Origin of the sequence: Diaphorobacter sp. ED-3 (assembly GCF_027625375.1) — a bacterium.
Taxonomy (GTDB): Bacteria; Pseudomonadota; Gammaproteobacteria; order Burkholderiales; family Burkholderiaceae_C; genus Diaphorobacter; species Diaphorobacter nitroreducens.
On sequence record NZ_CP115182.1, the window covers coordinates 1279073 to 1335583 of the forward strand.

Below are 56511 nucleotides of genomic sequence, written 5' to 3' on the forward strand. Positions count from 1 at the left end.
CAAATGGATCCGCCGCATGGCCGAGCAGCGCGGCATGATCGAGCCGTTCGAGCCCGGCCAGATCCGGCAGCAGGACGGGCGCAAGATCATCAGCTACGGCACCAGCAGCTACGGCTACGACATCCGCTGCGCGCGCGAATTCAAGGTCTTTACCAACATCCACAGCACCGTGGTGGACCCGAAGAACTTCGACGAAAAGAGCTTCGTGGACTTCGAGGGCGACTACTGCATCATCCCGCCCAACAGCTTCGCGCTTGCGCGCACCGTGGAGTACTTCCGCATCCCGCGCGATGTGCTCACCGTCTGCCTGGGCAAGAGCACCTATGCGCGCTGCGGCATCATCGTCAACGTCACGCCGTTCGAGCCCGAGTGGGAAGGCTACGTGACGCTGGAGTTCTCCAACACCACGCCGCTGCCCGCCAAGATCTACGCGGGCGAGGGCTGCGCGCAGGTGCTTTTCTTCCAGGGTGACGAGGAATGTGCCGTGAGCTACAAGGACCGCAACGGCAAATACCAGGGCCAGCACGGGGTGACGCTGCCCAAGGCCTGAAGGACCTGCCTGAAGGACCGCGGCCTGGACCGTGGGGTGCGCGCCGACTCCTGCGCCGGCGCTTGCCGCCGTCCTACACGCAGGCTGGCCCTGCGCCGGTGGTACGGCTGCGTGGCGCTGCCTAGGATGGCTGCAGTGTTTCAGGAGTACTGCATGTCCCGCCCCATCCATGATCCCGCCTCCCCCGCTGCGCCACGGCCATGGGATCCGCCCGTGAAATCTGCGCCCACGCCCAGCCTCTGGATGTGGCTGGGTGCCGCCATCGTCATCCTTGCGCAGTTGTGGGTGCTGCAGGCGGTGGTGGAACGCCACACGCACCAAGCCCACGAACGGATGGCGAAGTACGTCAACCACACGCTGCAGCCGCGCCCGTCGCCGGACATGTTGCTGGCCGCGCAGTAGTGCGCGGCGCGAAATCCCGAGGGTGCCGCCGCGGGCGTAACATCGGCGGCTGGTGCGTCGTACACGCAGGAGATCACCCATGAGATGGGAAGGCAATCGCGAATCGGACAACGTGGAAGACCGGCGCAGCGGCGGCGGGGGCGGCTTCATCGGCGGACGCTCGATCGGCATTGGCACCATCGTTGTGGCGCTCATCGGCTGGGGTGTGTTTGGCATCAACCCGCTGACCACCATCGGCGTACTGTCGGGCGGGGGCGCGCCGCAGGTCCAACAGGGGCCGGCCCAGCGTCCGCCGCAGGGCGACCGTGAGGCCGCCTTCGTCTCTACCGTCCTGGCGTCCACGGAGGATGTGTGGGCGCAGGTGTTCCAGCAGGGTGGGGCGCAGTACCGCCAGCCAAAGCTGGTGCTCTACCGCGGCGCCACGCCCACGGCCTGTGGCACGGGGCAGAGCGCGATGGGACCGTTTTACTGCCCTGGGGACCAGAAGGTGTACCTGGACATGGATTTCTTCGACACCATGAGTCGCCAGCTGGGTGCGCCAGGCGAATTTGCCCGCGCCTACGTGATCGCGCACGAGGTCGGCCACCATGTGCAGACCCTGCTGGGCACCACCGGCAAGGTGGACGGCATGCGCGGGCGCGTGAGCCAGCGCGAGCAGAACGCGCTGTCGGTTCGGCTGGAACTGCAGGCCGACTGTTACGCCGGCATTTGGGCCCACCATTCGCAACAGGCCAAGAACTGGCTGGAGCAGGGCGACATCGAATCCGCGGTGAACGCCGCCGAGCAGATCGGTGACGACGCGCTGCAGCGCCAGCAGACCGGCACCGTGCGGCCCGATGCCTTCACCCACGGCTCCAGCGCGCAGCGCGTGCGGTGGTTCACGCAGGGGTTCAAGACCGGCAGTGTGCAAGGCTGCAACACTTTCAATGCACAGTCGCTTTGACACCGTGAACGCGCGCTAAGCCGTCGTTTTCGCGCCAAGCAGGAGGCGCCCCCGTACAGGTCGTTGACGGCCTTGTTGGCCTTCGCCGCTGCTGCAATGCGACAATAGCGGCTTCATGACACAACCCTATTCCACTCTTGCGCTGGCCGAGCCGCTCAAGCGCGCCGTAGCCGAGATGGGCTACGAGAACATGACGCCGATCCAGGCGCAGGCGATCCCTGTCGTGCTGACCGGCAAGGACGTGATGGGTGCGGCGCAAACCGGCACCGGCAAGACGGCGGCCTTTTCGCTGCCGTTGCTGCAGCGCCTGCTCAAGCACGAGAACAGTTCAGCCTCCCCTGCGCGCCACCCTGTGCGCGCGCTCGTGCTGCTGCCCACGCGCGAGCTGGCGGACCAGGTGGCGCAGCAGATCGCGCTGTACGCCAAGTACACCAAGCTGCGCAGCACGGTGGTGTTTGGCGGCATGGACATGAAGCCGCAGACCATCGAGCTGAAAAAGGGCGTCGAGGTGCTGGTGGCCACGCCCGGCCGTCTGCTGGACCATATCGAGGCCAAGAACGCAGTGCTCAATCAGGTCGAGTACGTGGTGCTGGACGAGGCCGACCGCATGCTGGACATTGGCTTCCTGCCCGACCTGCAGCGCATCCTCTCCTACCTGCCCAAGCAGCGCACCACGCTGCTGTTCTCCGCCACCTTCTCGCCCGAGATCAAGCGCCTGGCCGGCAGCTATCTGCAGGACCCGATCACCATCGAGGTCGCGCGCCCCAACGAGACCGCCTCCACCGTGGAGCAGCGCTTCTTCGCGGTAGACGGCGACGACAAGCGCCGCGCCATCCGCCATGTGCTGAACGAGCGCGGCCTCAAGCAGGCCTTCATCTTCGTGAACAGCAAGCTGGGCTGCGCGCGCCTGGCCCGCAGCCTGGAGCGCGACGGCCTCAAGACCGCCGCGCTGCATGGCGACAAGAGCCAGGACGAGCGACTGAAGGCGCTGGAAGCCTTCAAGAACGGCGAGGTGGACCTGCTGGTCTGCACCGACGTGGCGGCGCGGGGCCTGGACATCAAGGACGTGCCCGCGGTGTTCAACTACGACGTGCCCTTCAATGCAGAGGACTATGTGCACCGCATCGGCCGTACGGGCCGCGCCGGCGCATCGGGTCTGGCCGTCACGCTGGTGGCCAGCAGCGATACCCGCCTGGTGGCGGATATCGAGAAGCTCATCAAGAAGAAGATCGAGCTGGAACCGCTGGAATTGCAGGAAGATCGTCCGCGGGGCCGCTACAACGACGGCCGCCGCGCCTGGGGCGGCGACGATTCGGGCGAGGGCGCTCCAGCCGCTTCCCGCAGCCGCGAGCGCAGCGCGTACCGCTCCGCGCCTGCGGCGTCTCGCGATCCGTTCTTCGACAAGCCCTACGAGGCCGGCACCTCGGCCGGTGCGTCGGCGAGCTGGGAGGTGGCCCCCAAGGCATCGCCCGCGCGTGGCGGCATCTCCGCCAACATCAAGCCCAAGCGCAAATTACCCGCCTTGTTCAAGGCGCCGCAGGCCTCTACGGCCGAGCCATCAACCCACTGAAAACACAGGCCGCCGTTCAGCGGCCTTTTCAATAAAAAGTGCCCCTGGCGCTTTCGGAATAAGCGCTGGTAGCTATGTTTTTAATAGCTAATGCTAGGGGTGATTGTGCCCGCCAGGGCCCGCCAACTGCGCGATCAGGGGGGCATCCACGGCGCCAAAGGCGAGCACTGTGCCGCCGCGCTGTGCGGCAAAGGCCTGTGCGGCCTCCCGTGTCGAGAACGCGGGCAGATTGCCGGCGCGCATCGGCCCCCGCGCCGACGAGCCGTGCACGTAATAGGCAGACAGCGCGTCCGTCCAGCGGGCGCCGCCCGCGGCCGCTGGCCGCGTGGTGTCGGTGACGTAGTGCGCCATGATGTCCCGTGCACTGCGGCCGGGGCTGTAGCGGGCCACGTCCTGCAGGTACATGAACAGCGACAGGGGCGAGTCGAAAAACTGTGCGTCGCCATTGCGAAAGATGACCTGCGCCGCCCAGTCGGGCGAACGGGCGGGGAACATGCCACACACGGGACAGCGCGCATCCACCGGAATGGGGCGCGCTGCCGTGGGCGGCAGGCCCGACGCGGGGTCGTACGGCGTCGGGGGTGCGACGATGCACACGTCCGGCTCCAGGGCGGGAGCCGGCTGGGGCCGCAGCGCGCTGCGCAGGCCCGGAACGCCCCAGAGCCCGCCAGCCGCGGCTGCAAACGCCAGCGTGCCCGCAACCAGCATGCGCCTGCGGCGTGGCTGGTGCGGCGGAGGACTCAGCGTGGATGCAGACATGGTGCAAGGGCTGTTACATGCGGGTGTCGTGCAGCGCACCGCCGCTCAGGTCCACCATGTCGAGCTTGATGTCCGCAAAGCGCAGCACCTTGCCGCCATGTTCACCGGCGAACTTGGCCGCATCGGCCTCCTGCGCGAAGCTGGCGATGGTGGGGCCCATGGAGCCATGCCGCTTGCTGCCCAGCACGTAGACGGCGGTCTTGGCGTCGATCCAGTGGCCCTTGGGTTCGTTCCAGTCGGCCTTGCCCATGTCCTGCACGTACACGGCGCGCACTGCACGCACTTGTTCGCCGGCGAGCAGGGTGTTGAACAGCTCGATGGTGTCGCAGAAGAAGGAGGGCTTTTCCTGGCCCGCGTAGTGGATCTGCGCCTTGGGGCCGGGGTAGTCTGCAAGCAGCATGCCGTCGAGCTCGCAACTTGTGGAACGGTCGATCTCCACGGGCGCAAGGGACTGCTGTTCGGCTGCCTTGTCGCCGCAGCCAGCCAGCAGGCTGCTGGTGGCCAGCGCCGTGAAGGCGGCCATGCCCAGTGCACGGCGACGGGTGATGCAGGAACAGGTCATGGCTTGAATCTCCAGTTGGCGATGGCGAGCGGCAGGGCGATCCACGCCAGCATCACGCCACCCATGATTGCGGGGCTACCCAGCGACGAGGGAACGACGCTGGCGAGCCCGTAGAGCGTGCGCACGTCTTCGAGCGAGAACACATTGAGAATGCGGAACACGTCGGCCGGGTTCAGCAGCAGCAGCCAGGCGAACGCATCGCCCGCGAACTGCCCGCCCGTGGCCACCAGCAGGCCCAGCAGCAGCAAATCGAACACCAGCACGAAGAAGAACCAGGTGGCGATGGCCAGACCCGAGGCGCGCGTGCGATCGCGTGCCAGCACTGACAGCATCACTGCCAGGCTCAGGAATGCGAGGCCCAGCAATACCGAGCTGATCATGAAGCCGCCGTAGTGGAACAGGGCCTTGGCGCTCATGTGGCGCCACAGCAGCACTGCCACCAGCCCGAAGCCCGCCAGGGTGGAGAGCGCCAGCGCAGCCGCCAAGCCCAGGTATTTGCCCAGCAGCAATTCCAGCCGGGTAATGGGCAGGGCCAGCAGCAGATCAAGCGAGCCGCGCTCGCGCTCGCCCACGATGGCATCGAACCCCAGCAACAGCGCAATCAGCGGGATGAGGTAGATGACCAGGCTGACGAGGCTGGCGATGGTGAACTCGATGGAGCGAAAGCCCACCGTGCCCTGCTGCGCGCCGCCGAAGTAGGCGATGACGAGTGAGAACACGGTGAAGACGAGGGCCACCGCAAGCACCCAGCGATTGCGCATGCGATCGCGGAATTCCTTGGCGGCGATGGTGAAGATCTGGGTCAGTTCCATGGGGCGTCGTGGTCAGGGTGTCAGTCGGCGAAGCCGAAGAACACGTCTTCGAGCGAGGGCTCCAGCAGCTTGAGGTCGCGCACGCGCGCACCCAGTGGCGCGAGGGCGGCCAGCACGGCCATCTTCTGCTCGCGCGGGCAGTGCAGGCGCAAGCCTTCGGGCGTGTGCTCGGGGACGATGCCCGTCGCTTGCTCCAGCGCCTGTGCGGCGGCGGGCCGGTCGGCGGGTGCGATGTCCAGTTCGAACGACAGCGGCATGCGGGTTTGCTCGCGCAGCTGCTGCACGCTGCCCAGCGCCTGGATGCGGCCGGCCGAGAGAATGGCGAGCCGGTCCACGCGTTCTTGCAGTTCGGCGAGGATGTGCGAGGTGATGACCATGGTCACGCCCTCGGCCTGCAGGCCCCGCAGCGTGGCGTAGAAGTCGCGGATCGCCTGCGGGTCCAGGCCGTTGGTGGGTTCGTCCAGGAACAACACGCGCGGGCTGCCCAGCAATGCCTGCGCGAAGCCCAGGCGCTGGCGCATGCCCTTGGAATACTCGCGCACCGGGCGCTTGCCGGCGTGTGCCAGGCCCACGCGCTCCAAAATGTCCGCGCACTGCGCCAGCGGGGCGGATTTCAGCCGCGCGAAAAAGCGCAGCGTCTCCAACCCGTCCAGGTTGTCGTAGAGCACCACGTTCTCGGGCAGGTAGCCCAGTTGGCGGCGGGCGGCGCGGAACCCCCGCCCACCCACCTGGGCACCTGCGATCAAAAGCGTGCCCTGCGTGGGCTTCACCAGGCCCAGCATCATCTTGAACAGCGTGCTCTTGCCTGCGCCGTTGTGCCCGATCAGGCCGAAGATCTCGCCCTTGGGGATGTCCAGGTCCACACCGTCCACGGCGTGCAGCGCGCCGTAGTGCTTGCTGACGCCGCGCAGCGAGATGGCCACGTTGTCACTGGCCGGGGAAATGCTTGCCACGCCATTCACTCCATTGTTGATTGCTGGGCTGCATGCGCGGCTTCGGGTCCACGACCGATGGCACGCGCAGCACAGGGAACTGCCGGCCCACCAGGCGCAGGGCCTGCACGGCCGGGCTGGCCAGCAGCAGCTTGACGCTAGGGTGGCGCCAGGTCAGGCGGTCCACCATGTCGTTGGCCTCGTAGGGCACATCGCCGACACCGTCGCCATCGCGGTCCCAGCCCAGGTAGTTGCTCCAGTGGTTGCCGCTCTTGGCGCCCCAGCGCTCGTCGCGCGCACCCACGTAGCGTACCTGCTCGCGGTTGGAGATGAAGTCGTTGCCTTCGACTTCGTTGTTCTTCGAGCCCGCGGCCAGGTGCACGCCGACGGTGTTGTCCACCACCAGGTTGTTGTTGAGCTTGATGTACTCCACGTCGTAGATGAAGAAGCCCCGGCTGTTGCCGGCCACGACGTTGCCTTCGATCACCGAATCCTGCAGCGTGCGCAGCATGATGCCGTGGTCGGAGTTGCCCCAGGCGCGGTTGTTGCGCACGGTCTGCTCGCGCACTTCCATCAGGGCCAAGCCGCCACGGTTGTAGTAGGTGTCGTTGTCCTCCCACAGGTTGTAGTAGGAGTTCATGTAGTGCGTGCCGTAGCGGCTGTGATGCAGCTGATTGCCCTTGAACAGCGCGTGGTGCGAGACGTCCACGTAGAGCGCGTCGCGCACGAAGCTGATGTTGTTGTTCAGGATCTTTGCGCCTTTGGTGTTGTACAGCTGCACGCCGTTGCCACGCTGCGGGGAGGAGTATTCACGCTTGCCGGTGATGACGTTGTGCTCGATGAGCACGTCATTGGCCTTCTCGATCCACAGGCCGAACAGGTTGTAGGTGAGGTCGCAGCGGCGTACGACGGCACGGTGGGCGCCAGGGTAGAGGTAGATGCCGGCGTTCTGATCCTTGAGGTCGTCACCCGAGTCGCGCACGATCAGGCCCTCGATCACCACGTCCGGTGCGGTGACGCGGATGGTGTCGCCCTGGTTGCCACCGCTGATGGTGGGGCGGTCCACGCCGCGCAACGTGAGGGGCTTGTCGATCACCAGATTGGCGCGGTACGTGCCCCGCGCAATCTCCAGCACATCGCCTGCCTTGGCTTTGCGCACGGCGGCGGTCAGATCGTCGCCCGCTCGCACATGGAGGGTGGCCGCCTGGCAGGCCCCGGCGGTCATCGCCAAGGCCAGCATTAAGTGGGTGACACCGCCCTTCATGGGGTGAACAGTCCCAGCGCCTGCAGCACCAGGAACAGCGCAGCACCGATCATCAGGTTCTTGAATCCTACGTAGCTCATCATGTCCATTACACCTGCAACGCGGTAATTGTCGCGCCACCACGGGCCGTCCTTGACGTAACGGCGGCCCGACAGGCGAATCAGCACTTCGTACACGCTCCAGCCGAACCACCAGCCGATGATGGCGCCCGACGAGAGGTGGCCCATCGCCGCCATGATCCAGGCGATGGTGGCTGCCACCGCCAGCGACAGCCCGGCGATCTGCAGCGCGCGCTGGCTGCGCCAGCCTTCGGCGCTCCAGGGCCAGAGATGGTCGCGCAGTTCCAGCAGCAGCCAGCTCGTGAAGCCTACGTTGCGCTTGTGCGCGGGCAGCGTGGGTTCGGTGGGCATGCGCGGATCGGGGCCCTGGGCGGCCTTGGCCGATATCTGGTCCTGCACGGTGGCGGGGTAGATGGGGATGAAGTAGCCATTCTTGCCGATAGGCGTCATCTCCAAGCCGTCCTTCTCGCGGCGCTTGCGCTCCTTGGCCAGAGGCGGGCAGCCCTTGGTGTCGGTGTACAGGATCATGCAATCCAGGCAATGCAGGCATTCCCGGTGGTCGATGCGCCCGTCGGCGTCGATGGCCTGGGCTCCGCAACCTACCGCGCAGGCCTTGCAGCTGTTGCAGTCCTGCTTGCGCTTCAACCCGAACCAGCGGAAGGTGCTGGGCATGGCCAGCGAGGCGCCCAGCGGGCAGATGTACTTGCAGTAGGGGCGCTCGATGAAGATCGACACGCCGAGGATGGCGGCGACGAACAGGCCATAGGGCCATGCCCGGTTCATCACGCCGACCAGGAACGTGGTCTTGAAGGGTTCGACCTCGGCCAGCTTCTCGGCCAGACCCATGGAGAACATCGACACCGCCAGCAGGACGAAGAAGACGGCGTACTTGATCCACTTGAGCCGGTCATGCCACTTTTGCGGCAGCTGTGTCTGGAAGCGCTTCAGCCCGAGGGCCTTGGCGATCTTGAAGATCGCCTCCTGCAGCGAGCCGAACGGACACATCCAGCCGCAGAACAGCCCGCGCCCGAACAGGATGGTGGTCACGATGATGAAGATCCAGAACAGGAAGATGAACGGATCGGACAGGAACAGCGACCAGGTCCACTGGAACAGGACGGAGTGGAACCAGGTCAGCACCTGGGTGATGGACGGCTGGGCCATGTAGCCAAAGCCGATCCAGAAGATGCTGATGGCCCAGAAGGTGTACTTGAAGCCATTGACCGGCCACTTGTTCTTGTGCGTGGACAGGCGGGTGAGCCTTTCGCGGAAGGCGTACACCACGGTGACTGCAATCAGCAGCAGGGCGAACAGGCTGATGGGCAGGGCCTGCGATTTCCAGATGCGTACCCAGGGGGCATCGGGTTCTTGCACCTTGGGGCGGCCGCCTTCGAGCAGATCTGCCGGCAACCAGTACTTGGACTCGAAGACGGCAAAGCTGCGATGGCCTGTGGCCCGATCGACCCGGTTGCCCAGGAAGGCGAATTTCCACGGATAGGCCGCAGAAAAGGCCTGCGAGCGGATGATGAAGATGGACGACTCGGTGTAGCGGGGTGCGCCGGCGGCCTCCAGGCCGTACAGGTTGAGGGAGTCCAGGTCGCGGAAGGTGAAGGAGTCAGCACCTTGCTTGACCTGCACACGGTCAAAAATGCCGCCGCGTACGAAACCTGATCCCTTGAAGGACTCCTGCCCGCCGGTCTTGATGACGAAAATGGCGCTCTCGCCTTCCTTGAGGCGCGAACGCAGGCTTTCGAAACTGTTCTTGCCCAGCAGGCTGCGGCCTACGTCGGGCTGGTTCAGGTCACCGAACCACATTTCGATGAAGGGCTCGGGGCCGCGCGGCAGGCCCACCTGTTCGGGCTTGACCAGCAATTGCTGCACCGCGCCCATCTTGACGAGTTGGGCCCAATCGTAGGTTTGTCCGGTGGTGACAAAGCGGGGCTGCTCGCGCACCGTGGGAGCAATGATGCCGGTCTGGCGTGCCACGGCCGAGCCCGAGGCCATGACCACCTGGTTCTGAGCCACCACGGTGACGGTGGCTCCGGAGATGGCGTCGACGCCGATGACGTTCTCATCGGGGCGGGAAGGGCCGACTTCGATGGTGTCGGTGACCGACTTGCCGATGTACTGGTTGTTGAAATTGATGAGTGCCGACTCGGGGATGCCCAGCAGAAGGATGGGCTCGGAGTGCTTGAGCACCTTCATGCCGACGAAGCGGCCCTGCGTGTCCATACCGATGAGCGTGACCACCGGCTTGCCCGAGTAGGCGGGCGTGTCGGTGATGTCGGTCGACAGCATGACGTAGCCCAGAAGCTTCTTCTGGGCCGAGTCGTTGTCATACGCCTCGACATAGGGCGGCTGGCCCTTGCGCGGCGAAAAATGCGTAGCGCCCGGAAATACTTCGGTGCACGGCAGCAGCGCGCACATGTCGGGCGTGGTGGCCAGGTTCGCAGGCAGTTCCGCCTCGTAGGCTCCTGCGTGCGCCCGCGGCACCCATAGCGGGGCGGCGAGGACCAGAGCAAGACAGAAAGCGGCTAACCGTGAACCTAGGGAAAACATTGCACTATCCAACTAATAGCAGGCGCCGCTTGCTGCTTCTGCGAAAGAAGCCAATTTGACTTACAACCCTCCCAGGCCAGGCCCAGGAGGGTTGCGCGTCATCAGGCTTCGACGATCATGCGCGTGCGCATTTCCAGGTGCAGCGCATGGCAGAACGTGGAGCAGTAAGCCCAGAACACACCGGGCTTGTCGGCGATGAAGGTCACCGACTTCGTCTCCAACGGGTTGATCACGAACTGGATGTTGTACTTGGGCACCGCGAAGCCGTGCGTCAAATCTTCGATCTTGTCGAGGTTCGTGAGGATCAGCGTGACTTCATCGCCCTTCTTGACGGTGAATTCACGCAGGCTGAAGGCAGGGGCCTGCGACGTGAGCTTCACCGTGACCTTCTTGCCGTTGCGGAAGACGCCGGATTCCTTGGCGTCCTTGACGGCCAGCGGGAACTCGTCCAGGTCGTAGACCTGCTTGGGCTTCACGATGTCACGCTTGAAGATGATGAAGTCGTGGGGCTCGCCGCGCACCGGGTGGTCGGCCAGCAGCACCATCTTGTCGCCCGAGATGTCGATCAACTGCTCGTTCTCGGGGTGGAAGGGGCCCACCGGCAGGAAACGGTCCTTGGAGAACTTGCAACCCACGGCGAGGAACTTGCCGTCAGCGGCCACGGTCTCGGAGTGCGTGGCATTGATGTGCCCAGGCTGGTAGTGCACGTCCAGGCGGTCCACGACGTAGGTGGCGTTCTTGTCACCCTTGTGGAAGGCGATGGCCTTGTCGATGTTCCACTTGACGATCTGGCTGTCCAGGAACAGCGTGGTGTAGGCGTTGCCGCGGCCGTCGAAGGCGGTGTGCAGCGGGCCCAGGCCGATTTCCACCTCGGCGACGATGGCGTCGTCGAGCTTCTCGCTCTTGCCGTCGAACCAGTCCAGCACCTTGGCCAGCTCGATCACGGTGGCCGTGGGCGACAGCTTGCCGGCACAGATGAAGTACTTCTGGTCGGGGCTGGCGTTCACGCCGTGCGGGTTCTTGGGAACGCTCACATAGGCGGTGAGGGCGGTCTTGGCATCCTTGTTGGCTTCGCGGGTGCCGTCCACCACGGGCACCTTGGACGTGCCGTAGGTCTTGAACTTGCCGGCCTTCACGGCTTCTTCGATGCGGGCAATGTTGAAGAACAGGCAGGCGTCGCGCTCGGCCGACATCATGTCTTCGTAGTGCACACCGTTCTCGGTGTTGTACTGGTTGGTCGCTGCCAGCTTGCCGTCGAACGACGTGGCCGTCAGGTCGCAGTTGCCGTCGATCAGGACCTGCCAGCGCACTTCCATGGTCTCGGCATCCACGCAGGTGAACATCGAGCGGTACTTCTCGGTGGCGTTCACATCCTTGCCGTCGTTGGGCAGGGGAATGCCGAATTCAGCGCCGCAGAACACGCGCGTGGTGTAGTTGATGTTGGGATCGACCGGATCGCGCTTGTCGGGGAAGATGCCGTGGAAGCCCTGCACGTTGGGCAGCTCGGTGATCTTGTCGCAGATGAAGTAGTCCAGGCGGATGCGGGCGATGCGGCTGTTGATCTTGTCGTTGACCCAGGCGTAACGGCCGTCGTAGTTGCCGTCCTTGTACGAGCCGTGCAAGTGGTGGGTGTCCGCCACGGTGTAGCGCAGGCTGCCGTCGGGCTTGGTGCCCATCACGGCCTTGGATTCGTTGGTGATGCCCCAGCCCACGAGTGCGTCAGGCACGAAGCAGGGAATGCGCAGAAGTTCACGACCGGAGGGCAGGCCCAGCACGCGAACGTCGCCGTTGTGGCCGCCGCTCCAAAGACCGTAGTAGGTATCGAGCTCACCGGGCTTGAGGTGCACGTTGGCGCCGGCGTGGGCGGCAGCGGGGGCGGGTGCCGGCGCGGGAGTGCCGGATGCTGCAGGGGCGGCCGCGGGCTTGTCGTTGCACGCGGCAACGCCCACGGTCAGTCCCGCCAAAGCAGCGGTATTGATGAACCGGCGGCGTCCCATGCCAACGGTTTCAGGGTTCAGGCTCTCTCTCTTGTCGCTCATGATGTCCTCTTTCAGGTAGTGCAAGCGGAAAATGGGGGCGCGCGCGCAGGTGGTGGCGCGGCCGTGGGGGCAACGGCCACCACACGAGGCGGTGGCAGGGGTACGGAATGGGTGATGGGCCAGCCCGGCACGGTCAGTACGGCGGGCTGCGGCGGTTCCATGCTGGGCAGGCACAGCGAGCAGTCCATGCCCAGGGTGTCGAGCACGGCATTGCTACCGGCATGGTGAACCACCAAGGTGGCGCCGCTGGCACTGGAACAGACCAGTTCCATGGTGCGCGGCTGAATGAGGGGGGAGGCGAGTGCCGCCCCAAAACCAAGGACGAACCACGCCACTGCCCACCAGCGTAGGAGGTTCAGGGAGCGGAGTTTATCCATGGCGGAAGTATGGGCTCTAACGGCGCGTGTTGGAAGCCACCTCTGTGGTGACAGTGCCTAAATGTTCACTTCGAATGTTTCTTTCGATGTTGATTTACATCAAATGAATGATTCTGGAAACTACCAAACTGACGACCCATTGAAGGGCAGGCTCGTTGCATGGGGCGCAGGCTAAGATGCCCTTTTGGTTTTGGACGTCAACAAGAAAGGCTTTCATGAAAAAGACATCTCTCACGATGGCGCTGGCCGCCGCAACCCTGCTGCTCGCCGCCTGTGGCAAAAACGACGCTCCGGCGCCCGCGCCTGCTCCTGCACCCGCTGCGCAAGCACCGGCTCCCGCGCCTACCCCTGCTCCCGCGCCAGCCGCTCAAGCACCTGCCGCCGCCCCCGCAACGGCGGAGAACACCGTCGGTAAGAGCGTGTTCGGCAAAACCTGCGCGATGTGCCATGCGGCCGGCGTCGCTGGGGCTCCCAAGCCTGGCGATAAGGCCGATTGGGCGCCGCGTATTGCCCAGGGCAAGGACACGCTCTACAAGCACGCCATCGAAGGCTTCACCGGCAGCAAGGGCATGATGCCCGCGCGCGGCGGCGCGGCTTCGCTGAGCGATGACGAAGTGAAGGCCGCCGTGGATTTCATGGCTGACCAGTCGATGTAAGGACCGGAGGGGCTCGCGATGAATTCAGATCGGTGCATGCCGGCGGTAGGCAACCGGTGGACGCGGCGGCGCTTCGCCCTTGCGCTGCCGCTGCTGGGCGCGCTGGCGTACCTCCACCCGCGCCAGGCTTTGGCTGGCATGGTGGAGGGCGCGCAGCCCCTGGTGCGCGCGAGCCGTACCCTCATGGGCACACGCGTGGACATCGCGGCTGCCGTTGGCAATGGCCGCGATGCCGGCGCTGTGCAGCAGGCGATGCTGCACGCATTCGCGGAAATGGAGCGCCTGGAGGCGCTCATGAGCCGTTACCGGGAGGGCAGCGACGTGGCGCGGCTCGGCGCGGCCGCCGGCCGGCATGCCGTGCACGTGGCCCCGGAAGTGATGCAGGTGCTGCGCACGGCGCGTCGCCTGCACCAAGAAAGTGCTGGCGCCTTCGATCCCACCATCGGTGCACTGCGGGGCTGGCATTTTGAGCCCGGCCACGAAGCCGCGCCGGCACCTGAGGAGATCGCTCAGGCGCTGCGTTTGGTGAACGCGCGCCACCTCGTGCTGGACGAGCGCGCAGGAACGGCCTACCTTGCGCGGCCGGGCATGGGGTTGGATCTGGGCGGCGTGGCGAAGCTACCTATTTTGCAGGCGGGCTTGCAAGTGCTGGAGCGCGCTGGCGTCACGGATGCGCTGGTCAACGGCGGTGGCGATGTCCTGGTCATGGGCCGGCAGCACGACCGTCCCTGGCGCGTGGGCGTGCGCAATCCCTCCGCTCCGGCGCAGCTGCTGGGCGTACTGGAACTGCAAGGGCGCGGCGTGGTGGCATCGTCCGGCGACTACGAGCGGGGCTTCCTGCGTGCAGGACGCCGCCTGCACCATGTGCTCAACCCCCGCACGGGTTGGCCCACGGAAGGTGTGCCTGGCGTGGCGCTCCTGGCCGAGCGTATCGAAGACGTCAACGGCTGGGGCACGGCGCTGATGGTGCAAGGGGCTGCGGCCGCACCTGCATGGCATGCGGACCACGCACATGTCGAAGCCCTCGTGGCGAGCGCTGATGGCACGCGCTGGAGCTCCCCTGGCATGCTCGCCGCGCTGCGGCCAGTGCCGGCGCGCGCAGGATGAAAACGCTTTCTTCGCGGGCCGGTGGCGCCACGAAGAAAGCTTTTGGCGATTTGCGGCTCAACTGACGGAACAGCAAGCGCTCCAAGCTATATTGTTGATAGCGTGCCTAGGCGCCGGGCATTTGCGCCTGCGGGCATTCCACGTGGCAGCGCTCGCGGTCGGCCAGTGTCGTGCCGAAACGCACCGCGCTCAGACAGCCGCCCCACACGCACCCGGTGTCCAGCCCGAGGACGTCCGCCCGATCCAGCCAGCCCAACGTGGACCAGTGGCCAAAGGCGATCAGTGTGTTCAGCGTGCGACGCCCGGGTGCGTCAAACCACGGCACCAGCCCTGGAGGCGCCTCGGAGGCGCTTTCGGTGCTCTCGAAATCCATACGGCCCTCGGGTGAGCAAAAGCGCATGCGCGTGAGCGCATTCACGATCACGCGCAGGCGGTCCGTTCCCTGAAGTTCCGGGCTCCACAGGTCGGGAGAATTCCCGTACATCTGCTGCAGAAAACCGGCGAACTCCTGGCTTTGCAGGACGGCTTCGACTTCGCCGGCATATGCCAACGTCTCCTCTGCCGTCCATTGTGGCAACACGCCGGCATGCACCATCAGCAGGTCGCCGCCGCCATGGTGCACACGCCGCGCCAGCGGCTGGTGCCTCAGCCATTCGAGCATCTCGTCCCGATCCGGCGCCAGCAGGATGTCCTGCAGCGTGTCGCGCCGCGACGGTCGGCGCGTGCCGTAGGCGGCAGCGAGCAGGTGCAAATCATGGTTGCCCAGTAGGGGCCGCACGCTGTCCCCGAGGGTGATGCATCGGCGCAGCACCGCGGCGGAGTGCGGGCCGCGGTTCACCAGATCACCCAGCACGTACAACGTGTCCCGGCTGGGCGAGAAACCAATGGTGGCGAGCAGGCGTTCAAAGGCGTCGTCGCAACCCTGGATGTCGCCCACACAATATAGAGCCATATTCTTAGAACAGAGTCAGGAGAAGCGGCGATTGTGCGCGCCAACTGGGTGGAATCAGTGGTTATTTGCAGGGCTATGCGACGCTGGCAAAGTGCTGCACAAACAAGAGGCGCTAGTAACTAGTTGAATCAAATCACCATTTTGGTGCAAGCAATGATACGGATGCATTGGTGTACCTGCGCGAGAAAAGGTTCCTTGAGGGTGTCGATGGGAGGTAGTGATCCGGGCTGGGGTTGTTCGTTGCTTTTTTATGCGGCCAATTGCCATGAACTTGTAACGGGATTGGGTTTAGGACTTTATAATCCGCGTGCCCATTAATCCTTAACGCTCCATACCTCCATGACCGTCAGCTACAAAGAACTGTTGAAACAGCGTGAAGCCCTTGAGCAGCAAATCACCGAGGCGCGACGCCGTGAATTGACGGCTGCTATCTCGCAGGTGCGTGAACTGGTGGCGGAATATGGCCTGACGCAGCAGGACGTGTTCCCTGCAGGCCGCACGGGCCGCGTTTCTGCAACCAGTGGAACCAAGGTCGCGCCCAAATACCGCGACCCCGCCACGGGCCAGACCTGGACGGGCCGCGGCAAGGCACCGAAATGGATTCAAAACGAAGACCGCGAGAAGTTCGCTATTTGAACACCACGTGGCGGCGCGGCTCGGCGCAATTCTCCGGGCCGACCTAACCGCTGTTTTGCGTATGATTTGAAGAACCCGCTGGGGCGTGGCCTTGGCGGGTTTTGTCGCTTATGAGGGGTGCAGTATTCGTGGCGCGGTGCGCGGCAATATGGTGGGCGCGTCAAAGGGCCCCGCTGATGACAGACACTCGGCAAAGTGGCCCACGCACCGATTAACGGACACGGTGCAGGAGCGGTGTACCGGTGCTTTCTGGCCGCGCGGCGACCGCAGGACGCGTATTCATTTAAATCCGATTGCCCCAGCGTGGGGTCAAGGTATTTCGCGATGCGTTGGCTCTGCAGTGCGGCGCTGCCAAAATGGGCGCTGTCGTTACCCACAGGAGTTCTTGTATGGCAGCCTCCCGCAACCCCGGTCACGCTTTTGCTTCCACGCTCGCTACGTTTGCCACGGCAGCGGGAAAGAGCGGCAAGTTCTATTCGCTGCCTGCGCTGGCGCGCCAGTTTCCGGGGGTGAACCGGCTGCCCGTGTCCCTGCGCATCGTGCTGGAATCCGTACTGCGCAATTGCGATGGCCGCCGCATCACTGCAGAGCATGTGGAGCAGTTGGCGCGCTGGGCGCCCAATGCGCCGCGCAAGGACGAGATTCCGTTCGTGGTGTCGCGCGTCGTGCTGCAGGATTTCACGGGCGTGCCGCTGCTGGTCGATTTGGCCGCGATGCGCAGCGTGGCCCAGCGCCTGGGCCACAACCCCCGCAAGATCGAACCGCTGGTGCCTGTGGACCTGGTTGTGGACCACTCCATCATGGTGGACTACTACGGCACGAAGAAGGCCCTCGACCTGAACATGAAGCTGGAATTCCAGCGCAACCGCGAGCGCTATGAGTTCATGAAGTGGGGCATGCAGGCCTTCAGCACTTTTGGTGTGGTGCCACCGGGCTTTGGCATCGTGCACCAGGTGAACCTGGAATACCTCGCACCCGGCGTGCACAAGGGCAACGACGGCGTGTACTACCCCGACACGCTGGTGGGCACCGACAGCCACACCACCATGATCAACGGCATCGGTGTCGTGGGCTGGGGCGTGGGCGGCATCGAGGCCGAGGCCGCCATGCTGGGCCAGCCGGTGTACTTCCTCACACCCGACGTGGTGGGCTTCGAACTCTCGGGCCAACTGCGCGAGGGTGTCACCGCCACCGACCTCGTGCTCACCGTGACCGAGATCCTGCGCCGCGAGAAGGTGGTGGGCAAGTTCGTGGAGTTCTTTGGAGAAGGCACGCGGACCCTGGCGCTGCCCGACCGCGCCACCATCGGCAACATGGCACCGGAATATGGGGCCACCATGGGTTTCTTCCCGGTGGACGAGAAGACCATCGACTACTTCCGCGGCACGGGGCGCACCAAGGCGGAGATCGATGCGTTCGAAGCGTACTTTCGCGCACAGGGCTTGTTCGGTGTGCCGCGCGCGGGGGAGATCGACTACTCGCAGGTGGTGCGCCTGGATCTGGGGGATGTCACCCCCAGCCTGGCCGGCCCCAAGCGCCCGCAGGACCGCATCGAACTGGGCAACGTGTGCCGCCAGTTTGCCGAGCTGTTCAGCAAACCGGTGGCCGAGTCGGGTTTCAACCAGCCCGCTGAGCTGCTGCACACGCGCCACCATATCCACCGGCGCATGGCGCCCGTGACCGAGGGGGCCCCCAGCGAAAAACCCGTACCCGAAGGGGCGCCGCGTTTCCTGGTCGAGATGGAGCAGAACAAGCCGCGCCTGGAGGTGCAGCACGAAGACGCGGCGATCCATTTGCCCGCCAAGGGGGCGGACCCGACCATCGGCAACGGCGACGTGCTGATCGCGGCGATCACCAGCTGTACCAACACCTCCAACCCCAGCGTACTGCTGGCTGCGGGCCTGCTGGCCAAGAAAGCGGTGGAGGCAGGGTTGCGGGTCGCGCCGCACATCAAGACCTCGCTGGCGCCGGGCTCGCGCATCGTGACCGAATACCTCACGCAGACCGGGCTGCTGCCCTATCTGGAAAAGCTGGGCTTTGCCCTGGTGGGATATGGCTGCACGACCTGCATCGGCAATGCGGGCGATTTGGCGCCCGAGCTCAATGAGGTCATCACCAGCAATGACCTGGTGTGTGCCGCGGTGTTGTCGGGCAACCGCAATTTCGAGGCGCGCATCCACCCCAACCTCAAAGCCAACTTCCTGGCCAGCCCGCCGCTGGTGGTGGCCTATGCGATCGCGGGCACGGTGCTCAAGGACCTCATGACCGAACCGGTCGGCAAGGGCAAGGGCGGGCGCGACGTGTACTTGGGCGACATCTGGCCCAGCAGCGACGAGATCCATGCGCTCATGAAGTACGCCATGAACGGCAAGGCCTTCAAGGAGAACTACGCCAAGGTCAAGACCGACCCCGGAGCCCTGTGGAACAAGATCCGCGGGGTGGACGGAGACGTCTATGTGTGGCCCGCCAGCACCTACATCGCGGAGCCGCCATTCTTTGCGGATTTTGCTCTCGATTCAGTAGCTGCCAGCGATGGTAAACAGGGCGCTGCAGGCCAAAAAACCTCGGAATCCGTGATGGGTGCCCGCATCATAGCGCTGTTCGGTGACTCCATTACCACGGACCACATCTCTCCCGCAGGCTCCATCAAGGAAACCTCTCCCGCCGGCCAGTGGCTGCTGCAGCACGGGGTGGCCAAGCCCGACTTCAACAGCTACGGCGCGCGCCGCGGCAACCACGAAGTGATGATGCGCGGCACCTTTGCCAACGTGCGCATCAAGAACCTCATGATCCCGCCGCTGGCCGACGGCTCGCGCGAGGAGGGGGGCGTCACCATCTTCCAGGGCGAGGGACCGATGCAGGGCCAGAAGATGTTCATCTTCGACGCCGCGATGCACTACATCGCCAACAAGACGCCCACGGTGATCTTCGCGGGGGAGGAATACGGTACCGGCTCCAGCCGGGACTGGGCGGCCAAGGGCACCCAGTTGCTGGGCATCAAGGCGGTGGTGGCGCGCAGCTTCGAGCGCATCCACCGCTCCAACCTCGTGGGCATGGGGGTGCTGCCGCTGCAGCTGCGCGGCAACGACTCGTGGCAGAGCCTGGGCCTGCAAGGCGACGAGGTGATCGACGTGATTCCAGACCCCGCGCTCACACCGCAAAGCGAGGCGCGCCTGGTCATCCGCCGTGCGGATGGTTCCTGCCAGGAAGTGGCCGTCACCCTGCGCATCGATACACCCATCGAGGTGGACTATTACCGTGCGGGCGGCATCCTGCCGTATGTACTGCGACAGTTGCTGAGTGCGTGATTCCATCTCTTAGGACGCGATGCTGCGGCCCCAGGCGGTGCGATCTGGTCTGCGCGCCGTGGGATTGCGCCATGCCTGGTGCACCGCTGATAGCAGGGTGGCTGCCGGTGGGCGGACAATCGGTCCATGCAGAAACAAGTCTTAATCGCAGGCGGTGGCATCGGAGGATTGGCTGCCGCCCTGGGTAGCTCGCGTGCCGGGTGGGAAGTGCGCCTCTTCGAGCGTGCCGCGGAGTTCACCGAGGTGGGCGCCGGCGTGCAGATCGGCCCGAACGTGGTGCGCCGGCTGCAGGCCTGGGGCCTGCAGAGCGCGCTGCAGGCCGTGGCCGCCTTCCCCGAGCGTCTGCAGGTGCGCAGTGCGCTCACCGGCGCTGAGTTGGCGGCGCTGCGCCTGGGCAACACCGCCATCGAGCGCTACGGCGCCGCCTACGCCACCATCCACCGTGCGGACCTGCACGGCCTGCTGCTCGATGCATTGCGCGAGCGCACTGGTGTGCACCTGAACCTGGGCCATTCCATCGTGCACCATGCGCAAGACGGTGGCGTGGTCACCGTGCGCGTAACGCGCCACGGCCCGGGAAGCGACAGCGAGGGCGGTGCGCAAGATCTGCTGATCGAAGGCGATGCGCTCATCGGCGCCGACGGCCTGCGCAGCGGCACGCGCATGCGTTTGCTGGGTGAGACGCCCACGCGAGTCTCCGGCCACCTGGCCTACCGCGCCGTGGTGCGCCAGGACGCGCTGCCCCAGGCGCTGCGCAGCCAGCAGGTGACCGCCTGGCTGGGGCCGCGCCTGCACGTGGTGCAGTACCCGCTGCGCCGTGGCGAATTGCTGAACGTGGTGGCCATCCGCCACGGGCAGCCGCCGGCCGACCTCGATTCCTGGGACCATGGCGCCAACGCGGCCGATCTGGAGGCCGCGCTGGCCCGCACCTGCACGCCGCTGCAGGACTTGATTCGCGCCGTGCCCCAGGCGGGCAGTGGCTGGCGCCTGTGGCCGCTGCTGGACCGCCCGCCCGTCGCCGGCCCGCAAGAGATGGTGCAGGGGGTGGTGGCGTTGCTGGGCGACGCGGCGCACCCCATGCGGCCCTACCTGGCGCAAGGCGCCGGCATGGCCATCGAGGACGCAGCCGAGCTGCAGCGCGCCCTGGCCATGCACGACCTGGAAGTGCCGCTGCGCCTGCGCCGTTACGCGCTCAACCGCTGGCAGCGCAACGCGCGCGTGCAGGAGCGCTCGCGGCGCAACGGGCGCATCTTCCATGCCACGGGCCTCGTGCGCTGGGGGCGCGACACGGCGTTGCGGCTGCTGGGAGAGCGGCTGCTGGACGTGCCCTGGCTCTACCGGGGCGACGGCTCCAGCGCCAGCTCGCTGTGAACGTGCGCTGGGGCAGTTGGCATGTGACGCTATTTAATTGATAGCTGTTTGCGCTTATCCTGTAAGCGATAACGGCAGATTTGACTGCTATCTTTCACCCTGCGGCGGATGCGGCAGCAGCCGAAACGCCAGCGCCGCCAACGCGAGCAGCACGGCGATGCTGGCCATCACTGCCAGGTAAGGGTCCGTCCCCCCGCGCTTGGCAAGGGACGCCACCAGCCCCGTGAGCCACTGCATGGCCGCCACACCCAGGAACATGGCCATGGTGAACACCGCCATGGCCCGCCCGGTGAGCGCCGCCGGGTAGGCCGCGCGCACGTCCGCGTACTGCAGCACGATGAAGCCCGACAGCAGCCCCACGGCCAGCATGCAGGCGACGTCCAGCAGGGCGGAGTGCGGCAGTACCATGGCCGCGAACAGGACCGCCATGGCCAGGGTGCAGGCCACGATCCAGCGGCGGCGCCGGGCGGGGCCGGGGTCGATGCGGCCGAACAGCATCGGCCCGCACAGCGCCACCACCGACAGGGCCAACGCCACGTTGCCGCTTTGCACCAGCGAGAAACCGTGGCGCTCGATCAGCATGGGCCCCAGCCACAGGCCGCGCAGGGAGATGAGCGCCGCATAGGTCACCGCGCCCAGCACCACGATGCCCCAGGTGTGCGGCACGGCGAACAGCGCGGCGAAGCGCAGCACCGCCTCGCGCACGGACTCGCGCGGGGCCTCCTGCTGCGCCGGCGCGGCGACGGGCTCATGCACGCTGCGCCAGATCCACAGCCAAGCCGCCAGCGCCAGCGCCGCCAGCACCACGAAGCCCGCGCGCCAGGACCACTGCTGCACCAGCCAGGCCAGCGGCGTGCCGGTGAACAGCATGCCCAGCGTACCCAGCGCCATCGCCATGCCCGACATCGCCGCGAAGCGCTGCGGCGCGAAATGCCGTGCAATGAACACCGTGCACACCAGGAAGGCCGGCGCGCAGCCCACGCCGATCAGCGCCTGGCCCAGCAGCAGCGCGCCGTAGCCCGGCGCCAGCGCCGACAGCAGCGCCCCCGCGATACACAGCGGAAACGCCGCCAGGATCGTGCGGCGCACGCCATACAGGTCGATGCCGATGCCCATGAAGAGCTGCATGGCGCCAAAGGCGAAATGGAAGGCGCCCGCGAATACCCCCAGCGCTTGCGGCGACAGCCCGAAGTCCGCCTGCAGCGGCGCGGCCATGATGGCGGCCACGGTGCGAAAGGCCGAGCTCAATGCGAAGCCCGAGGTCAGCGCCACCAGCATCAGCAGGGCGGCGCGCGGCGCCATGGCGATGGGGGCGGGTGGAAGCGGCGCGGCGGAGGGGGCGTTGGGCATGGGGCCCGAGGCTACACCGGACGCGGCGCGCGTGCAGGCGCCGTGCGCACCGGCCCGCGCTTACATGGCCTTGAACAGCGGCGCATACAGTCGGCTCACCGCCAGCCGCTCAGGCCTGCCCCGCAGCTGCAGATGCATCCGGCCCGCTTCGTCGCGTATGGCGCTGGCGATGGCGGCGGCACGTACCAGCGTGCCCCGGTGCACCTGCCAGAAGTCGGCCGGATCGAGCTGCCCGGCCAGTTCCTTGAGTGGCGTGCGGATCAGGTATTCACGCTCGGCGGTGAGCACACGCACGTACTTGTCGGCCGCCTCGAAGTACACGACCTCCTGCACAGGCACGAGGTGGATCTGCGTGCCGCTGCTGGCCTGGATCATGCGCAGTGGCGCGCCGCCGCCCGCTGGGGGCCGCACCGATCCGCCCAGCCCTGGGGCCTGCGCCAAAGCGCGCAACTGGGTCAGCGCTTGCTCCAGCGCCGGCAGCGCGCCAGGGGCGCCGCGCTGTGCCAGCAGTTGCTGCAGCCGCTGCACCGTCTGGCGCAGCCGCGCGGGCTGCACGGGTTTGAGGAGGTAGCCCACCGCCTGGGCTTCAAAGGCCTGTACGGCGTATTGGTCGTAGGCGGTGACGAAGACCAGCGCGGGAAAGGCTGCGGTATCGGGCCAGGCATCGGCCAGCTCTGCTGCCGCCTCCAGGCCGCTCTGGCCGGGCATGCGGATGTCCAGCAGCAGCACGTCGGGGCGCAGTGCCAGCGCCTCACGCACGGCGCTCAGACCGTCGCCCACGCTCGCAGCGATCTCCAGGGCGGGCCAGGCCTGCTGCAGCTCATGGCGCAGGGCCGCGGCCAGCAGCGGCTCATCCTCGGCAATCAGGGCTCGGGGGAATGTCGAGTGCATGGTGCTTCAAGGGAAAAGTGATGATGCAGGCCGTGCCCTGTGCGCTAGCAGCTATCAATTCGAGAGTGCCAGCGTCGCCGTACAGGGTGGCGAGGCGCTCGCGCACCTACTGCAGGCCAAAGCGCGCGGTGGTCGTGCCCGCGGTGCCCGCGGGTGGTGTGTCGCGCAGGCCCGCGCCGGTGTCACGCACGGCCAGCTGCACGCGCGCCGCCGGGGTGCCGCCCTGCAGTAGCGCGGCCTGTACGTGGATGTGGCCACCCTGCACCTGTGGCTCCAGGCCGTGGCGGATGGCGTTCTCCACCAGCGGCTGCAGCAGAAGGGGCGGGACGGGCACGTTGCGCAAAGCCTCGGGCAGTTCCAGGGTGTAGTCCAGGCGCGGGCCCATGCGTACGGCCATGAGGGCCAGGTAGTCCTGCAGCCGCTCGAACTCGTCGGCCAATGGGTGCAGCGCGGCGCGCGATGCGCCCAGGGTGGCGCGCAGGTAGGCGATGAAGTGGTCCAGCATCTCCTGGGCGCGCGGCGGATCCGTGGCCACCAGCACGCGCAGGTTGGCCAGGGTGTTGAACATCATGTGCGGCTCCAGCTGCGTTTCCAGCAGTTTCAGGCGTGCCTCGGCCGCGTCACGCTGTACCTGGGCCACGCGCGCCTGCAGAAAGCGCGCCTTGCCCCGGCTGTGGAAGAAAAACGAGATGGATGCGCTGGCCGCGATGGTGACGACCAGGGTGGACACGGCCTCGTGCCCGCGCAGCCAGGCCAGGTCGCCCAGTGCGCCGCCGTTGTACAGGTGTCCCACCACCGAGCCGGAGACAAAGCCCATGGCCGTGCCCGCAAAGATGAGTACCGCTCCCCATGGCCGCCGCGGCCACGGAATGGCGCTGTGGCGTGTGAGCGCCATGCGCCCCAGGTCCACCGTGAACCAGCTCACCAGGCCGATGGTGAGCGAATACACCAGGTTCGCATCCCAGGGCGTGGATCTCGCCAGCGTGACGCCCAGCGCCACCAAACAGCAGAACGCCGCCGTGGTCAGCAGCCGGCAGAGGAAGGCGATGGGGTGGTTGACGCTCATGGAACAGGCGGGGTACGGGTCATTGTGCTGCAGGGCCGGCCCGTCATTGCGGTGCCGAGTCGTTGTGGCCGCTGCGCTCGCGTGCCAGCGCCGCCCGCTCGCGTGCGACAAGCGCTTCGCGCCAGTGGGCTCCGGGCAGGGCCAGCCACACGACCGCCCCATGCAGCAGCAGGCCCAGACCCCAACCGAGAGCGGGGTAGGGCGTCCAAGTCCGCCCCAGCATCAGCGCCAGGCCCGCCAGCGCCAGCTGGACGGTGAGGTAGACGCCCGCGTGCAACAGCCAGCCCAGCTTGGCACCCGCGCGCCGCGGGGCCAGGCGGTCGAGGGTATCCGGGCGGTTCGGGGAATGAAGAGAGTGATGCATGGCGCGTCTCCAGACGGGGTACTGCACCCCGTTGCCGTACTGTGCAAGGAGAGGGGGCCCACCAAACAGTGCATTGCGACGAACGGCAGCCGCGTGGCGCGGGCGGTTGCCTGGCGGGCGCGAGCGGAGCCGTTCTGGCGTATGGCCCGGCAGGACACAGGGCGTGACACCCGTGTCACGCCGCACGGGGCTGATAATCCGCGCTTTGCTTTTCCGCTGTCAGGACGCTTGCGTGGACACTCTCTTGCTGCTCAAGGCCGCCATCATGGGCGTGGTCGAAGGGCTGACCGAATTCCTCCCCATCTCTTCCACCGGCCACCTGATCCTGGCCGGGTCGCTGCTCGGGTTTGACGATGCCAAGGCCAAGGTCTTCGACATCGCCATCCAGACCGGCGCCATTTTCGCGGTCATTCTGGTCTATTGGCAGCGCATCCGCGCGACGCTGGTGGCGTTGCCCACCGAGCGGCAGGCGCGTCGTTTCGCCTTGAACGTGCTGATCGGCTTCCTCCCGGCCGTGCTGCTGGGCCTGTTGCTGGGCAAGGCCATCAAGGCGCATCTGTTCACGCCGGTGGTGGTGGCCAGCACCTTCATCCTGGGCGGCTTCGTCATCCTCTGGGCCGAGCGGCGCCAGCAGGCCGCCGTGCGCATCCATTCCGTGGACGACATGACGCCGCTGGACGCGCTGAAGGTCGGCCTGGTGCAGTGCCTGGCCATGGTGCCCGGCACCAGCCGCAGCGGTGCCACCATCATCGGCGGCATGCTGCTGGGGCTGTCGCGCAAGGCGGCTACCGACTATTCGTTCTTTCTCGCCATCCCCACGCTGATCGGCGCAGGCGTCTACAGCCTCTACAAGGAGCGCGCACTGCTGTCGGCGGCCGACATTCCGCTGTTTGCCGTGGGACTGGTGTTTTCGTTCATCAGCGCCTGGCTGTGCGTGCGCTGGCTGCTGCGCTACATCAGCTCGCACAGCTTCGTGCCGTTCGCCTGGTATCGCATCGCGTTTGGCCTGGTGGTGCTGGCCACGGCATGGAGCGGCCTGGTGACCTGGGCCGAATAGCCGCGTCAGGACGATGCCAGCGCCAGGTCGCCCTTGTTGCGGCGCACGCAGAACTTGCCCTGCTGCTTGCCGCTGTACATGGCGGCGTCCGCCAGGCGGATGAGGGTGCAGGCGTCGCAGGCGTCGTCGGGCGCGAGTGCGTAGCCGATCGTCAACCCCACGCGGATCTCGACGCCCTGCACGTAAAACGGCGTCAGGAAGGATTCCAGCAGTGCGATCCCGAGATCGTGCGCCTGCATCACGCTGGGCAGCTGCTGTGCCATGACGACGAATTCGTCCCCGCCCAGCCGTGCGATCAGGTCGGCGTGGCGCAAATGGGCGCGCAGCCGCTGCGCCACGGCCACCAGCAGCCGGTCGCCCACGGCGTGCCCATGCTGATCGTTGACGGGTTTGAAGCCGTCCAGGTCCAGCATAAACACGGCCAGCAGCCGGTCGGCTTGCGCGTGGGGCAGCGCGGCGCCCAGGGCTGCGTCCAGGCCGCGCCGGTTGGGCAGGCCGGTGAGGGGGTCGGTGCGGGCCAGCGACATGAGCGCATCGCGCTCCCGGCTGGCGTCCTGCACTGCGTCACGCAGGCGTGCGTGGCGCAGGCCCAGCATGCGCATGAACAGCAGCATGTTGACCACGGCCGCGATCTGGAAGAGGTGCATGGGCCAGAACCGGGCGGGGAGCACCCCATGCACCAGCAGAGCGAGCGCGACGGCGGTGCCGATATAGACCAGCCATGCGAGCAGCAGTGTGTGCCTCACGGGGGCGTTCTCGTGCATGCGCCGCGCGGCCACGGGCAGGCTGATCAACGCCGGCAGCGGCCCCAGAAGTGCCAGCGTGGCGAGGGTCGCGGGCGTGTTCAAAACGTTTGACAGAAACGCGGCGCAGAGCAGGACGGACAGCGCGGCTCCTCCCTGCATGGTGCGCAGAAATCGACCGGGCCGGTTGTCGCGCGCCAGCGAGTGCCCCATGAACAGGAAGGCGCCGATCACCGCAATGCAGACGAACAGCGGGCCGGCGTGCTGCTGCATCCAGGGGTGGTGCCCCCAGATGAACAGGGTGCCGATGCCAAAGAAATGTATGGAAAACCCCGCGCTGCCCAGCACCAGCAGCGCGTAGTAGGCGAACACCTTTTCCCGTAGCGCAACGGCCTGCAGCAGACCGTAGATGAACAGACACAGCGCCAGGCCCACGAACAGGCCCTGCAGCATCTGCTCGCGCAGCATGGGCGCAGCCATGTCTCGCCAGGTGCCGATGCGCAGCGGGACAATCATTCCGCCCAGCGTGCGCACGCGCACCAGCAGCTCGTAAGTGCGTTCGTGCTCCAGCGCCAGAACCACCGCGGGGGTGCGCCAATCCAGCGCGTGGGGGCTGGGCTGCTGCAGGTTGCCCAGGGCGTGATGCTGCAGCACCTCGCCGTCCGCCACCAGATAGACGTCGAGTTCGTTCAGCAGGGGGAAGTCCACATTGATGACCCAGGGCCCTGCGCGCGCCTGGGGGACCAGTGTCGCCTTCAGCCACACGGCATCCGGGCGCACGCCCAGTGAACCGCTGCGCGTCGCAGGTGCCGCGAACTCCGTGGGCGTGGCCAGCATCTCCTGCACCGTGCGTGCCAGCTTGGGGTCAGAGCGCATGCACAGGTGGGCCCACAGATCCACGGGGCCCCTGCCTGGCTCCAGCACCGTGGCTCTGCAGGCCTGCGCCGGGCCGGGGTGCAGTGCGCCGAGCAGGCACAGCATTCCGCCCAGCACCGCGCGCAGCCGCACGCCGCCAGGCAAGATTCCGCACCAGAGCAACAGCAAGAGCCGCATCGCACCCTCCGCAGGAGGTTCAAATGTATCACCGCGTAACGACTGCGGTGTGAGCGGATAGAGGGCGAGTCGCCGCGGGCTGCCGCGGGCTGCCGCGGGCTGCGCGTGTCAGGAATCCGCGATGTGGGCCAGGTTCAGCAGCGCGGCCTCGATCGCCGCGGCCGTGGCGCGGGGCTGCTCCATGGGAAAGAGGTGACTGCCGTCCAGCATCGTCACGCGGCCCTGGGTGATGCGCTGGGTCATCGCCATGCCCACCTGGCGCATCTCGGCGGAATCGCGCCCGCCGATGAAGGCGGCCGGGCAGCGCAGCGGATGCGCGTGCAGCAGCCGGGCCAGGTTGTGGGGCAGGGTGTTGTAGATCTGGGTTTCCACCGCGCGGTCAAAGGCCAGCACGCGCTTGCCGTCCTGGTCCTGCAGGCCGTGTGTCACGTAGTCCCGCAGCACGCGCGGGTCCCAGTGGGCGAAGGCCTTCTTGCGGCGAAAGTGCTCCAGCGCCTCCTCGTTGCTGGACCAGCTGTTGCGCCGCGCGCGGCTCACGCGCCCGGGCGAGACGGCGCCCACCACCTGCGTCTGCTTGGCGACCCCCAGGGCACTGGCGCGCCAGCCGCCGATGAGGGGCGAGTCGATCAGCACCACGCCCCGTGCCAGCTCGGGGTGGCGCGCGGCGGCCATCACGCTCAGGAAGCCCCCGAGCGAATGGCCCACCAGGAAGGCCTGCTCTCCGCTGCGCTGCTGCTGCTCGGCGGCAAAGTCCGCCAGGTGCTGCACCAGGTGGGGCCAGTTGTTGCTGACGGGGTATTTCTCGTCGTGGCCATAGCGTTCGATGGCGCTGACGCGAAAGCCGCGCTCGCGCAGTTCATCGAACAGCACGCGGTAGGTGCCGGCGGGGAAACTGTTGGCGTGGGAGAAAACGATGCAGGCCATGGAACGGTTCACACGAGCTTGTCGCGCGGTGTGGTGATCTTCTTGATGGGCCGGCTGCGCAGGGGCTCCACGCGGATGGGCACTTCGGTCACGCCGCCGTTCCATGCCGGATCCTCGATGCTGTCGAACACCTGGCGCAGCTTCTCGCCCCAGCTGTCGTGCAGCATGCGGAAGTAGGGGTTGTGCTCGTCGATGCACACGATCTTGTCGGTGGCGAGGCGCCCCTCCTCGTACACCACGAGGTCCAGCGGCAGGCCGACCGAGAGGTTGGACTTGAGCGTGCTGTCCATGGACACCAGCGCGCACTTGGCCGCCTCGCTCAGCGGCGTGTCGGGCGTGATCACGCGGTCCAGCACGGGCTTGCCGTACTTGGACTCGCCCACCTGGAAGTACGGCGTCTCGGCCGTGGCCTCGATGAAGTTGCCTGCCGAATACACCTGGAACAGGCGCATGCCCTCGCCCTTGATTTGGCCGCCCAGCAGCAGGGAGACGTTGAAGTCCACCCCCGCGCGCTGCAGTGCGGCGCCGTCGCGCTCGTACACGCGGCGCACCGCCGCGCCCAGCACGCGCGCCACGTCGAACATGCTGGTGGCGTTCCACAGCGTGATGGGCGTGCTGTCGCCGGGCTCCTGGATCTGCTCGACCTGCAGGATTTCGCGCACCGACTGCGAGATGCTCAGGTTGCCGGCCGACAGCAGCACCATGAAGCGGTCGCCGGCCTGCTCGTAGACCATCATCTTGCGAAAGGAACTGATCTGGTCCAGCCCGGCGTTGGTGCGCGAGTCGGACAGGAACACCAGGCCGGCGTTGAGCTTGATGGCGACGCAGTACGTCATGGGATGGGCAGTGAAGGCGAAGAGGGCGAGTGTAGGGCGCTTTGCCGGGCGGCCGTGTCGCGGCTGCGGCGCTGCGGCGGGCGCAGGGCGGGCATGCTCATGAGGTTGTATTTGCTACCATAAACATAGCTGCTAGCGCTTTACTGGTAAGCGCTAGAGCCTTATTTTATTCAAAACCGGGCGTGCTCAGCCGCTTGAGCTGGTAGAGCGCGTCCAGCGCCTCGCGGGGCGACAGCTGGTCCGGGTGGATCTGCGCCAGGGCGGACTCCACGGGGCTCACGGTCGCCACTTCGGGCGCGGGCGGCGGAGCGAACAGGTCCACCTGCAGCTCATCCTCGCCCGCGCGTTCTTCCAGCGCGGCGAGCGTGTGGCGCGCGTGGTGCAGCACGGCGGCGGGCACCCCCGCCAGCTTCGCCACCTGGATGCCGTAGCTGCGGCTGGCGGGGCCGGGCTGGATCTCGTGCAGGAAGACGATGTCGTGGCCGGACTCGGTGGCGCCCACGTGCACGTTCACCGCGTGCGGGTGGCGCGCCGCCAGTTCGGTCAGCTCGAAGTAATGCGTGGCGAACAGCGTGAACGCGCGGGTCTTGTCATGCAGATGGGTGGCGATGCCGCTGGCCAGCGCCAACCCGTCGAAGGTGCTGGTGCCGCGGCCGATCTCGTCCATCAGCACCAGGCTGTGCGGCGTGGCGGCGTGCAGGATCTGCGCCGCCTCGGTCATCTCCAGCATGAAGGTGGACTGGGCATTGGCCAGATCGTCGGCCGCGCCGATGCGGGTGTGGATCGCGTCGATGGGGCCCAGCCGGCAGGCCGCGGCCGGCACGTGGCTGCCCATGCTCGCCAGCAGCACGATCAGGGCGACCTGCCGCATGTAGGTGGACTTACCGCCCATGTTGGGGCCGGTGATGATCTGCATGCGCGCGTTGGCGTGCAGGCGCGTGTGGTTGGGGATGAAGGCGCCGCTCGATGTTTCGGCCAGCCGGGCCTCCACCACGGGGTGGCGGCCTGCCTCGATGTCGATGCAGGGCTCGTTGACGAATTGCGGTGCGCACCAGTTGAGCGTGAGCGAGCGCTCGGCCAGCGTGCACAGCACGTCCAGCGTGGCCAGCGCCTGCGCCAGCCGCGTGAGCTGGGGCACATGCGGCTGCAGCTGGTCCAGCACCTGCTCGTACAGCCACTTCTCGCGTGCGAGGCCGCGTTCCTGGGCCGACAGTGCCTTGTCCTCGAAGGTCTTTAACTCGGGGGTGATGAAGCGTTCCGCGTTCTTCAGTGTCTGGCGGCGGCGGTAGTCTTCGGGCACCTTGTCCGCGTGGCTGCTGGTGACCTCGATGTAGAAGCCATGCACCTTGTTGAACTGCACGCGCAGGTTGGGGATGCCGGTGCGTGCCTTCTCGCGCGTCTCCAGATCGAGCAGGAAGTCGTCGCAGTTGTTCTGGATGCCGCGCAGCTCGTCCAGCTCGGCATCGAAGCCCGGCGCGATCACGCCGCCGTCGCGCACCAGGGCGGCGGGCTCCTCCAGGATGGCGGCGCGCAGCAGCGCAGCGCATTCAGCGGGGGGCTGCAGGTGGCTGAAGATTTGGGCCAAAAACGGCTCTGTCGCTTGACTGTTAAGCGCGAGCAGCTCTGCTTTTTGTAGCGTCTTGCCCAGCGCCACCAGCTCGCGCGGGCGCACCTGCCGCAGCGCGATGCGCGCGGTGATGCGCTCCACGTCGCTCACGCCGCGCAGTTCGCTGCGCAGGAGCTGCCACGGGCCCTGGCCGCTGCCGGCGCCGCGCAGCGCGGCCGTGGCCGCCAGGCGCTGGCGCGCGTCGCTGCGGTCGCGGCGCGGCTCCAGCAGCCAGGTCTTGAGCAGGCGGCTGCCCATGCCGGTCATGCAGGTGTCCAGCAGCGAGAACAGCGTGGGCGCGTCCTCGCCGCGCAGGGTCTTCACCAGTTCCAGGTTGCGCCGCGTGGCCAGGGGCAGGTGGATCAGTTCGTCGCTTTGCTGTACGCGCACGCCGTGCACATGGGTGAGTGCGCGGCCCTGCGTGTGCTCGGCGTACTGCAGCAGCGCGGCGGCGGCGGCGTGGGCGTGGGGCAGGCCCTCGGCATTCCAGGCCTGCAGGCTGGCCGCGCCGAGCTGCTCCAGCAGCTTGCGCTCGCCCAGGGCACCATCGAACTGCCAGTCGGGCCGCAGGCTCATGGGGCAGGTGAACACGCCGCCCTGGCGCAACTGGGTCAGTTGTTCTTCAAAGCGCTGGGTGATGCCCGCGCTGTAGATCACCTCGCTGGGGGCAATGCGTGCGAGCCAGGTGCCCACGTCGGCCTGTGCACATTCGGCCAGCTGCACCACACCCTGGGTGACGGAGAGCCACGCCAGGCCGCAGCGCGCACGCGCGCCCTGGTGCACGGCCAGCAGCGTGGACTCGCTCTTGTCGGACAACAGTTCGCTATCGGTGAGCGTCCCGGGGGTGACCACGCGCACCACCTTGCGCTCCACGGGGCCCTTGGCGGCGCCCACTTCGCCCACCTGCTCGGCAATGGCGACCGACTCGCCCATCTTGATGAGGCGGCCCAGGTAGTTCTCCAGCGCATGAAAGGGCACGCCTGCCATGGTCACTGGCTGGCCGGCCGACTGGCCGCGTTGGGTGAGGGTGATGTCCAGCAGGCGAGCGGCCTTCTCGGCATCGGCGTAGAAAAGCTCGTAGAAGTCGCCCATGCGGTACAGCAGCAGCGTGTCGGGGTGCTGCGCCTTCAGGGCCAGGTACTGCGCCATCATCGGCGTGTGGTTCGAGAAGTCGGCCTCGTCGGGGCGCGGGGTGGGCGCGGGTTTCCCGGTCATCTGCGTGCGTGTTCCTTGGGTGCGGACGAAAGTGGCAAGGCGCGCGACGCGCCAGGATTGGTGCGGGCCCTAGGCCGGCTGCGGGCCGGGGCGGCCATCTTCCACCACGAACCGGGCCAGAGTGTACGCGGCGCTGCCAGCATCCAGCGGGTCGCGCAGGGCGCGCAGCGTGGTGGTCCAGCGCGTGGGCGTGAGGTCGCACAGGCCGTAGCCGCGCTCCTCACAGCGGGCCAGCAGTACATGGGGGTTGTGGCGGGCGATGGCATCCACCTTCTCCTGCGTGGTGCCGGCGCGCGAGGAGATCGAGGTGCCGCAGAACTCGCTGGCCAGGATGCGCGGCGCACCGTGGGCATGCGGCCCGTGTGGCGCCATCACGTTGCAAACATAGTTCTGGTGGATGTCGCCGCCCAGCAGCACCGTGTTGCGCGGCGGGTGCTGCGCCAGCGCCTGCAGCAGGCGGTCGCGTGCGGCGGGGTAGCCGTCCCAGCTGTCGGTGGACTGCAGGCCCGAGGGGTAGCGGCGTGGCGAGAACAGGGTCTGCTGCGCCAGTACGCTCCAGCGCGTAGCTTGGTTGCGCGCATCGGCTGCCAAACCCGCGTGCAGCCACTGCTCCTGTTCCCAGCCGAGGAAGCTGCGGTGGCCGTCCAGGATTTCGGGGCAGGCGTCGGGCCGCACCGCGCCGGTCGCACCCTTGCCCGGCGTGCGGCAGGCCTGCAGGTCGCGGTACTGGCGTGTGTCCAGCATGTGCAGCCGCGCCAGGCGCCCCCAGAGCAGGCGGCGGTGGATCTGCAACTGATGGAAGCCGGAGCCCGCCAGCGTGGATGCGCGCAGCGGCATGTGTTCATAGAAGGCCTGCCACGCGGCGCTGCGCAGCGGCAGCCATTCGGCGCGCTCGCCCCGGCCCTGGCCAGCGGCGTAATCGTTCTGTACCTCGTGGTCGTCCCAGGTCACCGCCCACGGCGCGCAGGCGTGCGCGGCCTGCAAGGCGGGGTCGCTCTTGTGCAGGGCGTAGCGGTCGCGGTAGTCCTGCAGGTTGCGAGGCAGGCGCAGCGGGTGCACGCGGGCCAAGCCCGTGGCGTCCTGTGGGCTGGGATATTCGTAGATGTAGTCGCCCAGGAACAGCACCAAGTCGGGCTGGTCCGCGCAGGCATGCCGCCAGGCGGCGTAGTGGCCGTGCTCCCACCGCTGGCAGGAGGCGAACACCATTCGCAGGCGCCCGGGCAGCGCATCCGGTGCGGGTGCGGTGCGGGTGCGGCCGACGGGGCTGGTGGCGTCACCCAGCATGAAGCGGTAGTGGTACCAGCGGTCGGGGCGCAGGCCGGCCACCTCCACATGCACGCTGTGGCCCAGTTCAGGCAGCGCCATCGCCGTGCCTTGCTGCACGATGTGGCGAAACTGCGCGTCGTCGGCCAGTTCCCAGCGTACGGTCAGGGGGCCGGCCCAGGGTGCGTGGGTGCCGGCCAGGTCCGCGGGCGGAAGCACGCGGGTCCAGAGGACCACGCCGTCGTGTACGGGGTCGCCACTGGCCACACCCAGGCCAAAGGGGTCGTGCCGCACGGCGGCCTGGGCCCAGGCCCAGCGGGGCAGTTGCGTGGCCATGCCGGCACCGGCGGCCTGACGCAGCAGTGTGCGGCGCGAGATGTCAAGCGAAGGTAGGTGCACGGGACATCGCACAAGGGGTCCAGGCGTCAGGCAGCAACCACGCGGTTTTTGCCGGTGCGCTTGGCCAGGTACATGCCCTGGTCGGCGCGGCGGATCGCGTCGGCGCTGCCTTCTTCGCCTTCCACCTGGGCCACACCGGCGCTGAAGGTGATGAGCACCCGCTCGTGGTCTTTGAGGAAGTAGCGCGTGGTCAGCTCGCGTTGCAGGCGCTCCATGGCCTTCACGCCTTCCGCCAGTTCGGTGTCGGGCAGGATGATGACGAATTCCTCGCCGCCATAGCGCGCCAGCTGGTCCTGCGGTCGCATCACCTCGCGGGTGACCTGCGCCAGATGCACCAGTGCCGCGTCGCCGGCGGTGTGGCCCAGGCGGTCATTGATGGACTTGAAGTTGTCCACATCCAGCAGCGCCACGCACAGCGGCGCGTCCTGGCGGCGCGCACGCGCGACCTCGCGCTCCATGGCCTCGGCAAAGCCCTTGCGGTTGAGCGAGCCCGTCAACGGGTCGTGGCGCGCCTGGGCGCTCGCGCGGTCCAGCTCCTGGCGCAGGTGGTCGATTTCGGCGTGCTTGGCCTCGGTGCGCTCGCGCAGTTCCTGCAGTTCGCCGCGCGTCACCCGGCTGCTCAGCGCCATGGCGCGCGTGGCGGCCATGACTTCCTCCAGCAGCGGCATGATGTCCTGCAGTTGCGTGGCCTGGCTGATGCGCTCGGCGCAATCCTCCATCTTGGCGTTGTAGGCGCTGCTGGATTCATCCATCTGCGCCAGGCGCTCGATGAATGTGGCCAGCAGTTCGCTCATCTGCATCTGCGCGTGAACGGTGCGTTCCTTGGCCTCAGTCTGCTTGAAGATGACGTCCTTGAGGCGTCGCTGCACGTCGTCCAGCCGGCGCAGCGTGAGCGGCGGGGTGGAGGCCGCAAGCAGCGCCTCGGCCTGGCCGTGCAGCCACTCGTCGTCCATGCTCAGGGCGGCAATGTTCTCGAACACCAGGCGCAGCAGGCTGAGCAAGCTCCGCCGGATGGCGGCTTGGTCTTCCGCCGCGAAAGACAGCCGGTAGCTGAAGTTGCCGAGCATCAGCTCGGCGGTGGAGACGGGTGGGTCGGGCTCGCGCAGGAAGGTGCTCAATTGCGCAGCCAGCTCATGCACGCGGGCATCGTCCTCGCCCAGCGCCGGCAGGGTGTTGTCCACCAGCCGCGCCAGATTCTGCGCCAGTGTCAGCGGCAGGTGGTCAATCCGGGTGCTCGCGGGCTCGGGTGCGGCCACGGGCGAGAGTCCCAGGTTGGCGTATCCCACCAACACGTTTTGCAAAACGCCCCAGTCCTGCTGGGTGATGGCGGTTTCCAACAGGCCCAGCAACCGCTTCTGCGCCGGGGTCTGGCCGGGGATCACCCGCGAGATCTGCCGCAGCTGGGCGCTGGGAAACGCCGGCGCGCTGGTGGTGCCGGCCACTTCGTCATAGAGGGCCTGGTAGTGGTCGGGCGTGGGAGGAAGCCGGCGCGTAGCGAGTAGCTTGAGCGTCTCGCGGGCAATTTCAGAAGGGGATTTTGCGGAGGCCATCTGCAGGGACGCAGGAAGATGCAAACAACCAAAAGTGTGACAGAGTGCAGCCCGCTTGGATAGCAGGCCGGGTCAAGCCATGTGTAAAGCGTGTCAGTTGACCAGAACCAGTTTGCCGATCACCGCACGTGCGCCCATGTGGGCAAACGCGGCGGGTAGCTGTGACATGGGCATGGTTCGGTCGATGGCTGGCCTGATCTTGCCCTGCGCATACCACTGGAGCAGGGTGCCCATCATCGAAGCATTGGCCTGGGGCTCGCGCTTGGCGAATTCGCCCCAGAACACGCCGACGACAGAAGCACCCTTGAGCAGTGGCAGATTCAACGGCAATGAAGGGATGGGGCCCGATGCGAAGCCGACCACCAGATAGCGGCCTCGCCAGGCGATGGAGCGAAATGCGGGCTCTGCCAGTGTGCCGCCCACCGGGTCGTAGATGACGTCCGGTCCCCGCCCGTCGGTCAGTGACTTGGCGGCGTCGCGCAGGTCCTCCACGCTGTAATTGATCACGGCATCGGCCCCCAGCTTCAGGCACACGTCGCATTTTTCGTCCGTGGAGGCGGCGGCGATCACGCGCGCTCCCTTGGCCTTGGCGATCTGAATCGCGGCGGTGCCCACGCCGCCAGCCGCGCCCAGCACCAGCACGGTTTCGCCTGCCTGGAGCTGGCCCCGGTCCAGCAGGGCGTGGTAGGAGGTTGCATAAGTCATGATGAATGCCGCCGCATCCACATGGCCAAAGCCGTCCGGCAGGGGTATACAGCGTGCGGCCGGGGCGATGGTGTGCGTGGCGAAACCACCCGTGCCGCTAAGGCAGGCCACGTTTTGACCCACCTGCAGATGGGTGACGCCGTCGCCCACGGCCTGCACGACGCCCGCGAACTCCGAGCCGGGCACGAAAGGCAGGGGTGGCTTGATCTGGTACTTGTTCTGCACCATCAGCAGGTCGGGAAAATTCAGGCTTGCCGCGCGGATCTCGACGAGGACCTCGCCCGCCTTGGGAGCCGGGTCGGGCAGTTCTGTCCAGGCCAGGGCCTCGACGCCAGTGGGGTTGGTGCAGAGCCAGGCGTGCATGAATGTCTCCTTGGTCGGTACGAATCTGTTGGGCGGGCATCATAGGGGCCGCCTCGGAGGCTGGGTTGTCCCTTGCGTGACCAGCGACAGCGCGTGTGCGCGCTCCTACAATGCCAGCCGTTCCGCCTTCCAGACCATGAAAATCCTCATCTCCAACGACGACGGCTACCAGGCGCCTGGCATCGTGGCGCTGCATGACGCCCTTAAGACCATTGCTGATGTGGAAGTGGTGGCTCCCGAACACAACAATAGCGCGAAGTCGAACGCCCTGACGCTGCATTCGCCGTTGTATGTGCAAACCGCGCACAACGGCTTTCGCTATGTCAATGGCACGCCTGCCGATTGCGTGCACATTGCGCTGACGGGCCTGCTGGGTTACCGGCCCGATCTGGTGGTCTCAGGCATCAACAACGGCGCCAACATGGGCGACGACACAATTTATTCCGGCACGGTGGGTGCTGCGATGGAAGGCTATCTTTTCGGGATCCCGTCCATCGCCTTTTCGCAGGTGGACAAGGGGTGGGGCGAGATCGAGTCGGCTGCGCGCAAGGCGCGCGAGATCGTTCAGCAGATGGATCGCCAAAACCTGGTCGGCGAAGCCCCCTGGCTGTTGAATGTCAACATTCCCAATATGCCGTATGACGCATTGCGGCCCTTGCGCATGTGCCGCCTGGGCCGGCGCCATGCGGCAGAGCGTGTCATTGAGCAGCAGAGCCCGCGTGGGGAGCTGATGTACTGGATCGGTGGCGCTGGCGCCGCCAAGGACGCGGCGGAGGGCACCGATTTTCATGCCACGGCGCACGGCCATGTATCCGTCACGCCATTGAAGGTGGACCTGACCGATTACGACGGACTGGGGTATTGGGCGCAGACTCTGGCCCGTCTCGTACCCGCGCAGGCGTCCGGCGAGGTGGCTTGATGCAGCGGCGGCCAGGTTTTCCTGCGCGGATCGACTGGCGCCCACCCGGCAAACCCACCGCGGCGCCACCGGTAGGCGCGCGCCGCGAGGTGCAGCCGCCCACGCCGCACGGCGTGGGGCTGGACTCCGCTGCCGTGCGCGCACGCATGGTGCAGCGACTCGCAGCCTCGGGTATCTCGGCGGGGGCGGTTCTTCAGGCCATGGGAATGATTGAGCGGCATCGTTTTGTCGACACCGCCTTGGCCAACCAAGCCTATGAGGACACCAGTCTGCCCATCGGACTGGGTCAGACCATTTCCAAACCCAGCGTGGTAGCACGCATGATCGAATTGTTGCTAGGGGCCGAGTGCGCGCGCGGAAATGGAATGGGCCGGGTACTGGAGATCGGCACGGGCTGCGGCTATCAGGCAGCGGTGCTGTCGCGTGTCTCGCGCGAGGTGTATACCGTTGAACGCTTGCGCGCGTTGCATGAAAAGGCGCGAGACCACTTGCGCCCCCTGCGCCTGGCCAATGTGCACCTGATCCTGGGCGACGGAATGCTGGGTTACCCCAGCGGCGCGCCCTATGCGGGCATCATTGCCGCGGCGGGGGGCGATAGCCTTCCCGCCGCGTGGTGCGAGCAACTTGCCGTGGGTGGCCGGCTGGTCGCCCCACTGGCGGGCGCCGACGGCCAGCAGATGCTGCTGGTCGTTGATAAAACTGCGCAAGGCTTGAAGCAGGGCATTCTGGAAGCCGTGCATTTCGTCCCCCTAAAATCGGGGATCGCCTGAAGGATTTGCTTATGTTGGTATCGCGTAGTCTTGTGGTTTGGGGAGTTGCCGTGCTGGCTGGCGGTTTGCTGGCGGGGTGCAGCACCCCGATCAACAGGGCTCCCGTGGAAGATCGCGGCACCTTTGCCGCGAGCAGCGGCACGACGGGGCCCGCCGGGGCCGTGCCTGAGGTCAAGCCCTTGCCTGGTGCTGAAAACGCGGGCAAGCCTGGCTACTACACCGTGAAGCCAGGCGACACGCTGATTCGCATTGGCCTGGAAAACGGGCAAAGTTGGAAAGACATCGCGCGCTGGAACAACCTGGAAAACGCCAACCTGATCGAGGTGGGCCAGGTGCTGCGTGTGGTGCCCCCTGCTGCGGCTGCGGCGACTGCGGTGGCATCTGACACCGGTGTGGTCACCCGCCCCGTCACGTCTTCGCCCTTGGCTGCAGCATCGGCTGCGAGCGCACCCAAGCCGTCGGCGTCGGCGGCGTCTACACCGGCCGCGGTGGCGCCGGCAGCGGCACCCAGCGCGCCAGCGGTGGCCACCGCGCCCGCCGCTGCTGCGGCAACAGATGACGTCAACTTCATCTGGCCCTCGTCGGGCAGCCTGTTGGCGGGATTCGACGAGGTGCGTAACAAAGGCTACGACATCGGCGGTAAGGCAGGCGATCCGGTGCTCGCCGCTGCCGATGGGCGTGTGGTGTACGCCGGGGCTGGGCTTCGCGGCTATGGCAACCTGGTGATCTTGAAACACAACAACACCTATCTCACGGCCTATGCGCACAACCAGACGCTGCTGGTGAAGGAAGACCAGAACGTGCGCCGGGGGCAAAAGATTGCCGAGATGGGAAGCACCGACGCGGATCGTGTGAAACTGCATTTCGAAATCCGGCGCCAGGGCAAGCCCGTGGACCCCGCCCGCTACCTCCCCTCCCGTTGAGCGCGCCGGCTTCCATGGGAGAGGCGTCCTGGCTGGAGGATGCTGATCCGGCAGAGACAGGTGGGAGTCAGGCGGACGAGTTTGAGGCGGAACTGCGGGAGGTCGTCGTGGGCGCCGAGCAGCATGCTCAGCGGCTGGACAAGGCACTCGCGGAACTGGTCCCAGAGTTTTCCCGCAGTTATCTACAGCAGTTGCTGCTCCAGGGCTGCATACGCCTGAATGGGCGGGAGGTACAGAAGCCCGCGTCCAGGGTCAAGGCCGGGGACCGCATCGCGGTCGAGATGCGCCCTACGCAGCAGAGCCAGGCTTTTCGGCCCGAGCAATGGCCATTGGATGTGGTGTATGAGGATGAGCACATCCTCGTGATCCACAAGCCTGCGGGGCTGGTGGTGCATCCCGCGCCCGGCAATTGGAGCGGCACGTTGCTGAACGCCTTGCTTGGCCGGGATGCGCAGGCGATGCAGGTGCCGCGTGCGGGCATCGTCCATCGACTGGACAAGGACACCAGTGGCCTCATGGTCGTTGCGCGCAGCCGGTCGGCCATGGATGCACTCGTCCGCATGATCGCTGCGCGCGAGGTCAGCCGCCAGTATGTGGCGCTGGGGTGGGGCGGCTGGACGGGGGCCGCACATCGATCGGTGCATGCCCCGATCGGTCGTGACCCGCGCAATCGCCTGCGGATGGCGGTGGTCGATCTAGCACAGCATCCAGGCAAGGAAGCCCGCACCGATTTCGACCTGATAGATGCCAACGAGGAGGTGTGCCTCGTGCGTTGCACGCTGCACACGGGGCGAACGCACCAGATCCGCGTGCATATGGCATCCATGCGTCATCCCTTGGTGGCAGATGTACTGTACGGCGGCGCGATGGCCGGGCCCATGCATCGACAGGCGCTGCATGCATTCCGGCTGGCGTTTATGCACCCGGTCACTGGCGCTCCCCTGGAGTTCCACGCGCCGCTGCCGGAAGACATGGCGCAGGCGCTGGATTTTTGGGGGCTGCGCTACAATCGCCCCTGACGGCTGTTCTGCCGTGAACCGCCGGCCAGCATGAGCTACCGGCCCCGTGAAGGCGCATTGCCACGCTCTGCTTTCTGCGCCGCAATATCTCCAACCCAAGGCGCAGCCTCCCGTTTGATGCGAGGCTGCCTTTCCAGGGACTGTTGGACCATGAATTCGGTGGACGCCAAACGGGTTCTTGAAACCGCGTTGATCTGTGCCCCGCAGCCTGTATCGATCCGTGACTTGCGGACATTGTTCGATGACGCGCTGGGTTCCGATACAGTAAAGATGCTGCTGCTGGAACTGCAGCAGGACTGGGCCTTGCGAGGGGTGGAGTTGGTACAAGTGGCCACAGGTTGGCGTTTCCAGAGCCGGCCCGAGATGCGCGAATTTCTGGACCGGCTGCATCCTGAAAAGCCGCCCCGCTACACGCGAGCGACGCTGGAGACGCTGGCCATCATTGCGTACCGGCAGCCCGTGACCCGCGGGGACATCGAAGACATCCGTGGGGTGACGGTCAACAGCCTCATCATCAAACAACTGGAGGACCGCGGCTGGGTGGAGGTCATTGGCCACCGCGAGACAGTGGGCCGGCCTGCGTTGTTTGCTACCACACGGCAGTTCCTGGACGATTTAGGACTGCAATCACTGGATCAACTGCCTACGCTCGAAGACCCCGGCGTGCAGGTCAGCATGTTTGAAGCGCTGGGCGCCATTCAGGGGGCACCGCAGAGCGAAGACACTGCAGGGGTACCTGAGGACGGCGTGCAGGTGCCGGCCGTAGACGAAGTAGATATTGAAGATGCCCCTGATCTGGTAGTGGGCGCGACACACAGTGGTGCCGAAGAGGGGCCACGGGACATTGACATATGAATGATGAATCTCACAAGGATCCGGACTCCATGGCGGGCCACTCGACTTCGCCCGCATCGGAGGCTGCTGCGCCGCGCAGGCCCCGCAAGCGCAAGTCTGCGGAAGGCGCGCTTCAGGAGGATGCGGCAGTGCCGCAACTGAGTGGTGCTGACGGTGCCCAATCGGACGTGAAAATGCAGGAAGTGCATGAGCAAGGCGCTGCTGTTGAGGTGCCACGACAGTCCAGCGGCCATGCTGCCAAGCGCGCGCCGAAGGGTGATGGCTATCAGTTTGCCGACGTGGTGTCGGGTCAGTTCGACGAGGATGAAGCCAACGCCGAGCTCGCCCCCGCCAAGCGGGTGCTGCTTCCCCAGCCAGAAACCCCCAAACTGCACAAGGTGCTCGCCCAGGCGGGCATGGGGTCTCGGCTGGAAATGGAGCAGCTCATCCTGGAAGGTCGTATTTCCGTCAACAACGAGCCGGCCCATATCGGGCAGCGCGTGCAGTTTGGGGACCAGATAAAGGTCAACGGCAAACCCATCCGCTTCCGTATTGCACCACCGCCGGTACGCGTGATTGCATACCACAAGCCGGTGGGCGAAGTGGTCACGCATGACGATCCGCAAAACCGCCCCACGGTGTTTCGCAAACTCCCCCGGCTGCAGCAGGGCAAATGGCAATCCGTCGGGCGACTGGACCTGAATACCGAAGGTTTGTTGCTATTTACCAGTTCGGGGGAGCTTGCGAACAAGTTGATGCACCCCCGCTTCGGGCTGGAGCGTGAATATGCGGTCCGCGTGCTGGGTGCGTTGAGCACCGAGGAAAAGCAGCGCTTGCTGGAAGGCGTGCCGCTGGAGGATGGCATGGCTTCCTTTGGCTCCGTGGAAGACGGCGGCGGCGAGGGCGCCAACTGTTGGTACCGGGTCACCATCTCTGAAGGCCGTAACCGCGAGGTCCGCCGTATGTTCGAGGCGGTAGGGCATGCGGTGAGCCGGCTGATTCGGATTCGCTATGGGGCCATGATGCTGCCGCGCGGGCTCAAGCGCGGGGCATGGCTGGAGCTTGATGAGCGCGACATTCGTGCCCTGATGCAGGCGGCAGGTGCAACGCTGGATGGTGGTGCGCGCCCCACTAGTGGCCAGGGCAGGGGCGGCCGCAAAGGCGATCGTCGATCCGCGGGGCCGGGCAAGGCATCTGGCAGTGGGCGTGACAAGACGGGGGGGCGTGCGGGGCGACCGCCCTCACCGAATGCCCAGCCGGACCCGATGAAGACGTCGCTTGGCTATATCGGGGCCGACAGTTTCTCGCGCCATCGCCAACAGCAACGCAACAACGGGCCGCGCCGCGGCGGACGGTAGGGGATTGGCGTAAAGCTAAAATTGACGGTTTGCCTTCAGGGCAAAAATACCGCAACACCTCACTAGGAAAACCAACATGGCTATCGAACGCACCCTTTCCATCATCAAGCCGGACGCCGTTGCCAAGAACGTGATCGGCCAGATCTATGCGCGCTTTGAAGCCGCGGGCCTGAAGATTGCCGCTGCGCGCATGATCCACCTGTCGCGCGCCGAAGCCGAGCAGTTCTACGCAGTGCACAAGGAGCGCCCCTTCTTCAAGGATCTGGTGGACTTCATGATTTCCGGCCCAGTGATGGTGCAGGCCCTGGAGGGTGAGAACGCCGTCCTGAAGAACCGCGAACTCATGGGCGCGACCGACCCCAAGAAGGCGGCGCCCGGCACGATCCGCGCCGACTTCGCGGACAGCATCGACGCCAATGCGGTGCACGGCTCCGACGCTGCCGAAACCGCCCAGGTGGAAGTGGCCTTCTTCTTCCCCGGCCTGAACATCTACTCGCGCTAATGCAGTGGCTCCGCGTGCCGGGCGGTCCTGGTTTGGCCGCCCCCGCGCGGATGCGCTATGTGGGCGTGGACATCCGTGAACGTTATGACCACGAACCTTCTGGATTTTGACCTGGACGGCCTGGCTGCTTTTTGCGAGCGGCTGGGAGAAAAACGTTTTCGGGCCACGCAACTGTTTCGCTGGATCCACCAGCGCGGTGCCAGCGATTTTGACCAGATGAGCGACCTGGCGAAATCGTTGCGCGAGAAGCTCAGGGGCTGCGCCCATGTGGCAGGGCTGCAAGCCATCAGCGAACATATCTCTGCGGATGGCACGGTGAAGTGGCTGTTCGACGTGGGCGACGGCAACGCCGTGGAGACAGTCTTTATTCCTGAGGACGATCGCGGCACCTTGTGCATCTCCTCGCAGGCTGGATGCGCCGTAGGCTGCCGTTTTTGCTCCACCGGTCACCAGGGGTTCAGCCGCAATCTCACTACTGGCGAAATCCTGGCCCAGCTCTGGTATGCCGAACACGCACTACGGCAGCGCCGCGGTGATGGTGAACGCGTGATTTCCAACGTGGTGATGATGGGAATGGGCGAGCCGCTGCAGAACTATGCAGCACTGGTGCCTGCGCTGCGAGTCATGCTCGATGACCATGGTTACGGCTTGTCGCGGCGTCGCGTAACCGTGTCTACCTCAGGCGTCGTGCCCATGATGGACCGCCTGGCGCAGGATTGTCCTGTGGCGCTCGCTGTTTCGCTGCATGCTCCCAATGACGTGTTGCGCGACAACCTCGTTCCCCTGAACCGCAAGTACCCGCTGCATGAACTCCTGGCGGCATGTCGGCGTTACTTGGACCACGCGCCGCGGGACTTCATTACTTTTGAATACTGCATGCTGGAAGGCGTGAACGATCAGCCAGAGCATGCGCGACAGTTGATTGACCTGGTGGGCCGCAAGGCGGCCGACGGCGGGGTGTCGTGCAAGTTCAATCTCATCCCCTTCAACCCGTTCCCGGCTTCCGGTCTGCGCCGATCTCCCCCGGCGGCTGTGACGGCTTTCGCACAATTGTTGAGTGACGCGGGTATCGTCACGACCGTTCGCAAGACGCGCGGTGACGATATTGATGCGGCATGCGGACAACTGGCTGGCGATGTGAAGGACCGAACACGGGTCAATGAACGCATGGCCAAGCTCAGGACCATCGAGATCAAGCCGGTCATCTGACGGCGTGGCGCAACAATTACGGGAGGCTTTCATGGCGAAGTGGCGGATCAATCACGGCGGGTGGCGGGCGATGGCGGCGATCGGCATTGCCGTTGTCGTCTCGGGCCTTGCCGGTTGTGCCCACCAAGGGGCCTCCGATGCCAATGGCGCCGTGGCGGAATCCGCGTCCGGCGGCGGCGAAGCCGACGTGCGTCGCCGTGCACGTATCCGGCTGGAGCTGGCTGCGAACTACCTGCAAATGGGGCAGACCACCGTGGCCATGGAGGAGGTGCGGCAGGCGATCACGACCGATCCCACGTATGCCGACGCCTACCACCTTCGCGGCTTGATATACATGAACATGGGCGACCTGGCGCTCGCGGAAGACAGCCTCAAGCGCGCCCAAGGCATGAAGCCTTCCGATCCAGACATCATGCACAACTATGGCTGGCTGCAGTGCCAGCGCCAGCAGTACGACGTCGCCAATCAGATGTTCGAGCGGGCGCTTGCCGTGCCGAGTTACAAGGCACGCAGCAAGACGCTGATGTCCCAGGGCCTGTGCTACCAGCGGGCGGGGCGTCTTGCAGAGGCCGAACAAGCGCTGAAGCAGGCCTATGAGATTGATGCGGGCAACCCGGCGGTGGGGTACCACTTGGCGGCCGTGCTGTTTGCGCGGGGCGAGGCCAAGCGGGCGCAGTTTTATGTCCGTCGCGTGAACAATGGCGAGTATGCCAATGCCGAGTCTTTGTGGTTGGGCGTGAAGATCGAGCGCGTGCTCAAGGAGTTCGTGGCCATGCGCCAGTTGGGTGATCAATTGCGCAAGCGCTTCCCCAACGCAAAAGAAACCCTGGCATTCGAACGAGGGGCATTCGATGAGTGAGCCCATGGGCGCCGCTGGGGGGATTGATCACCGGATGCAGGATCACGGAACTGAACCGGCGGGCGGCGTTACCGCGGGGCAGTTGCTGAGGCAACTGCGCGAATCCGCAGGGGTCCATGTTGATGTGCTGGCCGGAACGCTGAAGGTGCCCGCGAACAAACTGCATGCGCTGGAAGCGGACCAATACGACGCATTTCCCGACGCCGTCTTCATGCGGGCGTTGGCGTCGGGCGTCTGCCGGACCTTGAAGGCCGATGCTGCGCCGGTGCTCGCATTGCTGCCCCAGAGCGGCCCCGTGCAGCTTGTGGTGGACAAGGGACTCAACGCGTCGTTCAAAGACCCTGGTCACCGGTTCATCAAGGGGGGAACGCTGGAGCGACCCAGATCGCGCATGATGGGCGTGACGGTTGCCGCGCTGTTGGCCGCCGCGGTGGCCATCGCCTTTCTCCCGAAGGGCAACGACAGTTTGCCGGTCGCCAGCAGTCCGGAGGTGGTAACACCGCCACAGCGCGCGCTCGAAGCCACGCAACTGGACCCGGTGAGTGCTGCGGTACCCTCAACACAAGAGTCCGTTGCCTCAGGGGGACAGGCCACTGTGCGGGCAGAGCCATCTTCTGCTGCGGTGGCCTCAGCGGCCCTCGCCGCATCGGCCCCCGCTGCGGCGGTGGAGCCGGCCCCATCCCACGGCGTGACCAACGAGGCCGGAGTTGACGCCAAGGGCACCGAGGCTTCGGGCGTGCTGGTCATTCGCGCCCGGGGAGAATCCTGGATCCAGGTGCGCAACGCCGCGGGCGGCGTCGTGCTGCAGAAGATCCTGGCTGCGGGCGAGAGTGTTTCCGCGGCGGGCAGCCCTCCCTGGTCGGTCGTCATTGGCAAGGCGGATGCCACGGAGGTGGTTGTGCGCGGCCAGCCCATGGATCTGAATGCGATTGCGCGCGAGAACGTTGCGCGTTTCGAGGTGAAGTAAATGAATATCTCCGGCACAGCCGCACCGATCGCTATGGCACAGCCCCAGGCACGCCGCTCGCGGCAGGCACGCATCGTCTGGGGCAGCCGGGTGGTCACGGTGGGTGGCGGCGCACCGGTGCGGGTGCAGTCCATGACCAACACCGACACGGTGGATGCGATCGGCACGGCCATCCAGATCAAGGAACTGGCGCAAGCGGGCTCTGAGTTCGTTCGCATCACGGTGAACACGCCGGAGGCCGCAGCGGCCGTGCCCTACATCCGTGAGCAGCTGGACCGCATGGGCGAGACGGTGCCGCTGGTGGGCGACTTTCACTACAACGGCCACCGCCTGCTGACGGAATTTCCCGACTGCGCACAGGCATTGTCCAAGTACCGCATCAACCCGGGCAACGTGGGCAAGGGCGACAAGAAGGACAAGCAGTTCGGCCAGATGATCGAGGCCGCGGTGCGCTGGGACAAGGCCGTGCGCATCGGCGTGAACTGGGGCAGCCTGGACCAGGAGTTGCTGGCCGAGCTGATGGATGCGAACAGCCGCCGCACCCAGCCGTGGGATGCGCGCCAGGTCATGTACGAGGCGCTGATCACCTCCGCCATCGAATCGGCGAAACGCGCCGAGGAAATGGGCCTGAGCGGCGACCAGATCATCCTTTCGTGCAAGGTCAGCGGTGTGCAGGACCTGATCTCGGTGTACCGCGAACTCGCGCGCCGCTGCGACTATGCGCTGCACCTGGGTCTGACCGAGGCGGGCATGGGTACCAAGGGTATCGTGGCGTCGACCACCGCGCTTTCGATCCTGCTGCAGGAAGGCATTGGCGACACTATCCGTGTGTCGCTGACTCCGCAGCCCGGCGAGGCGCGCACCCAGGAGGTGGTGGTGGCCTCCGAGATCCTGCAATCGCTGGGACTGCGCGCGTTCGTGCCCAGCGTGACCGCTTGCCCGGGCTGCGGCCGCACCACCAGCACCACATTCCAGGAGCTGGCCAAGCAGATCGACGATTACCTGCGTGCGCAGATGCCCGTATGGCGGCTGCGCTATCCCGGCGTGGAAAAACTCAAGGTGGCCGTGATGGGCTGCATCGTCAACGGCCCGGGCGAGAGCAAGCATGCCGACATCGGCATCAGCCTTCCCGGCACGGGCGAGGCGCCCGCCGCCCCGGTGTTCATCGACGGCGAAAAGGCCATGACCCTGCGGGGCGAGGGCATCGCGCGAGAGTTCCAGGATATCGTTGAAGGCTACATTGCCCGGCGTTTCGGCAACGGCGCAGGCGCACAGTGAAGTGTGCGCAAGTTTGCTATAAATATTATAGCTTATAGCGCTTGATGGATAAGCGCTAGAGGCTGATTTGATTCAAAATCACAAACAATAGAACAAGATGCAGAAGCTGGTTGCCATCAAGGGCATGAACGACATTCTTCCGCCCGATTCGGCGCGCTGGGAATGGCTGGAGGACAAGGTGCGCACCCTCATGGCGCGCTACGCTTATCGCAACATCCGCACGCCCATCGTCGAGCCTACGCCGCTGTTCGTGCGCGGCCTGGGCGAAGTCACCGACATCGTCGAGAAGGAGATGTACTCCTTCGAGGACCGGCTCAACGGTGAACAGCTGACGCTGCGCCCCGAGGCAACGGCGGGGGTGGTGCGTGCGGTGGTAGAGCATTCCATGCTCTACGACGGCGGCAAGCGCCTGTACTACATGGGGCCGATGTTCCGGCATGAACGGCCACAGCGCGGCCGCTACCGCCAGTTCCACCAGATCGGTGCCGAGGCGCTGGGCTTTCCCGGCGCGGAAGCCGATGCCGAGATCATTCTGCTGGCGCATGCGCTGTGGGCGGAACTGGGGCTGGAGAACGTGCGGCTGGAATTGAACAGCCTGGGGCAGCCTGACGAGCGCCGCGCCCACCGCGCGGCGCTGATCGCATACCTGGAGCAGCACATGGATGTGCTCGACGAGGATGCGCGCCGCCGCCTGCACAGCAATCCGCTGCGCATTCTCGACACCAAGAACCCCGCGATGCAGGCGCTGGTGGAAGGCGCCCCGCGGCTCATCGACTTTCTAGGCGAGGCGTCGCTGCAGCATTTCGAGACCGTCAAGGCGATCCTGGATGCCAACGGCGTGGCCTGGAGCCTCAATCCCCGCCTGGTCCGCGGGATGGACTATTACAACCTCACGGTATTCGAGTTCGTGACGGACCAACTGGGCTCGCAGGGCACGATCTGCGGTGGGGGCCGTTACGACTACCTGATCGAGCAGATCGGCGGCAAGTCCGCTCCGGCCGTGGGCTGGGCGCTGGGGGTGGAGCGCGTGCTGGAGTTGCTCAAGGAGCAGGAGGCGCAAGTGGCCCGACCAGCTGCCGATGCCTATGCCGTAGTGCCCGACGCGTCAGCCCTGCCGGTGGTCATGGCTACCTTGCAGCGGCTGCGTGCGCAGGGGGTGTCGGTGCAGATGCACAGCTCCACCGCCGCAGGCGAGGGCATGGGCAGCATGAAATCCCAGTTCAAGAAGGCGGACGCCAGCGGCGCACGCTATGCACTGGTCTTCGGCGCCGACGAACTGGCCCGCGGGGCCGTGACCGTCAAGCCGCTGCGGGATAGCGGCGAGCAGGCGGAGCGCCCGCTGGCGGCGCTGGCCGAATGGGCGGCCACCCTACAATCCTCGCGCTGAACGGAACCACAACATGGCCAACAACTTCGACCTTCAAGAACAAGAACAGCTTGAGCAGATCAAGCACTTCTGGAACACGTGGGGCACGCCCATCACCTGGGTGTTGATTGTCATCATGGGGGGGCTTGCCGCCTGGAACGGCTACCGGCTGTGGCAGGGCCGCCAGGCCCAGCAGGCGACGGCACTGGCCGAGGCCGTGGAAATGGCCGTGCAGGCGGGTGACCTTGCGCGCGTGGAGCAAGCCGTGGGCGACTTGAAGTCGAGTTACGGCGGCACCGCGCAGGCGTGGCAGGCAGGCCTTCTGGCTGCCAAAGCGCTGGCCGACGCTGGCAAGTGGGATGCCGCCAAAAGTACGTTGGCTTGGGTGGCCGAGAAAGCGTCTGATGAGGGTTACCAGGCCTTGGCCCGGCTGCGCCTGGCCAGCGTCCTGATCGAGCAAAAGGCCTACGACGAGGCCTCGGCGCAGCTGTCGGGGAAATTCCCCGCAGAGTTTGCTGCTACGGTCGCGGATCGCAAGGGTGATGTGTTCGCGTTGCAGGGCAAGAAGCAGGAAGCCATCGCCGAGTACCGCCGTGCCTACCAGGCTTTTGACGAGCGTGTGGAATACCGCCGCCTGGTGGAAGCCAAGCTCAACGCTTTGGGCGCACAGGTGGAGACGGTAGCCTCCGCTACGTCGGGGGGCGTGCAATGAGCCAGGCACGTAGTCATGCCATGAGGGCGCTGACCGGCGCCTCTTTGCTGGTGAGCCTGCTGGTGATGGGAGGTTGCTCGTTGTGGGGCGGCACGCCGAAGCCGAAGCCGGCGGAGCTCGGTCCCAACGTCCCTGTGCTGGGAGTGCGTCAGGCGTGGGTGTCCCAGATTGGGACGCAAGAAGGCCTTGAGCTCGACATACACGTGGAGGGCAGCGTGGTGACGGTGGCCTCTGCCAATGGCGATGTGGCGGCCATCGATGCTCGCACGGGGGGCGACGTATGGCGCACGCGCCTCAACCAGCCGCTTGCCTCGGGCGTGGGAAGTGATGGGCGCTGGACGGCGGTGGTGTCGAAGGGCAATCAAGTTATCGCACTGGACGGCGGTCGGGAGATCTGGCGCAAGCCGTTGCCCGCCCAGGCTTATACGGCGCCGTTGGTCGCGGGCAAGCGCATCTTCGTGCTGGCGGCGGATCGCTCCATTTCCGCCTTCGACGCGGCGACTGGCTACCGGCTCTGGAGCCAGCAGCGGCCGGGTGAGCCCCTGGTCCTGCGCCAGGGCGGTGTGCTGATGGCCGTGGGTGACACCCTGGTTGCGGGGCTGTCCGGCCGTCTGGTCGGCTTCAATCCCGACAACGGCGTGGTGCGCTGGGAGGCGCCCTTGGCCAGCCCGCGCGGCACCAATGACGTCGAGCGGCTGGTGGAGATCGTTGGCCGTACGAGCCGTGTGGGCGATAGCCTGTGCGCGCGGGCTTTCCAGGCCTCGGTGGGCTGTATCGATGCATCCCGGGGGGCGGTCTCGTGGACGCAGCCCGCCAGCGGCGGCGTGGGCATCCACGGGGATGACACCATGCTGTTCGGCACGGAAAGCAACGGAACGGTGATCGCATGGCGGCGCACCGATGGGTCCCGCGCCTGGACATCGGACAGGCTGCAGTTCCGCAAGCTCACAGCGCCCTTGGTGCTGGGGCGTTCAGTGGTAGTGGGTGACGATACAGGGCTGGTGCACCTGCTGTCCCGTGAGGACGCCGCACCGCTCAACCGCCTGACGACCGATGGCTCGGCCATTGCGGCGGCCCCGGCGGTGGCGGGCGACACCTTGGTGGTGGTGACGCGCAAGGGCGGCGTCTACGGCTTCCGTCCGGACTGATAGGGATATAGGACACAGGATGAAGCCTGTCATCGCTTTGGTGGGGCGGCCCAATGTGGGCAAGTCCACCTTGTTCAACCGTTTGACCAAGTCGCGCGATGCGATCGTGGCCGACTTTGCCGGCCTCACGCGTGATCGCCACTATGGCAATGGGAGACAGGGCAAGCACGAGTACATCGTCATCGACACCGGGGGGTTCGAGCCCGATGCCTCCAGCGGCATCTACCGCGAGATGGCCAGGCAGACCCAGCAGGCCGTGGCGGAGGCCGATGTCGTGGTTTTTGTCGTGGACGTACGCGGTGGACTGTCCGCCCAGGACCACGACATTGCCAACTACCTTCGCCGCCTGGGCAAACCCTGCGTGTTGGCCGGCAACAAGGCCGAAGGCATGCAGGACAGCATGCATCTGGCCGAGTTCTATGAGTTGGGCCTGGGAGAGGTGCACCCCGTATCGGCGGCGCACGGCCAGGGTGTGCGCAGCCTGGTGGATCTCGCGCTGAAGCCGCTCGCGTTGCCCGAGATTGAGGAGGAGGATGCGGCGGCCGAGAAGAATGTCATCCGTCTTGCAGTGGCAGGGCGCCCCAACGTGGGCAAGTCGACACTGATCAATACATGGCTGGGTGAAGAGCGTTTGGTGGCTTTCGACATGCCCGGCACCACGCGCGATGCCATATCGGTGCCTTTCGAGCGCAACGGCCAGAAGTTCGAATTGATCGACACGGCGGGCCTGCGACGCAAAGGCAAGGTGTTTGAAGCGATCGAGAAATTCTCGGTCGTGAAGACCCTGCAGGCCATCGAGTCAGCCAATGTCGTGCTGCTGCTGCTGGACGCCACGCAGGGAGTGACGGACCAGGACGCACATATTGCCGGCTACATCCTGGAGAGCGGTCGCGCCGTGGTGATCGCAGTGAACAAATGGGATGCGGTGGACGACTATGGCCGGCAGCAGCTGGAGCGTTCCATCGAAACGCGTCTGTCGTTTCTGAAGTTCGCGCCGTTGCATTTCATCTCCGCGAAGAAACGGCAGGGCATTGGGCCGCTGTGGTCATCCATCATCCAGGCGTACAAGTCTGCCAACCGCAAGATGCCTACGCCGGTGTTGACGCGCCTGCTGCAGGAGGCGGTGCAGTTCCAGAGCCCCAAGCGCTCGGGTATGTTCCGGCCCAAGATGCGCTATGCGCACCAGGGCGGCATGAATCCGCCGGTGATCGTGATCCATGGGAATTCGCTGGAGCATGTCACGGACGCCTACAAGCGCTTTCTTGAGGCGCGTTTTCGCAAAGAATTTGACCTCGTCGGTACGCCGCTGCGTATCGAAATGAAAACCTCCAGCAATCCTTATACGGACAAGCAGAACTCCTGAGCCCCTGGACGGCGTATGGCCGTCTGGGTGTGGTAAGGTGCTGGTTTACAACAACATTTTTGAACACGGAGAATATCGTGAGCAATAAAGGTCAGCTTCTTCAAGACCCCTTCCTGAACGCCTTGCGTCGGGAGCATGTGCCGGTTTCGATCTATTTGGTGAACGGCATCAAACTGCAGGGTCAAATCGAATCCTTCGATCAATACGTCGTGCTGCTGCGCAATACCGTGACGCAGATGGTGTACAAGCACGCCATTTCCACGATCGTGCCTGGTCGTGCCGTCAACTTCTCGACTGCGGAACCCGCCGCCGACGGGGACAACCAGTAAGCCCCTGCGGCAGTTCAAGGCTGCGCCACGGCGCAAGCATTGCGCATCCCAGGGCACGCAGCCTTGAGTTCCCATTCTTCTCCTGACACGAAATCCACGCCTGTTCTATTGGTAGGCGTGGATTTTGGTTTGCCCCATTTCGATGCCGAACTCGAAGAGCTTGGCCTATTGGCCCAGACTGCAGGCTTGAATCCTGTCGCGCGGCTGACGTGCAAGCGAAAGACGCCTGATGCGGCGCTGTTCGTGGGTAGCGGCAAAGCCGATGAGATCCGCACTCTGGCGCAGATGCATGGCGCGAAGGAGGTGCTGTTCGACCAGGCGCTGAGTCCGGCGCAGCAGCGGAATCTGGAGCGAAGCCTGGAATTGCCCGTCAATGATCGCACGCTGCTCATTCTGGAGATCTTTGCCCAGCGCGCCCGCAGCCACGAGGGTAAGCTGCAGGTGGAGTTGGCGCGTTTGCAGTACTTGAGCACTCGACTTGTGCGGCGCTGGTCGCACTTGGAGCGTCAACGCGGGGGGATCGGTACACGGGGCGGACCGGGTGAAACACAAATTGAGCTCGACCGTCGCATGATCAGCGAAGCCATCAAGCGCACGCGGGAGCGCCTGGTCAAGGTCAAGCGCCAACGGGCGACCCAGCGGCGGCAGCGGCAGCGGCGCGATACATTCAATATCTCGCTGGTGGGCTACACGAACGCGGGCAAATCCACGCTGTTCAATGCACTGGTGAAGGCGCGAGCCTACGCGGCGGACCAATTGTTCGCCACGCTGGACACCACCACGCGTCATCTTTATTTGGGCGAAGCCGCGGGTTCGGTGTCCCTGTCCGATACCGTGGGCTTCATTCGTGATCTGCCGCACGGGCTGGTGGATGCGTTTCAGGCCACGTTGCAGGAGGCCGTGGACGCGGATCTGCTCCTGCATGTGGTCGATGCCGCCAACCCCGCCTTTCCCGAGCAGATTGCACAGGTGCAACTGGTTCTTGGTGAGATTGGCGCCGCCGATATTCCACAACTCTTGGTATTCAACAAATTGGATGCCCTCACGCCCGAAGTGCGTCCTAACGTGCGGCAAGATACCTATGAACTGGATGGGCGGGCTGTACCGCGGATTTTTGTCAGTGCCGGCCTTGGCGAAGGGGTGGCTGACTTGCGGCAGTTATTGGCAGACATGGTTCAGAAGTCACTTTCGTCGGGCATGCCCCCTGAGACGGTGGCTGAATTGAAGGGCGAGTGGGACTGATTGGGCACAATGCTGGTGTTCTATTGCTATTGAGAGTACGAGAATTCGCGCATGAACCTTCTTAACCGGGCCTCTCGCTGGGCCGTGCTGCCTGAGCGTATTCGGGGGATGTTCAATCTCAACGATCCTCGTTGGGGCCGTGGGGACGATAAGGGCGAGGGTGGGCAGCGCCCTGATTCGGAGCGCCCTTCTCCGGATAACTCACAGCGTCCACGTGGACGTGACCAGAATCCTTCGGGACAGCCGCCGGACCTGGATGAGTTGTGGCGTGATCTGAACCGCAAGCTGGGTGGGTTGTTTGGCGGCGGCGGGTCGCGTGGCCCCGCTTCTGGTGGCGGCAATGGTGGTTTCCAGCCAGACATGAAGAACGCGGGAGTTGGCGTGGGATTGATCGCCGCCATAGCGGTGCTGATCTGGCTGGGCACTGGCTTTTTCATCGTGCAAGAAGGCCAGCAAGCGGTGATCACCCAGTTCGGCAAGTACAAGAGCACGGTCAACGCCGGCTTCAATTGGCGTCTGCCTTACCCCATTCAGCGCCATGAACTGGTGTTCGTGACCCAAATCCGGTCTGCTGATGTGGGGCGGGATAGCGTCATCAAGAGCACGGGATTGCGTGAGTCCGCCATGCTGACCGAAGACGAGAACATCGTCGAAATCAAGTTCGCAGTGCAATATCGTTTGAATGACGCGCGTGCGTGGCTGTTCGAGAGCCGCAATCCGGCCGAAGCCGTGGTTCAGGCGGCAGAGACGGCGGTGCGCGAAGTCGTGGGCAAAATGCGCATGGATACCGCCTTGGCGGAAGAGCGGGACCAGATTGCTCCGCGCGTGCGCAATCTGATGCAGACCATCTTGGACCGATACAAGGTCGGCGTGGAAGTCGTTGGCATCAACCTGCAGCAAGGGGGGGTGCGCCCTCCTGAGCAAGTACAGGCGGCTTTTGATGACGTGCTCAAGGCGGGCCAGGAGCGGGAGCGCGCTAAGAATGAAGCCCAGGCTTATGCCAATGATGTGGTTCCGCGTGCCACGGGTACGGCGTCCCGCTTGATTGAGGAGGCGGCAGCCTACAAGGCGCGCATCGTGGCGCAGGCGCAGGGTGACACACAGCGCTTCAGCGCCGTCCTTGCTGAATACCAGAAGGCACCGCAGGTGACGCGAGACCGCATGTATCTGGAGAGCATGCAGCAGATTTACGGCAATGTGACCAAGGTACTGGTGGAGTCGCGGCAAGGATCCAACTTGCTGTACCTGCCGTTGGACAAGATCATGCAGAGCGTTTCACAGCAGACTTCGGCGGCTGCGGCGACCGATACGCCGCCAGCGACAGTCCCTCCTGCCGCGACCTCTCAATTCCCCGGCGATTCTCGGTTGCGTGATGCCAACCGTTCGCGCGAACGTGAGTCCCGATAGGAGAGCCGTGTGAACAGAATCGGATTTATCGCATCGACAGTTCTGTTGTTGCTGGCATTGTTCAGCTCGATGGTGTTCGTCGTCGACCAACGCCAGTTTGGCGTGGTGTACGCGTTGGGGCAGATCAAGGAAGTCATCACGGAACCAGGCTTGAATTTCAAGCTACCCCCACCTTTCCAAAACGTTCGCTACATCGACAAGCGTCTGCTCACGCTGGACAGTTCAGACACCGAGTCGATGCTGACAGCCGAGAAGCAGCGCGTGGTGATCGATTGGTATGTGCGCTGGCGCATTACCGACCCATCCGAGTACATCCGCAATGTGGGACTGGACGAGAACGCAGGTGCACTGCAGCTCAATCGGGTGGTCCGCAATGCATTTCAGGAAGAAGTCAACCGTCGCACCGTCAAGGAGCTGCTGTCGCTCAAGCGCGATGCGCTGATGTCCGACGTGAAACGGGAAGTGCTGGAAGCTGTCCGCGGCTCCAAGCCTTGGGGTGTCGATGTCGTGGACGTGCGCATCACGCGGGTCGACTACGTAGAAGCGATCACGGAGTCCGTCTATCGACGCATGGAAGCGGAACGCAAGCGCGTTGCGAATGAACTGCGCTCCACGGGCGCGGCGGAGGGGGAGAAGATTCGCGCAGACGCAGACCGGCAGCGCGAGATCACCATTGCCAATGCCTACCGCGACGCACAGAAGATCAAGGGCGAGGGTGATGCGGAAGCTGCGCGTCTGTATGCGGAGGCATTCGGCCGTGATCCACAATTTGCACAGTTCTACCGGAGTCTCGAAGCTTACAAGGCGAGCTTCAACCGCAAGGGCGATGTCATGGTGCTGGATCCGGCGAACACTGAATTTTTCAAGGTATTCAGAGGCGGGACGGGTAACGCATCTGCGACCCCCCGCCGCTGATGAGCGACTGATGGCGGTGGTCGGCTTCCATGAACGGGTTCTGGATCGCGTTGGGTTGGGTGCTGGTCATCGAAGGGCTGCTGCCCTTCGTGTCACCTGGTGGTTGGCGCCGCATGTTCACGCAGCTTTTGCAATTGCGTGACGGCCAGATTCGATTTTGCGCGCTGCTGGGGCTGATCGCTGGCGGCGCCATTCTGCTGCTCACGTAGCCTGGCCGCTTTGGGTCCCGGGGTGGGGCTTATCCATGCCGGTAGAATCAACGTTTTAACAGCCTGCCCCATCCCATGTCTGCCTGGGTCCTGCCGGATCATATTGCCGATGTCTTGCCTTCCGAGGCGCGGCACATTGAAGAACTTCGCCGCGGACTGCTCGATACTGCACGCAGTTACGGTTATGAGTTGGTGATGCCTCCTTTGCTGGAGCATCTGGAATCACTGTTGACGGGCACTGGCGAGGCGCTGGACCTCCAAACGTTCAAATTGGTGGACCAACTCTCGGGTCGATCTCTCGGCTTGAGGGCCGATACGACCCAACAGGTCGCACGCATTGATGCGCACCTGCTCAACCGGCAGGGGGTGGCGCGTCTATGCTATTGCGGCCCAGTACTGCACACGCGTCCCGATCGTCCGCATGCCACCCGGGAGCCCTTGCAGTTTGGAGCCGAGATCTACGGTCATCCAGGTATCGAGGCGGATATCGAAGCAGTGTTGCTGTCGTTGGAGTGCTTGCGTAGTGCCCACGTACAGGAGGTGAGCGTAGATCTGGCCGACGTCCGTATCGTGCGCAGTCTGCTTGCAGGACTTCCTGTCGGTATGCATCAGCTCGCCCAAGTCCACGGTGCGCTTGCTGCCAAAGATGCCAGCGAACTGGCGTCGTTGACACGCGATTTCCCGTCTGCATCGCGGGAAGGGTTGTTGGCACTGTTGCAGCTGTATGGCGATGCAGCAGTGCTGAATGAGGCCGAAAACTTGTTGAAGCCCTTTCCTGGTGCGCGCGAGGCGCTATCAGATTTGAGGGCGATTGCGGCACGAATGGACGGTGTGCGGGTCACATTTGATCTGGCAGATCTGCGGGGTTATGCCTATTACAGCGGCGCGCGTTTTGCGATTTATGCGCAGGACGCCAGTGATGCGCTGGTGCGAGGCGGC

Annotated in this window: 50 protein-coding genes and 1 pseudogene (2 of these 51 only partly in view); 31 read left to right on the forward strand and 20 right to left on the reverse strand. The window is 65.5% G+C overall.

Translation table 11 applies throughout. The features are described from left to right. The 4 genes from dcd to PCQ86_RS06250 all read left to right on the forward strand — a co-directional run. On the forward strand, window positions 1-550 hold the 3' portion of the coding sequence (gene dcd, locus PCQ86_RS06235) for a dCTP deaminase (protein WP_270175105.1). 17 nt of this gene lie to the left of the window's left edge; only the last 550 of its 567 coding nucleotides appear in the window; its start codon lies off the left edge, out of view; the stop codon is at window positions 548-550. Between the two features lie 213 nt (window positions 551-763). Further along, on the forward strand, window positions 764-952 hold the full coding sequence (locus tag PCQ86_RS06240; RefSeq protein ID WP_157497437.1) for a hypothetical protein: 189 nt from the start codon (window positions 764-766) through the stop codon (window positions 950-952). A gap of 79 nt (window positions 953-1031) precedes the next feature. Continuing rightward, window positions 1032-1895 carry a KPN_02809 family neutral zinc metallopeptidase gene (gene ypfJ / locus PCQ86_RS06245; protein ID WP_011804564.1) on the forward strand — a complete coding sequence of 288 codons (864 nt, stop codon included), beginning with the start codon at window positions 1032-1034 and terminating at the stop codon, window positions 1893-1895. A gap of 115 nt (window positions 1896-2010) precedes the next feature. Beyond that, on the forward strand, window positions 2011-3465 hold the full coding sequence (locus PCQ86_RS06250) for a DEAD/DEAH box helicase (protein ID WP_270175106.1): 1455 nt from the start codon (window positions 2011-2013) through the stop codon (window positions 3463-3465). A 93-nt stretch (window positions 3466-3558) separates the two neighbouring features. Here the strand turns inward: PCQ86_RS06250 and PCQ86_RS06255 are convergent, their stop codons facing one another. The 8 genes from PCQ86_RS06255 to PCQ86_RS06290 form a co-directional block, all read right to left on the reverse strand. Then, a complete protein-coding gene (locus tag PCQ86_RS06255) occupies window positions 3559-4173 on the reverse strand; it encodes a nitrous oxide reductase accessory protein NosL (RefSeq protein WP_047350833.1) in 615 nt (204 codons plus the stop codon). A 64-nt stretch (window positions 4174-4237) separates the two neighbouring features. Further along, window positions 4238-4786, reverse strand: a complete 549-nt coding sequence (locus PCQ86_RS06260) for a nitrous oxide reductase accessory protein NosL (protein ID WP_011804567.1) — start codon at window positions 4784-4786, stop codon at window positions 4238-4240. Next, window positions 4783-5598 carry an ABC transporter permease gene (locus PCQ86_RS06265; RefSeq protein ID WP_135149100.1) on the reverse strand — a complete coding sequence of 272 codons (816 nt, stop codon included), beginning with the start codon at window positions 5596-5598 and terminating at the stop codon, window positions 4783-4785. Before PCQ86_RS06265 ends, PCQ86_RS06260 begins: the two co-directional genes overlap by 4 nt. A 20-nt stretch (window positions 5599-5618) precedes the next feature. Continuing rightward, window positions 5619-6551 (reverse strand): ABC transporter ATP-binding protein, encoded by a 933-nt coding sequence (locus tag PCQ86_RS06270; protein WP_011804569.1) that lies wholly within the window; start codon window positions 6549-6551, stop codon window positions 5619-5621. After that, a complete protein-coding gene (locus tag PCQ86_RS06275; protein WP_270175107.1) occupies window positions 6526-7794 on the reverse strand; it encodes a nitrous oxide reductase family maturation protein NosD in 1269 nt (422 codons plus the stop codon). The genes PCQ86_RS06270 and PCQ86_RS06275 overlap by 26 nt, the downstream gene beginning before the upstream one ends. Next, the gene (locus tag PCQ86_RS06280) at window positions 7791-10412 is read right to left on the reverse strand and encodes a NosR/NirI family protein (protein ID WP_270175108.1); all 2622 of its coding nucleotides are present in this window, start codon (window positions 10410-10412) and stop codon (window positions 7791-7793) included. The genes PCQ86_RS06275 and PCQ86_RS06280 overlap by 4 nt, the downstream gene beginning before the upstream one ends. A 101-nt stretch (window positions 10413-10513) precedes the next feature. Continuing rightward, complete coding sequence (gene nosZ / locus PCQ86_RS06285) at window positions 10514-12451, reverse strand: TAT-dependent nitrous-oxide reductase (protein WP_047350834.1); 1938 nt, start codon at window positions 12449-12451, stop codon at window positions 10514-10516. A gap of 11 nt (window positions 12452-12462) precedes the next feature. After that, complete coding sequence (locus tag PCQ86_RS06290; protein ID WP_234305558.1) at window positions 12463-12723, reverse strand: hypothetical protein; 261 nt, start codon at window positions 12721-12723, stop codon at window positions 12463-12465. A gap of 320 nt (window positions 12724-13043) precedes the next feature. On the opposite strand from PCQ86_RS06290, the gene PCQ86_RS06295 reads away from it, so the two are divergent. Beyond that, window positions 13044-13484, forward strand: a complete 441-nt coding sequence (locus PCQ86_RS06295) for a c-type cytochrome (RefSeq protein ID WP_210433989.1) — start codon at window positions 13044-13046, stop codon at window positions 13482-13484. Between the two features lie 18 nt (window positions 13485-13502). Next, window positions 13503-14591: an FAD:protein FMN transferase gene (locus PCQ86_RS06300; protein WP_270175109.1), complete on the forward strand. Its 1089-nt coding sequence runs from the start codon at window positions 13503-13505 to the stop codon at window positions 14589-14591. A gap of 106 nt (window positions 14592-14697) precedes the next feature. Here the strand turns inward: PCQ86_RS06300 and PCQ86_RS06305 are convergent, their stop codons facing one another. After that, complete coding sequence (locus PCQ86_RS06305) at window positions 14698-15543, reverse strand: symmetrical bis(5'-nucleosyl)-tetraphosphatase (RefSeq protein WP_270175110.1); 846 nt, start codon at window positions 15541-15543, stop codon at window positions 14698-14700. A 339-nt stretch (window positions 15544-15882) separates the two neighbouring features. Between PCQ86_RS06305 and PCQ86_RS06310 the strand changes: the two genes are divergently transcribed. From PCQ86_RS06310 to PCQ86_RS06320, 3 genes are all read left to right on the forward strand, one after another. Then, window positions 15883-16179 carry an H-NS histone family protein gene (locus PCQ86_RS06310; protein WP_011804577.1) on the forward strand — a complete coding sequence of 99 codons (297 nt, stop codon included), beginning with the start codon at window positions 15883-15885 and terminating at the stop codon, window positions 16177-16179. 389 nt (window positions 16180-16568) lie between these two features. Then, window positions 16569-19487, forward strand: a complete 2919-nt coding sequence (locus tag PCQ86_RS06315) for an aconitate hydratase (protein ID WP_270175111.1) — start codon at window positions 16569-16571, stop codon at window positions 19485-19487. Window positions 19488-19613: 126 nt separating this feature from the next. Next, window positions 19614-20858, forward strand: coding sequence for an FAD-dependent monooxygenase (locus PCQ86_RS06320; protein WP_270175112.1), 1245 nt, complete (start codon window positions 19614-19616; stop codon window positions 20856-20858). Between the two features lie 87 nt (window positions 20859-20945). Here PCQ86_RS06320 and PCQ86_RS06325 read toward each other — a convergent pair whose 3' ends face one another. The 4 genes and pseudogenes from PCQ86_RS06325 to PCQ86_RS06340 form a co-directional block, all read right to left on the reverse strand. After that, the gene (locus PCQ86_RS06325) at window positions 20946-22208 is read right to left on the reverse strand and encodes an MFS transporter (protein ID WP_270175113.1); all 1263 of its coding nucleotides are present in this window, start codon (window positions 22206-22208) and stop codon (window positions 20946-20948) included. 60 nt (window positions 22209-22268) lie between these two features. Then, the gene (locus PCQ86_RS06330; protein WP_270175114.1) at window positions 22269-23099 is read right to left on the reverse strand and encodes a LytR/AlgR family response regulator transcription factor; all 831 of its coding nucleotides are present in this window, start codon (window positions 23097-23099) and stop codon (window positions 22269-22271) included. Continuing rightward, window positions 23059-24165 (reverse strand): annotated as a pseudogene (locus PCQ86_RS06335) (sensor histidine kinase). Before PCQ86_RS06335 ends, PCQ86_RS06330 begins: the two are co-directional and overlap by 41 nt. 43 nt (window positions 24166-24208) lie before the next feature. Beyond that, window positions 24209-24529, reverse strand: a complete 321-nt coding sequence (locus tag PCQ86_RS06340) for a 2TM domain-containing protein (RefSeq protein WP_270175116.1) — start codon at window positions 24527-24529, stop codon at window positions 24209-24211. A gap of 232 nt (window positions 24530-24761) precedes the next feature. Here PCQ86_RS06340 and PCQ86_RS06345 point away from each other — a divergent pair, with 232 nt between their 5' ends. Further along, window positions 24762-25586, forward strand: a complete 825-nt coding sequence (locus PCQ86_RS06345; protein WP_172206575.1) for an undecaprenyl-diphosphate phosphatase — start codon at window positions 24762-24764, stop codon at window positions 25584-25586. 5 nt (window positions 25587-25591) lie between these two features. Here PCQ86_RS06345 and PCQ86_RS06350 read toward each other — a convergent pair whose 3' ends face one another. The 7 genes from PCQ86_RS06350 to PCQ86_RS06380 form a co-directional block, all read right to left on the reverse strand. After that, window positions 25592-27382 carry a diguanylate cyclase gene (locus PCQ86_RS06350; protein ID WP_270175117.1) on the reverse strand — a complete coding sequence of 597 codons (1791 nt, stop codon included), beginning with the start codon at window positions 27380-27382 and terminating at the stop codon, window positions 25592-25594. Between the two features lie 108 nt (window positions 27383-27490). Further along, entirely contained in the window at window positions 27491-28306 is an 816-nt protein-coding gene (locus tag PCQ86_RS06355) for an alpha/beta fold hydrolase (protein ID WP_088888586.1), read from the reverse strand. 8 nt (window positions 28307-28314) lie between these two features. Next, the gene (locus tag PCQ86_RS06360; protein WP_011804588.1) at window positions 28315-29142 is read right to left on the reverse strand and encodes a proteasome-type protease; all 828 of its coding nucleotides are present in this window, start codon (window positions 29140-29142) and stop codon (window positions 28315-28317) included. A gap of 166 nt (window positions 29143-29308) precedes the next feature. Then, the gene (mutS, locus tag PCQ86_RS06365) at window positions 29309-31963 is read right to left on the reverse strand and encodes a DNA mismatch repair protein MutS (protein WP_270175118.1); all 2655 of its coding nucleotides are present in this window, start codon (window positions 31961-31963) and stop codon (window positions 29309-29311) included. 69 nt (window positions 31964-32032) lie between these two features. Beyond that, entirely contained in the window at window positions 32033-33637 is a 1605-nt protein-coding gene (locus PCQ86_RS06370) for an alkaline phosphatase D family protein (RefSeq protein ID WP_442874545.1), read from the reverse strand. 14 nt (window positions 33638-33651) lie between these two features. Continuing rightward, a complete protein-coding gene (locus PCQ86_RS06375) occupies window positions 33652-35175 on the reverse strand; it encodes a GGDEF domain-containing protein (RefSeq protein WP_270175119.1) in 1524 nt (507 codons plus the stop codon). Window positions 35176-35268: 93 nt separating this feature from the next. Then, complete coding sequence (locus tag PCQ86_RS06380) at window positions 35269-36243, reverse strand: NADPH:quinone oxidoreductase family protein (RefSeq protein WP_270175120.1); 975 nt, start codon at window positions 36241-36243, stop codon at window positions 35269-35271. A gap of 136 nt (window positions 36244-36379) precedes the next feature. On the opposite strand from PCQ86_RS06380, the gene surE reads away from it, so the two are divergent. From surE to PCQ86_RS06485, 21 genes are all read left to right on the forward strand, one after another. Next, the gene (surE, locus tag PCQ86_RS06385; RefSeq protein WP_047350873.1) at window positions 36380-37162 is read left to right on the forward strand and encodes a 5'/3'-nucleotidase SurE; all 783 of its coding nucleotides are present in this window, start codon (window positions 36380-36382) and stop codon (window positions 37160-37162) included. Beyond that, entirely contained in the window at window positions 37162-37932 is a 771-nt protein-coding gene (locus PCQ86_RS06390) for a protein-L-isoaspartate(D-aspartate) O-methyltransferase (RefSeq protein ID WP_270175121.1), read from the forward strand. Before surE ends, PCQ86_RS06390 begins: the two co-directional genes overlap by 1 nt. An 11-nt stretch (window positions 37933-37943) precedes the next feature. Next, entirely contained in the window at window positions 37944-38855 is a 912-nt protein-coding gene (locus PCQ86_RS06395; RefSeq protein ID WP_270175122.1) for a peptidoglycan DD-metalloendopeptidase family protein, read from the forward strand. A 14-nt stretch (window positions 38856-38869) separates the two neighbouring features. After that, window positions 38870-39874: an RluA family pseudouridine synthase gene (locus PCQ86_RS06400; protein ID WP_270175123.1), complete on the forward strand. Its 1005-nt coding sequence runs from the start codon at window positions 38870-38872 to the stop codon at window positions 39872-39874. Window positions 39875-40024: 150 nt separating this feature from the next. Continuing rightward, window positions 40025-40729, forward strand: coding sequence for an SMC-Scp complex subunit ScpB (gene scpB / locus PCQ86_RS06405; protein WP_015912784.1), 705 nt, complete (start codon window positions 40025-40027; stop codon window positions 40727-40729). Continuing rightward, the gene (locus PCQ86_RS06410) at window positions 40726-42066 is read left to right on the forward strand and encodes a pseudouridine synthase (RefSeq protein ID WP_270175124.1); all 1341 of its coding nucleotides are present in this window, start codon (window positions 40726-40728) and stop codon (window positions 42064-42066) included. Before scpB ends, PCQ86_RS06410 begins: the two co-directional genes overlap by 4 nt. Window positions 42067-42142: 76 nt before the next feature. Then, window positions 42143-42568: a nucleoside-diphosphate kinase gene (gene ndk / locus PCQ86_RS06415; RefSeq protein ID WP_011804598.1), complete on the forward strand. Its 426-nt coding sequence runs from the start codon at window positions 42143-42145 to the stop codon at window positions 42566-42568. 84 nt (window positions 42569-42652) lie between these two features. Continuing rightward, entirely contained in the window at window positions 42653-43777 is a 1125-nt protein-coding gene (gene rlmN, locus PCQ86_RS06420) for a 23S rRNA (adenine(2503)-C(2))-methyltransferase RlmN (RefSeq protein ID WP_270175125.1), read from the forward strand. 31 nt (window positions 43778-43808) lie between these two features. Further along, window positions 43809-44636 carry a type IV pilus biogenesis/stability protein PilW gene (gene pilW, locus PCQ86_RS06425; RefSeq protein WP_011804600.1) on the forward strand — a complete coding sequence of 276 codons (828 nt, stop codon included), beginning with the start codon at window positions 43809-43811 and terminating at the stop codon, window positions 44634-44636. Next, entirely contained in the window at window positions 44629-45603 is a 975-nt protein-coding gene (locus tag PCQ86_RS06430) for a helix-turn-helix domain-containing protein (protein ID WP_270175126.1), read from the forward strand. The genes pilW and PCQ86_RS06430 overlap by 8 nt, the downstream gene beginning before the upstream one ends. Then, a complete protein-coding gene (gene ispG, locus PCQ86_RS06435) occupies window positions 45604-46881 on the forward strand; it encodes a flavodoxin-dependent (E)-4-hydroxy-3-methylbut-2-enyl-diphosphate synthase (protein WP_088887363.1) in 1278 nt (425 codons plus the stop codon). A 97-nt stretch (window positions 46882-46978) separates the two neighbouring features. Continuing rightward, the gene (gene hisS / locus PCQ86_RS06440; protein WP_047350862.1) at window positions 46979-48268 is read left to right on the forward strand and encodes a histidine--tRNA ligase; all 1290 of its coding nucleotides are present in this window, start codon (window positions 46979-46981) and stop codon (window positions 48266-48268) included. Between the two features lie 13 nt (window positions 48269-48281). Beyond that, on the forward strand, window positions 48282-48959 hold the full coding sequence (locus PCQ86_RS06445) for a YfgM family protein (RefSeq protein WP_047350861.1): 678 nt from the start codon (window positions 48282-48284) through the stop codon (window positions 48957-48959). A 20-nt stretch (window positions 48960-48979) separates the two neighbouring features. Next, a complete protein-coding gene (bamB, locus tag PCQ86_RS06450) occupies window positions 48980-50107 on the forward strand; it encodes an outer membrane protein assembly factor BamB (protein ID WP_442874546.1) in 1128 nt (375 codons plus the stop codon). A 19-nt stretch (window positions 50108-50126) separates the two neighbouring features. Next, complete coding sequence (der, locus tag PCQ86_RS06455) at window positions 50127-51470, forward strand: ribosome biogenesis GTPase Der (protein WP_015912794.1); 1344 nt, start codon at window positions 50127-50129, stop codon at window positions 51468-51470. A gap of 77 nt (window positions 51471-51547) precedes the next feature. Continuing rightward, on the forward strand, window positions 51548-51799 hold the full coding sequence (gene hfq / locus PCQ86_RS06460) for an RNA chaperone Hfq (protein WP_011804607.1): 252 nt from the start codon (window positions 51548-51550) through the stop codon (window positions 51797-51799). Window positions 51800-51862: 63 nt separating this feature from the next. Continuing rightward, on the forward strand, window positions 51863-53041 hold the full coding sequence (gene hflX, locus PCQ86_RS06465; protein WP_270175127.1) for a GTPase HflX: 1179 nt from the start codon (window positions 51863-51865) through the stop codon (window positions 53039-53041). Window positions 53042-53092: 51 nt separating this feature from the next. Next, the gene (hflK, locus tag PCQ86_RS06470; protein WP_011804609.1) at window positions 53093-54448 is read left to right on the forward strand and encodes an FtsH protease activity modulator HflK; all 1356 of its coding nucleotides are present in this window, start codon (window positions 53093-53095) and stop codon (window positions 54446-54448) included. Between the two features lie 9 nt (window positions 54449-54457). Continuing rightward, window positions 54458-55363, forward strand: a complete 906-nt coding sequence (gene hflC / locus PCQ86_RS06475; RefSeq protein ID WP_011804610.1) for a protease modulator HflC — start codon at window positions 54458-54460, stop codon at window positions 55361-55363. Window positions 55364-55392: 29 nt separating this feature from the next. Further along, complete coding sequence (locus PCQ86_RS06480) at window positions 55393-55572, forward strand: DUF2065 domain-containing protein (protein ID WP_011804611.1); 180 nt, start codon at window positions 55393-55395, stop codon at window positions 55570-55572. A 75-nt stretch (window positions 55573-55647) separates the two neighbouring features. Further along, window positions 55648-56511, forward strand: the 5' portion of a protein-coding gene (locus tag PCQ86_RS06485; protein WP_270175128.1) for an ATP phosphoribosyltransferase regulatory subunit. Its footprint extends 285 nt past the window's final position; only the first 864 of its 1149 coding nucleotides appear in the window; the start codon lies at window positions 55648-55650; its stop codon lies beyond the right edge, outside the window.

What these genes read in the sequence shown, in the direction of transcription:
- PCQ86_RS06325 (WP_270175113.1), bottom strand. Translation starts at nt 22,208, where the DNA reads ATGCCCAACGCCCCCTCCGCCGCGCCGCTTCCACCCGCCCCCATCGCC.
- surE (WP_047350873.1), top strand. Translation starts at nt 36,380, where the DNA reads ATGAAAATCCTCATCTCCAACGACGACGGCTACCAGGCGCCTGGCATC.
- PCQ86_RS06400 (WP_270175123.1), top strand. Translation starts at nt 38,870, where the DNA reads ATGGGAGAGGCGTCCTGGCTGGAGGATGCTGATCCGGCAGAGACAGGT.
- PCQ86_RS06395 (WP_270175122.1), top strand. Translation starts at nt 37,944, where the DNA reads ATGTTGGTATCGCGTAGTCTTGTGGTTTGGGGAGTTGCCGTGCTGGCT.
- PCQ86_RS06360 (WP_011804588.1), bottom strand. Translation starts at nt 29,142, where the DNA reads ATGACGTACTGCGTCGCCATCAAGCTCAACGCCGGCCTGGTGTTCCTG.
- PCQ86_RS06250 (WP_270175106.1), top strand. Translation starts at nt 2,011, where the DNA reads ATGACACAACCCTATTCCACTCTTGCGCTGGCCGAGCCGCTCAAGCGC.
- PCQ86_RS06290 (WP_234305558.1), bottom strand. Translation starts at nt 12,723, where the DNA reads ATGGAACTGGTCTGTTCCAGTGCCAGCGGCGCCACCTTGGTGGTTCAC.
- PCQ86_RS06330 (WP_270175114.1), bottom strand. Translation starts at nt 23,099, where the DNA reads ATGCACTCGACATTCCCCCGAGCCCTGATTGCCGAGGATGAGCCGCTG.
- ispG (WP_088887363.1), top strand. Translation starts at nt 45,604, where the DNA reads ATGAATATCTCCGGCACAGCCGCACCGATCGCTATGGCACAGCCCCAG.
- PCQ86_RS06355 (WP_088888586.1), bottom strand. Translation starts at nt 28,306, where the DNA reads ATGGCCTGCATCGTTTTCTCCCACGCCAACAGTTTCCCCGCCGGCACC.
- PCQ86_RS06315 (WP_270175111.1), top strand. Translation starts at nt 16,569, where the DNA reads ATGGCAGCCTCCCGCAACCCCGGTCACGCTTTTGCTTCCACGCTCGCT.
- hisS (WP_047350862.1), top strand. Translation starts at nt 46,979, where the DNA reads ATGCAGAAGCTGGTTGCCATCAAGGGCATGAACGACATTCTTCCGCCC.
- PCQ86_RS06275 (WP_270175107.1), bottom strand. Translation starts at nt 7,794, where the DNA reads ATGAAGGGCGGTGTCACCCACTTAATGCTGGCCTTGGCGATGACCGCC.
- PCQ86_RS06445 (WP_047350861.1), top strand. Translation starts at nt 48,282, where the DNA reads ATGGCCAACAACTTCGACCTTCAAGAACAAGAACAGCTTGAGCAGATC.
- PCQ86_RS06320 (WP_270175112.1), top strand. Translation starts at nt 19,614, where the DNA reads ATGCAGAAACAAGTCTTAATCGCAGGCGGTGGCATCGGAGGATTGGCT.
- PCQ86_RS06295 (WP_210433989.1), top strand. Translation starts at nt 13,044, where the DNA reads ATGAAAAAGACATCTCTCACGATGGCGCTGGCCGCCGCAACCCTGCTG.
- PCQ86_RS06430 (WP_270175126.1), top strand. Translation starts at nt 44,629, where the DNA reads ATGAGTGAGCCCATGGGCGCCGCTGGGGGGATTGATCACCGGATGCAG.
- PCQ86_RS06310 (WP_011804577.1), top strand. Translation starts at nt 15,883, where the DNA reads ATGACCGTCAGCTACAAAGAACTGTTGAAACAGCGTGAAGCCCTTGAG.
- PCQ86_RS06280 (WP_270175108.1), bottom strand. Translation starts at nt 10,412, where the DNA reads ATGTTTTCCCTAGGTTCACGGTTAGCCGCTTTCTGTCTTGCTCTGGTC.
- nosZ (WP_047350834.1), bottom strand. Translation starts at nt 12,451, where the DNA reads ATGAGCGACAAGAGAGAGAGCCTGAACCCTGAAACCGTTGGCATGGGA.
- PCQ86_RS06300 (WP_270175109.1), top strand. Translation starts at nt 13,503, where the DNA reads ATGAATTCAGATCGGTGCATGCCGGCGGTAGGCAACCGGTGGACGCGG.
- PCQ86_RS06390 (WP_270175121.1), top strand. Translation starts at nt 37,162, where the DNA reads ATGCAGCGGCGGCCAGGTTTTCCTGCGCGGATCGACTGGCGCCCACCC.
- PCQ86_RS06410 (WP_270175124.1), top strand. Translation starts at nt 40,726, where the DNA reads ATGAATGATGAATCTCACAAGGATCCGGACTCCATGGCGGGCCACTCG.
- PCQ86_RS06480 (WP_011804611.1), top strand. Translation starts at nt 55,393, where the DNA reads ATGAACGGGTTCTGGATCGCGTTGGGTTGGGTGCTGGTCATCGAAGGG.
- bamB (WP_442874546.1), top strand. Translation starts at nt 48,980, where the DNA reads ATGAGGGCGCTGACCGGCGCCTCTTTGCTGGTGAGCCTGCTGGTGATG.
- PCQ86_RS06305 (WP_270175110.1), bottom strand. Translation starts at nt 15,543, where the DNA reads ATGGCTCTATATTGTGTGGGCGACATCCAGGGTTGCGACGACGCCTTT.
- mutS (WP_270175118.1), bottom strand. Translation starts at nt 31,963, where the DNA reads ATGACCGGGAAACCCGCGCCCACCCCGCGCCCCGACGAGGCCGACTTC.
- PCQ86_RS06340 (WP_270175116.1), bottom strand. Translation starts at nt 24,529, where the DNA reads ATGCATCACTCTCTTCATTCCCCGAACCGCCCGGATACCCTCGACCGC.
- pilW (WP_011804600.1), top strand. Translation starts at nt 43,809, where the DNA reads ATGGCGAAGTGGCGGATCAATCACGGCGGGTGGCGGGCGATGGCGGCG.
- scpB (WP_015912784.1), top strand. Translation starts at nt 40,025, where the DNA reads ATGAATTCGGTGGACGCCAAACGGGTTCTTGAAACCGCGTTGATCTGT.
- PCQ86_RS06350 (WP_270175117.1), bottom strand. Translation starts at nt 27,382, where the DNA reads ATGCGGCTCTTGCTGTTGCTCTGGTGCGGAATCTTGCCTGGCGGCGTG.
- rlmN (WP_270175125.1), top strand. Translation starts at nt 42,653, where the DNA reads ATGACCACGAACCTTCTGGATTTTGACCTGGACGGCCTGGCTGCTTTT.
- PCQ86_RS06380 (WP_270175120.1), bottom strand. Translation starts at nt 36,243, where the DNA reads ATGCACGCCTGGCTCTGCACCAACCCCACTGGCGTCGAGGCCCTGGCC.
- ndk (WP_011804598.1), top strand. Translation starts at nt 42,143, where the DNA reads ATGGCTATCGAACGCACCCTTTCCATCATCAAGCCGGACGCCGTTGCC.
- PCQ86_RS06255 (WP_047350833.1), bottom strand. Translation starts at nt 4,173, where the DNA reads ATGCTGGTTGCGGGCACGCTGGCGTTTGCAGCCGCGGCTGGCGGGCTC.
- ypfJ (WP_011804564.1), top strand. Translation starts at nt 1,032, where the DNA reads ATGAGATGGGAAGGCAATCGCGAATCGGACAACGTGGAAGACCGGCGC.
- PCQ86_RS06260 (WP_011804567.1), bottom strand. Translation starts at nt 4,786, where the DNA reads ATGACCTGTTCCTGCATCACCCGTCGCCGTGCACTGGGCATGGCCGCC.
- PCQ86_RS06375 (WP_270175119.1), bottom strand. Translation starts at nt 35,175, where the DNA reads ATGGCCTCCGCAAAATCCCCTTCTGAAATTGCCCGCGAGACGCTCAAG.
- der (WP_015912794.1), top strand. Translation starts at nt 50,127, where the DNA reads ATGAAGCCTGTCATCGCTTTGGTGGGGCGGCCCAATGTGGGCAAGTCC.
- hflK (WP_011804609.1), top strand. Translation starts at nt 53,093, where the DNA reads ATGAACCTTCTTAACCGGGCCTCTCGCTGGGCCGTGCTGCCTGAGCGT.
- PCQ86_RS06265 (WP_135149100.1), bottom strand. Translation starts at nt 5,598, where the DNA reads ATGGAACTGACCCAGATCTTCACCATCGCCGCCAAGGAATTCCGCGAT.